This window comes from Pseudomonas sp. WS 5410, assembly GCF_012985645.1.
GTDB lineage: Bacteria > Pseudomonadota > Gammaproteobacteria > Pseudomonadales > Pseudomonadaceae > Aquipseudomonas > Aquipseudomonas shahriarae.
Genome location: NZ_JAAQWS010000016.1, coordinates 53,557 through 110,192, shown reverse-complemented (window position 1 = coordinate 110,192; position 56,636 = coordinate 53,557). Strand labels below are relative to the sequence as shown.

The window sequence follows — 56,636 nt, the reverse complement described above, 5'->3', positions numbered from 1 at the left end:
GCGCATATCCAGCCCCATAGCAATCTGCATTTCGAGATTGAGTTGCTGGAAGTGCTGACGCGCGACGATTGAAGGCTCGGGGTCGCTCAACTGTTCTTGATATGTTTGAAAAAACGTCGGCAGCTCCCACAACTATTTGTTCTACCGTTCGCCGATCTCTCCTTGAATGCCGGGTATCGCTGCTGATACTGTACAAAAATACAGTATCCGGTAGCCCGCCATGCAGTTGATCGAAAAACTCAGCATCCTCGCCGATGCGGCCAAGTACGACGCGTCTTGCGCCAGCAGCGGGGCGCCCAAGCGCACCTCCGAGGGCAAGGCCGGGCTGGGTTCGAGCGATGGCATGGGCATCTGCCACAGCTACACACCCGATGGGCGCTGTGTGTCGTTGCTCAAGGTGCTGCTGACCAATTTCTGCCTCTACGACTGCCAATACTGTGTCAACCGCCGCTCCAGTGACGTGCCCCGTGCGCGGTTCAACCCGGAGGAGGTGGTGAGCCTGACCCTGGACTTCTACCGGCGTAATTGCGTCAGCGGGCTGTTTCTCAGTTCGGGGATCATTCGTTCGGCGGACTACACCATGGAGCAACTGGTGCGGGTCGCCAAGTTGCTGCGTGAGGAGCATGACTTTCGCGGTTATATCCACCTCAAGACCATCCCCGAAGCGGATCCTGCATTGATTGCCGAGGCCGGGCGGTATGCCGATCGCTTGAGCGTGAACATTGAGTTGCCCACCGATAAAAGCCTGCAGATCCTCGCGCCGGAGAAACAGATCGGTTCGATCAAGCAGGCGATGCAGACGATTTTCACCGGCGAGCAAACCGTGCTCAACGAGCCCCGGGCACCGCGGTTCGCCCCGGCCGGGCAAAGCACGCAGATGATTGTCGGCGCCGATGACACCGACGACAGCACCATCCTGCACGGTGCCGAGGCGCTGTATGGCAACTTCAAGTTGCGCCGGGTGTACTACTCGGCGTTCAGCCCGATTCCCAATAGCCCGAAAAGCGTGCCCCTGGCGGCGCCGCCGCTGATGCGCGAGCACCGTTTGTACCAGGCCGATTTCCTGCTGCGCAGTTATGGTTTCCGCGCCAACGAACTGTTCGCGGGGCCGGGGGATCTGGCGTTGGATATCGACCCGAAGCTGGCCTGGGCCCTGGAGCATCGCGAGGTGTTCCCGCTGGACCTGAACCGTGCCGAGGCGACGTTGATCGCACGTATCCCGGGGATTGGCCTGCGTACCACCGAACGCCTGGTGGAGCTGCGCCGGCAACGCAAGATCCGTTTTGAAGACCTGGCGCGTATGCGCTGCGTGTTGACCAAGGCCAAGCCGTTCTTCATCACCAGCGACTACCACCCCCAGCAGGCGGAAAGCACCAGCGTGCTGCTGCGCGAGCAACTGCGCGACCGCCCGCAACCGCAACAGATGGGGTTATGGGGATGATCAGCCTGGAATGCGACAACCTGTTCAGTACCTGGCGCGAGCAGGCGCGCTGGCTGCTCAGCCATCAGATCGACCCCAGCCATGTCAGTTGGGGCGAAGTGGAAGTGGCGGACCTGTTTGCCACCGATGAACACTACCCCACGCACAATGGCCCGTTCCAGGCACGCATTCCCAAGGCGCTGCTGGAGCTGCTGGAAAGTGCCGCCTGTTACCACGGTGAGCAGCGCTGGAGCCTGTTGTATGAAGTGCTGTGGCGCGTCAGCCATGGTGACCGCACGGCGATGATGGCGGGGGATCAACTGGGCAGCGAGTTGCAACGGCGGATCAAGCAGGTAAGGCGTGAGGCCCATCATCTGCATGCGTTTGTGCGTTTTATCGCGCTGCCGGCGGCGGCGGGGCCGGAGTTGCCGGAGTACGTGGCCTGGCACGAACCGGCCCACGATATTTTGCACAGTGCCAGCCAGCATTTTGTCGGGCGCATGGGCCGTCATCGCTGGATGATCGCGACGCCCCTGGATGGGGTGTATTACGACGGTGAGCAGTTGATTCATCAACGCCAGTGCCCGGAGCAATGGCAGCAGTTGGCGCAGAATGTCGAAGATCCACACAGTGCCATGTGGCTGACCTATTACAGCCATATCTTCAACCCGGCGCGGTTGAATCCCAAGGTCATGGAGGGGCACCTGCCGAGCCGGTTCTGGAAGAATTTGCCGGAGGGTAAGTTGATACCGGGGTTGATCAGCGAGGCGCGGACGGGGAAGCAGCGGGATGGGCAGGCGAAGCTGATTGGTGAGCGCCCCGGCAAGCGGATTTCAGGCGGGCACGGTTAAAACATGTGGGAAACATATGGGAAGCATATGGCGGGCTGGCTTGTGTGGGAGCTGGCTTGCCTGCGATAGCATCACCTCGGTATAGCTGATAGACCGAGGCGTCTGCATCGCAGGCAAGCCAGCTCCCACACAGGCCAGCCCCCACACCAGCCCACCCCCCACATCTGATCTGCATCGTGTGAGGCGATGGGGTTCAGGCCAACTCAGTCGCGGTGTTTTTCACCACCGCCAGCTCCGGATGGGCCACCAGTTTGTCGATATGCAGCTCATCATTGTTCAACCAGGTTTCCGTCAGCACGCGGTAGTGCTCCATGTCCCGGCAGCGCATGCGCAGGCTGTAGTCGAAGGGGCCGCTGATCAATTGGCACTCGAACACCTGTGGGCAGGCTTTGACGCAGGCTTCGAAGGCTTTTTGCGCCGAGCGCCCGCTCTGGTTCGACAAGGCCACCAGTACCAGCAAGGACAACCCCGGCGAGACCATTTGCACATCAATGATCGCGCCGTAGCCGCGAATCACCCCGCGCCGCTCCAGCTTGCGCACCCGCTCCAGGCAGGGTCTGGGCGTCAGGTGCACCAGCGAAGACAGCTTTTCGTAGGTGATACGCCCCTGATGGCGCAAGACATCAATGATGGCTTCATCAATGCGATCCAGCACTGGGGTGGAATGGGGTCCGTTGGCCTTGGTATCCATGGTCGATTCTGTGTTCACTTCAAGCGGTTGGAGAGAAATTGCTGCAAGCGTTCGCTGGTCGGATGGTCGAGAATCTCGGCGCTGCCTTGTTCTTCGACACGGCCCTGGTGCAGGAACAGCACCTGGCTGGAGACTTGCCGGGCAAAGCCCATTTCGTGGGTGACCATAAGCATGGTACGACCTTCCTCGGCCAACGTCTGTATGACTTTGAGGACTTCTCCTACAAGCTCCGGATCCAGCGCCGAGGTCGGTTCATCGAACAGGATAATCTCCGGCTCCATGGCCAGGGCCCGGGCGATGGCCACGCGCTGTTGCTGGCCACCGGAGAGAAACGCCGGGTATTGATCGGCGACCCGGCCCGGCAGGCCGACTTTATCCAGGTACATCCGCGCGCGTTTCTCCGCTTCGGCGGCACTGACGCCCAACACCCGGCGTGGCGCCATGCAGATGTTTTCCAGCACGGTCATGTGGCTCCACAGGTTGAAGTGCTGGAACACCATGGCCAGGCGCGTGCGCAGGTTCTGCAGTTGTGCCTGGTGCGGCGCCTGCACCCCGGCGCGACCCTGGCGCATTTCAATGCTGATGCCGTCCAGGGTGATTACCCCGGCGTCGGGCTGTTCGAGGAAATTGATGCAGCGCAGCATGGTGCTTTTGCCGGAGCCGCTGGCGCCGATCAGGCTGATCACATCGCCCTTGCTGGCGTTGAGCGAAACCCCCTTGAGCACTTCGTGGTCGCCGTAGCTTTTATGCAGGTCTTCGACCTTGAGTTTGACGTTGGCGCCGGCCGCCACCACGTTCGGGCGGGGCGCGGCAGTGTGTGTGGGATGAGCGGCCAGGGCCTGTGCGGACTGATTCATGGGTTAGCCTCGGGTCGGGACAAGAAAGCGCATCCAGCGTCGTTCGGCCAGTCGGAACAGGCCCACCAATGCGAAGGACAGCAGCATGTACAGCAGCGCAGCAATGCCGAAGGCCTGGAACGTGAGGAACGTTTCGGCATTGGCGTCACGGGCCACCTTGAGGATGTCGGCGATGGTTGCGGTAAATGCCAGGGACGTGGCGTGCAGCATCAGGATCATTTCGTTGCTGTAGGCCGGCAATGCGCGGCGCAGCGCGGCGGGGATCACCACGAACAGGTTCATCCGCCAGCCGTGCAGGCCGTAGGCCCGCGCGGCTTCAATTTCGCCATGGGGAATATTGCGAATGGCCCCGGCGAAGATTTCCACGGTATAGGCGCAGGTGTTGAGCACAAAGGCCAGCAGCGTGCAGTTCAAGGCATTGCGGAAAAACTGATTGAGCAGGGCGTTATCCTGCACCACTTCCAGGCTGTACAGGCCGGTGTAGCAAATCAGCAACTGGATATACAGCGGCGTGCCACGAAACAGGTAGGTGTACACCTCCACCGGCCAGCGTAGCCAGAAGTGCTCGCTGACGCGGGCGATTGCCAGGGGGATGGACAGGAAAAACCCGAGGATCACCGACACGATAAACAGCCACAAGGTCATGGCCACCCCGGAAAAACCCGAGCCATCGGTCCACAGGTACGCCAGGCCATATTGCTGGATCAGTTCGATCATCGCGCCACCCCTTTGATGCCGACGTTGTAGCGCCGTTCCAGGCGTTTGAAGATGCGGTTGGAGAGGGTGGTGATCACCAGGTACACCAGGCCCGCAAGGATCAGGAAGTACAACGGGTCATTGGTGGTCTTGCCGGCGTTCTGCGCGGCCTTGACCAGGTCCGCCAGGCCGATGATCGACACCAGCGCCGTGGACTTGAGCAGTACCAGCCAGTTATTGCCCAGTCCCGGCAACGCAAACCGCATCAATTGCGGGAACATCACCAGCCGAAACCGCTGCCAGCGGCTCAAACCGTAGGCGGTCGCTGCTTCCAGTTGGCCCACCGGCACACTGAGCATCGCGCCGCGAAAGTTTTCGGTGAAATACGCACCGTAGATAAAACCCAGGGTGATCACACCGGCGGTGAAGGGATCAATTTCGAAGTAGTTCCAGCCAAGCATCTCGGTCAAGTCATTGAGCCACAGTTGCAGGCTGTAGAAGATCAGCAGGATCAGTACCAGGTCCGGCACGCTGCGGATCAAGGTGGTGTAGAGGGTGGCGGGGATGCGCAACAGTTTATGGCTGGACAGCTTGGCACCGGCGGCGATCAGGCCCAGGCTCAGGCTCAGGACCAGCGCGAGGAACGCCAGCTTGATGGTCATCCAGGCACCCTGGGCCAACAGCGGGCCGAAGCCTTGCAGGTTGAGGAGTTCATTCACGGGAAAGTCTCGATAGAACCGGTAGGAACCTGCCGCAAATGGCGGTGTTTGTCGCACCGCCAGCGCTGGCAAGCCGGCTCCTACAGGGGATAGGGCGGGGGATTACTCGTGATAGATATCTTCGTCACCGAAGTACTTCTTCTGGATCAGCGCGTAAGTGCCATCGGCCTGGATGGCTGCGATGCCCTTGTTGATCAGCGCCAGCAGTTCCTGGTCGTTCTTGCGCAGGCCCATGGCAATGTCCAGCGGCAAGGTCGGGTCCTTGAAGGCCGGGCCGGATTGGTAGTCGGCGCCTTCAGGCTTGGACAGGAAGTTGAGCTGGGCTTCGAGCTTGTCGGTCAGCGTCGCGTCGAGGCGGCCGTTTTGCAGGTCGGCATAGTTCTGGTCCTGGGACTGGTATGCCTTGACCTGGGCACCGAGCTTGGCCAGGTGGGCGCGGGCATAGGCTTCCTGCAGCGAGCCCTGGAGCACGCCGACCTGTTTGCCCTTGAGGGATTCGGGGGTGTCGCCGAAACCGGCGCCCTTGCGGGTGATCACCGAGGTGGGGCTGAGGAACAGGCGATCGCTGAAGTCGATCTGTTTTTGCCGGGCCGGGGTCACGGCCATGGAGGACATGATGGCGTCGAACTTGCGCGCACGCAGCGCCGGGATCATGCCGTCGAACTCGTTGTGGACCCAGGTGCACTTGACTTCAAGCTTGGCGCAGATAGCGTTGCCCAGCTCAATGTCGAAACCTTGCAGGCTGCCGTCGGCGGCCACGGATTCAAAGGGTGGGTACTCGGGGAACACGCCGAAACGGATTTCTTTCCATTCCTGGGCCTGGACGGCGGTGGCGCACAAAGGCAGGAGCAGCGCGGCGACGAGTGATCGGAGCGGAGTCATGGTGTTTTCCCTATATTTTGTAATTGATGTCAGGGCAGTAGAAAGGGTGCGGCATGCATTCATTTGCTGACTCTTTGGTCGCGCTCAGAATGCTTCATGATGGTGCGTTTTTTGTGTCGTTTACCTAGTCCTTCGCATGCGGAATGCGCTGTTAAAACGCGGATTGCAGCAGAATCGGCTGCGGCACCCTGTATATCGGCTTTTCAAACCGCGGTTTAGGGCCCGCCGCTTGCGCAAAGCGGCAGGCCAGAGCGGTTTCAGGCGCGCTTTTTATGCTGTGCGGTTGGTCGCTGGGCCAGGCGGGCGAACAGGTCCTTGGGGTCGGCCAGGTCCGGTACCAGCTCCAGCTCGCTGCCCACGTCCAGGGCCTTGGCCACATCCAGTACATAACGCAGGGCCGAATAGTCTTCGAGGGCAAAACCTACCGAGTCAAACAGGGTGACCTGGCGCGCATTTTCCCGGCCCGGCTTCTGGCCGTTGATCACTTGCCACAGCTCGATGACCGGCGAATCCTCAGGCATATGCTGGATTTCGCCTTCGATACGGCTTTGTGGTTCGTACTCGACGATCACCCGCGCGCGCTCGACGATGCGCCGGTCCAGTTCGGTCTTGCCGGGGCAGTCGCCGCCCACGGCATTGAGGTGCATGCCGGGCTCGATCATGTCGTCGGTAAGGATGGTGGCGTAGGCCTTGTCGGCGGTGACGGTGGTGACGATATCGGCGCCTTTCACCGCTTCGGCGACGCTACCCGCGAGGGTCAGCTTGATCGTCGGGAAGGCCTTGAGGTTGTTCGCCAGCTTGTGCATGGCCTGGGTATCTATATCGAACAGGCGGATCTCATTGATGCCCAGCAAGGTGTGGAACGCCAGGGCCTGAAACTCACTTTGCGAGCCATTGCCGATCAGCGCCATGCTGCGGCTGTTGTCCCGTGCCAGGTAGCGTGCAACCAGGGCCGAAGTGGCGGCAGTGCGGATCGCCGTGGTCAGGGTCATCTCGCTGAGCAGCACCGGTTTGCCGGTATCCACATCCCCCAGGGCGCCGAATGCCATGACCGTGAGCATGCCGCTCTGGGTATTTTTCGGGTGGCCGTTGACGTATTTGAAGGCATACAGCGAAGCATCCGAGACCGGCATCAGTTCGATCACGCCCTCGGGCGAGTGGTTGGCCAGGCGCGCGCATTTTTCGAAGTCATTCCAGCGCAGGTAGTCGGCGCGGATGTACTCGGCCATCTCGGTGATGCAGGTTTGCAGGCCTTTTTGCGATACCAGGTAGCTGAGGTCGTTGACGTCGATATAACGGGTCATGGAAAAACTCCTTATTGGAATGAGGCGCGGGCCGGAAGATGCACTTCGGCCAACATGCAGCGGGCACTGCCGCCGCCGATGCGTTCGATGTTGTCGATATTCACCACGACTGGGTGGGTGTGGCGTTCCACATGCAGGCGCTGCGCCGGCTTGAGCGAGCGCCAGGCGCTGGCCGACATCACCAGCAGCGGCTGGCCGTCGCGGTCGTGGAGTTCCAGCATGTTGCCGGCGAAGGCTTCCAGTTGGTCGAAGTCCAGGGCCAGGATGTCTTTGCCGGTGTCGCGCAGGGAGCGTTCCAGGCCCTGGCGTTCTTGGGTCTCGGGCAGCGCGTCCAGGCACACCACCGACAGGTCGCGGCCGACGCTCATCATCACGTTGCTGTGGTAGATCGGTGCGTGATGGCGGTCGACGGCGTGGAAGGCGCAGACCTGATAGTCCAGGCGCTCGGCAAACTGGCGCAGGGCATCGTGATGGGTGCGCCCGGAGTGGCAGGCGTAGCTGATGCGGTGCTGGCGGTCGAGGACCATGCTGCCAGTGCCTTCGAGGAACATGTTCTGTTGTTCCAGGTGGCTGAAGTCGATGGTGTCTTTGATTGCGAAGCGCTGCTCCAGTACTTGCAGCACGCCTTTATCGCGCTCCAGGCGGCGGTTCTGGCCCTCCATCGGGTACAGCACCAGGCTGCCGTCGGCATGGCTGCTCCACCAGTTATTGGGGAAGATCGAATCCGGGGTATGGGGCGCGGGTGTGTCCTGAACCACCAACACTTCCACACCATGCTGGCGCAGGGTGTCGACATAACCGTCGAACTCTTCCAGCGCTTTGTGCTGTGCGGCCACCGGATCGACGGGCGCGCGCTGGAAGCGGTTGTTGATCGCGGTGTCCGGGTTAAAGGCAAAGTGCGCCGGGCGAATCATCAGGACGGTATTGGTGGTTTGCATGGGGGCACGAGTCCATGGGGTTGGGCATTGAGGCTATTTTGTGCGCTCTGGCCGTAGAATCCCGGCTGAAACAGGGGAGCGGCCCAGCCGGGAAAGCTGAAAAGAGGGGTGTGGCAGCCGAATCGGCTGTCAGGGGGCGCTCAAACCTGTAGGAGCCGACTTGTGTGGGAGCTGGCTTGCCTGCGATAGCATCACCGCGGTGTAGCGGACACACCGAGGTGCCTGCATCGCGGGCAAGCCCGGCTCCCACACAAGCCCACACATGGGTATTGTGGTGGCTGTCATTACGTCACCCGTCAGGAGGAGTCATGTCTACCGCCGTCCGCCTCGCCCAACCCACCGATGCCGAAGGCATCAGCCAGGTCATCCTGGCGGCCCTGCGCAGCAGCAACGCCCGTGACTACCCGGCGGATGTGATTGCGCGGGTGGCGAGCAACTTCACGCCGGAGGCGGTGCTGCAATTGCTCACGCGGCGTACCGTGCTGGTTGCACTCCAGGATCAAGAAATCGTCGCGACCGCCGCCTTGGACGTCAATGTGGTGCGTTCGGTGTTCGTCAACCCGGTGCTGCAAGGGCAGGGCATCGGCCGCCAACTGATGGTCGATATCGAACAGCGGGCCCGTGAGGCTGGGGTCACGGTATTGAGCGTACCGTCGTCCCTCACCGCCGAGCCGTTTTATACCAAGCTGGGGTTCCAGACCGTGCGGGATGTGTACCACGGCAACGAGCGCACCCTGGTGATGGAGAAAGTATTGTCGTCCCGCCACCCCATCGGCGTGTATCGCGACCGTTTGCATCGGGCCCAGGTCGCGGCGTTATGGCAGACGGCGTTTGGTTATGACACACCACATAACCGGCCGGAACTGGCGATTGATAGAAAGCTTGCGGTGGAGGACGGGCTGTTCTTTGTCGCCACCCACGGCAAGGCCGTGATCGGCACCTTGATGGCAGGTTACGACGGGCATCGGGGTTGGTTGTATTCGGTGGCCGTGCATCCGGACTATCGCCGGCAAGGCCTGGGCGCGTCGTTGGTGCGCCATGGGGAACAGGCGTTGATCGCCCTGGGCTGCCTGAAAATCAACCTGCAGATCAATCTGGGCAACGATACGGTGGTGGGCTTCTACGAAGCACTGGGGTATGGCGTGGAGCCGAGGATAAGCATGGGCAAGAAGATTGCGCAGAACCTGCCCAAATCCTGAAACCACCTGTAAGCAAATATGGGAGCGGGCTTGCTCGCGAAAGCGGTGGGTCAGTCACTGATGACGTTGACTGACCCACCGCTTTCGCGAGCAAGCCCGCTCCCACATTTTGTTGCGCAGCGGGGCTTAGACCTTGACGATCCAGCCAGCCGGCGCTTCAACGTCGCCGGACTGCACACCGGTCAGCTCTTTGTAGAGCTTCTGGGTCACTGGGCCGACTTCTTTTTCGCTGTAGAACACGTGCAGCTTGTCTTTGTACTCGATCCCGCCGATAGGCGTGATCACTGCCGCCGTACCGCAGGCGCCGGCTTCCTTGAAGTCTGCCAGCTTGTCGATCAGCACGTCGCCTTCGACCACGTCCAGGCCCAGGCGGGTCTTGGCCAGTTCGATCAGCGACAGGCGGGTGATGCCTGGCAGCACCGACGGCGAGTTCGGGGTGACGAACTTGTTGTCGTGGGTGATCCCGAAGAAGTTGGCCGAACCGACTTCTTCGATTTTCGAGTGGGTGGCCGGGTCCAGGTAGATGCAGTCGGCAAAGTTGGCTTTTTTCGCCAGGGAGCCGGGCATCAGGCTGGCTGCGTAGTTGCCACCGACCTTGGCGGCGCCGGTGCCGTTCGGCGCGGCGCGGTCGTAGCCGGAGATCAGGAAGTTGTGCGGGGTCAGTCCGCCCTTGAAGTAGGCGCCGACCGGGATGCAGAAGATCGAGAAGATGAACTCGGGCGCGGTACGCACGCCGATGTTGTCACCGGTGCCGATCACGAACGGGCGCAGGTACAGCGCGCCGCCAGTGCCGTACGGCGGGATGAACCGCTCGTTGGCGCGGACCACTGCCTTGCACGCCTCGATGAAGGCTTCGGTCGGCACCTGCGGCATCAGCAGGCGGGCGCAGCTGCGTTGCATGCGGGCGGCGTTCTGGTCCGGGCGGAACAGGTTGATCGAACCGTCCTTGCAGCGATAGGCCTTCAGGCCCTCAAAGCACTGCTGGCCATAGTGCAGGGCGGTGGAGCCCTCGCTGATGTGCAGCACGTTGTCTTCGGTCAGGGTGCCTTCTTGCCAGGCGCCGTCTTTCCAGGTCTGGAGAAAACGCTTGTCGGTCTTGATGTAGTCAAAACCCAATTTGTCCCAATTGATGCTTTCGTTACCCATGACACCCTCTATCTCTTTTCAACCGCCTGGTCGAAGGCAGGCTTTTGGTTTATTTCTGGATGGGCGCAACAATACTTCATTCTTGGCCTGTGTGGGAGCGGGCTTGCTCACGATAGCGGTGGGTCAGTTAACGCCTCTAACACTGACACATTGCTATCGCGGGCAAGCCCGCTGCCACAGTGGGTCAGAGGTGCAGGGCATGCCCCAGCGCCCGCAGCGCCGCTTCCTGCACGGCTTCACCGAGGGTCGGGTGGGCATGAATGGTGCCTGCCACATCCTCCAGGCGCGCGCCCATTTCCAGGCTCAGGCCAAAGGCCGTGGACAGTTCGGACACGCCAACCCCCACCGCCTGCCAGCCAACAATCAGGTGATTGTCGCGGCGTGCCACCACCCGCACGAAGCCGGTCTTGGACTCCAGGGTCATGGCCCGGCCATTGGCCGCAAACGGGAAGCTCGAGACAATGCAGTCCAGGCCCGCAGCCTTGGCTTCGTCCGGGGTCTTGCCGACCACCACCAGTTCCGGGTCGGTAAAGCACACCGCCGGGATCGCCGCCGGGTTGAACTCGCGGGATTTACCGCTGATCAGCTCCGCGACCATTTCGCCCTGGGCCATGGCCCGGTGCGCCAGCATCGGCTCGCCGCTCAGGTCGCCGATGGCCCACACATTGCGCATGCTGGTCTGGCAACGACTGTCGATCTGGATTGCCGCGCCGTTCATCGTCAGGTTCAAGGCTTCCAGGTTCCAGCCCTGGGTGTTGGGTTTGCGACCGACGGCAACCAGCACCTGGTCGGTGTCGAGGGCCAGGGTCTCGCCATTCGGATCGCGCACTTGCAGGCTGCCACCTTCAAAACCCGTCACGCTGTGCTTGAGGTACAGCTTGACCCCCAACTGCTTGAGGGATTCGGCGACCGGCTGCGTCAGCTCGGCGTCGTAGGCCGGCAGGATGCGGTCCTGGGCTTCGACCACGCTGACCTCGGCCCCGAGTTTGCGATAGGCAATCCCCAGTTCCAGGCCGATATAACCGCCACCCACCACGATCAAGCGTTTTGGCACATGGCTCGGTGCCAAGGCTTCGGTGGACGAAATGATCGGCCCGCCAATCGGCAGCATCGGCAGGTTGACGCTTTTCGAACCGGTGGCCAGCAGCAGGTGCTCGCACTGGATGCGTTGGCCGTCCACGTCCACGGTCTTGCCGTCGACGATCTTGGCCCAGCCGTGGATCACCTGCACTTTGTGCTTTTTCAGCAGCGCGGCAACCCCGGTGGTCAGGCGGTCGACAATGCCGTCCTTCCACTCGACGCTCTTGCGGATATCCAGGGTCGGCACATCCACTTCGATGCCCAGGGCCGAACCCTGGCTGTGGTGCACGGTTTGCTGGAACTGCTCGGCAACGTGGATCAGGGCCTTGGACGGAATGCAGCCGATATTCAGGCAGGTACCGCCCAACGCCTGGCCTTCTACCAGGATGGTCGGGATGCCCAGTTGGCCGGCGCGAATCGCCGCCACATAGCCGCCTGGGCCGCCGCCGATAATCAGCAGCGTGGTATGCAAAGTCTGAGTCATGCCCTTACTCCAGGAACAGGCTGGCGGGTTGTTCGAGCAGGCCACGGATGGCCTGGATGAATTGCGCCGCGTCCATGCCATCGACCACCCGGTGATCGAAGGAGCTGGAGAGGTTCATCATCTTGCGGATCACGATCTGCCCCTTGATCACCATTGGTCGCTCGACGATGCGGTTGACGCCGACAATCGCCACTTCCGGCAGATTGAGCACTGGGGTGCTGACAATTCCGCCCAACGCGCCGAGGCTGGTCAGGGTGATGGTCGAGCCCGACAGTTCGTCACGGCTGGCCTTGCCATTGCGCGCGGCGTTGGCCAGGCGGGTGATTTCTTCGGCGGTGCCCCACAGGCTGCGCGCCTCGGCGTGACGCACCACGGGCACCATCAGGCCGACATCGCTCTGGGTGGCGACGCCCACATGCACCGCGCCAAGGCGGGTGATGACTTGGGCTTCGTCGTCATAACGCGCGTTGATCTGCGGGAAATCGCGCAAGGCCACAACCATCGCGCGCACCAGGAATGGCAGCAACGTCAGCTTGCCGCGGCTGGCGCCGTGTTTTTCATTGAGGTGTACGCGCAAGTCGTCGAGGGCCGTCACGTCGATCTCTTCGACGTAGCTGAAATGTGCGGCGCGGCGCGTGGCGTCCTGCATGCGCTGGGCGATCTTGCGGCGCATGCCGATCACCGGGATCTGCTCTTCGTCGTTACGCTCGGCATACGGGGTGGCGCCGGCCGAGGCGCGGGTGCTGCCCTGTTGCAGATAGGCGTCGAGGTCTTCATGCAGAATACGCCCGGCCGGGCCCGAGCCCTGGACCAGGCGTAGCTGGATCCCGGCGTCCAGCGCATGCTTGCGCACGGCGGGTGAGGCCAGCGGGCGCTCATTGGCGTCGCGGGCCACCGGGGCCTGGGCGGCCACCACCGGCTTGGCGGCCGGTTTGCTTTCAACCGCAGGAGCCTTGATTTCGGCTTTTGGGGCCGGCGCGGCTTCTTCAACCACCGCCGACAACGCCGACTCCCGGGTATTGCCCGCGCCTTCGACTTCAATGCTGATCAGGATACTGCCCACGGCCATGACTTCACCCGGCTCGCCGCCCAGCGATATCACCTTGCCATGGACCGGCGAGGGAATATCCACCATCGCCTTGTCGGTCATCACATCCGCCAGCACCTGGTCTTCCACGACCATATCGCCGACCTTGACGTGCCATACCGACAACTCAACCTCTGCGATGCCTTCGCCAATGTCCGGCATCTTGATAACGTGCGTGCCCATTCAGACCTCCATGACCCGTTGCAAAGCCGCGCCCACACGGGTCGGGCCAGGGAAATACGCCCACTCTTGCGCGTGGGGGTAGGGGGTGTCCCAGCCGGTCACACGCTCGATAGGCGCTTCCAGGTAGTGGAAGCAGTGTTCTTGCACCAACGACACCAGCTCGGCACCAAAACCGCAGGTCCGAGTGGCTTCATGCACCACCACGCAACGGCCGGTCTTTTTCACCGACTTGACGATGGTTTCCAGGTCCAGCGGCCACAGGCTGCGCAAGTCGATGACTTCGGCATCGATGCCGGTTTCTTCGGCGGCCACTTGCGATACGTACACGGTGGTGCCGTAAGTCAGCACCGTGACGGCCGAGCCTGGACGCACGATGGCAGCCACATCCAGCGGCACCGTGTAGTAGCCGTCCGGCACCTGGGCTTGCGGGTGTTTCGACCACGGGGTCACCGGGCGGTCGTGGTGGCCGTCGAACGGGCCGTTGTACAGGCGTTTGGGCTCGAGGAAGATCACCGGGTCATCGTTTTCGATGGAGGCGATCAGCAGACCCTTGGCGTCATAGGGGTTGGACGGCATCACCGTGCGCAGGCCGCAGACCTGGGTGAACACCGCTTCGATACTCTGGCTGTGGGTCTGGCCGCCGTAGATGCCGCCGCCGCAGGGCATGCGCATGGTCAGCGGTGCAGTGAACTGGCCGGCCGAGCGATAACGCAGGCGCGCCGCTTCCGAGATGATCTGGTCGGTGGCCGGGTACACGTAGTCGGCGAACTGAATTTCAGCCACCGGGCGCAGGCCATAGGCACCCATGCCCACGGCCACGCCGATGATGCCGCTTTCGGAGATCGGCGCATCAAACACCCGCGAGGTGCCGTACTTGCTCTGCAAGCCTTCGGTGCAACGGAACACGCCGCCGAAGTAACCGACGTCCTGGCCGAATACCACCACATTGTCGTCGCGCTCAAGCATCACATCCATGGCCGAGCGCAGGGCCTGGATCATGGTCATGGTGGTCGTGGTCATGGCGGTTTCCAGCTCGATTTTATTGTTGTGATCGTTCATGTCAGATCCCCAACTCTTGACGCTGGCGCTTCAAGTGCTCCGGCATCTCTTTATAAACGTCTTCGAACATGCTCGCGGCGCTTGGAATCTGGCCACCGGCCAGGGTGCCGTACTGTTCGGCTTCTTTCTGCGCGCTGAGCACTTCGGCTTCCAACTGCGCACTGACCGTGGCGTGTTCCTCTTCGGACCACTGGCCAATCTTGATCAGGTGCTGCTTGAGGCGGGCAATCGGGTCGCCCAGCGGGAAGTGGCTCCAGTCGTCGGCAGGCCGGTACTTGGAGGGGTCATCGGAGGTGGAGTGCGGGCCGGCGCGGTAGGTGACCCATTCGATCAGGGTCGGACCGAGGTTGCGGCGCGCGCGTTCGGCGGCCCAGGCAGAGGCGGCGTACACCGCGATAAAGTCGTTGCCGTCCACCCGCAGGGAGGCGATGCCACAACCCACGCCGCGTCCGGCGAAGGTGGTGGCTTCACCACCGGCGATGGCCTGGAAGGTGGAGATCGCCCACTGGTTGTTGACCACGTTGAGAATCACCGGCGCGCGGTACACGTGGGCGAAGGTCAGGGCGGTGTGGAAGTCCGATTCGGCGGTGGCACCATCGCCGATCCATGCCGAGGCAATCTTGGTATCGCCCTTGATCGCCGAGGCCATGCCCCAGCCCACGCCCTGTACGAACTGGGTGGCGAGGTTGCCGGAAATGGAGAAGAAACCGAAGTCTTTTACCGAGTACATGATCGGCAACTGGCGGCCCTTGAGCGGATCGCGCTCGTTGGACAGCAGTTGGCAGATCAGGTCTACCAGCGGCACTTCACGGGCCATCAGGATGCTTTGCTGGCGGTAGGTGGGGAAGCACATGTCGTCGATGTTCAAGGCCAGGGCCTGGGCGCTGCCGATGGCTTCTTCGCCAAGGCTTTGCATATAGAACGACATCTTTTTCTGACGCTGGGCGACCACCATGCGGTTGTCGAAGATCCGCGTCTTGAGCATGGCACGCATGCCGCGGCGCAAAATGTCTACCGGGACACCTTCTGCCCATGGGCCCAGGGCCTGGCCCTGGTCGTCGAGCACGCGGATCAGGCCCTTGGCCAGGTCGGCGGTGTCGGCGGCTTCTACGTCAATTGCGGGTTTGCGCACCGTACCCGCATCGGTCAGATGCAGGTAGGTAAAGTCGGTCTTGCAACCTGGACGGCCAGAAGGCTCGGGAACGTGCAGGCGCAGCGGTTCGTATTGCTGGGTCATGGCTTTCTACGCTCGATCTTGTGAATTTCTTGTAGTGGGCGCGCTTAGCTGACAGTCAGTCCCCGGGTAGGAGAAATCTTGTCCTACAACAATCATAGGCCGGGGCGTGGAGAATATTTATCTCTGTTTGGTTGCGCCTGAGATCATTTGAGGATAAAAAATCTGCATAAACATAATAAACAGGTGGTTTTGTCTCATGCGCAAGCTGGACCGTATTGATATCGGGATTCTCAACAGCCTTCAGGAGAATGCCCGCATCACCAACGCCGACCTCGCACGCTCGGTCAACCTGTCGCCCACGCCGTGTTTCAACCGGGTCAAGGCGATGGAGGAATTGGGTTTGATCCGTGACCAGGTCACGCTGCTGGACGCCGATTTGCTGGGGCTGCACGTCAACGTGTTTATCCACGTCAGCCTGGAAAAGCAGAACGAGGAAGCCCTGCAGCAATTCGAGGGGGCGATTTCCGACCGGCCGGAGGTGATGGAGTGCTACCTGATGGCCGGCGACCCGGACTACCTGATCCGGGTGCTGGTGCCGACCATCCAGTCGCTGGAGCGCTTTATGATGGATTTTCTGACTAAGGTGCCGGGTGTGGCGAACATCCGCTCGAGCTTTGCACTCAAGCAGGTGCGCTACAAGACCGCGCTGCCGCTGCCGGCCAATGGTTTGAACCTAGGCAGCTGACTTATTCATAACGGTAGTCAAGTTGCTCAAGGTCCAGGGTCTGCCTGACGGTCCAGCGCTCTGGCCAGGGTGCCGGTTCGTTTGGCGGGTTGAACACCAGGCTTGAGTCCAGCACGCCGTTGGGGGCGTCAGCCCTGGGCTGGAACGGCTCGCTGATCGGATGCTGCTGGCGCCACTGCTCCCATAGAAAGTCCAGATGGCAATGGTGCAGGAAAAACAGCGGGTCATTGGAAGAGGAGGCGGTGGTCATATCGCCGCCGATCCAGGCATGAACCCTGTTGTGCAATCGGTCTTCACTGACATTTTCCCAACCTCCGGAGGCTTCAGCCACGGGGACTTGCCAGTACGGGGTGCGCGCCAACGTTGAAATCACTTCCAGGGGGCCTGGCAAGGGCTGCTCGGGATTTGCCCCCAGGTCGCGACGCAGACCCTGATCACCCGAATTGTCGTCCCACACCTTGAGTTCGAATGCGCCGTTGAACACGGAAAATGGGCCGGTGGTGACACGTTGGTTTTGCATGTTGTCGCCGTTGCCCCCCATGAAATCGGCGGTGAAGGGGTTGCTGCGACCCTCTAGCTGCCAATCCCAATAGGGCAGGGTGATAGACGGATCATTTGCGGCGGTTTTGAGCGCCAGTTCGAACTGCCGAATCAGGATCCGGTGCCAGGGATAGAACAGCGGGCTTTGGTGGGGGTTGGGGACCAGTGGGTTGGGCCCGCCCATAGAGTTGCGATGGACCTGCACAAAATCGTCATAGCGGTTCTGCAGGCCGGGGCGCAGGACACTTGGAACGTCGTTCTTGAGCCGCAGAATGGCGGTGACAAAGGCTCGTTTCTGCTCCCCGGTCAGGTCGCGGTGGTTACGTCGGATGTCCATGTTTCAGATGCTCCATAGAATGTGGGTTCCTGGAGTATCCGTGGGGGAGGCAGCAGAATGTGGTGTATAGATCTTCCTCTCGTAACGTCGGTAATACGCAATTGTTTCTATTCATACGAGGCGATGTGACTGATAGCGATCATCTGGAAGTGTCTGGTGAGCAAGCCATTATTATAAAAAACGCTTGTCCTTATGGGCAGTAAGGTATCTGCTAAGCTCATGTCTTAGTCGGAAGAGCGAGTCATAGAGAATGAGAAACTAGTCCATCTGGCTATTTAAGGCTCTAAGGGTGCCCGCTCGCCTGTTATCGTTGCGGCATATTCCTTGGTCTAATTGACTTATATAAGTAGTTAGCTAAGTAGTGGTTTGCGTGGTTTTTTTGTTTGTCGGCTCCATAAAACAACGATAGGCCTACATTTTTTTCACAGAACGCTCCACACACTGATGCCATCGAGGCTGTAAAAGTCCTTGAGCCAGTAAGCCTAGGGGAATTGCCATGTCAATGAGATCCATAAGATTGAACTCCCGTACCACCCTGTGTTTTGGCGTGGTGTGCCTGTTGCTTTTAATACAAGGCGCGATGACCCTGGTGAAAGTTGACAAAGTCTATTCGTCCACTGTGCAAATAGAAACTAACTGGCTACCCAGCATTCGTCAGGCTGGAAAGATGGAAAGTACGTTATTGAAACTTCGCCTGGAGTTGCGCAGGTTTGCACTGGATGCTAATCGGCTAAGTTCAACTTCGGTCGGTGCTGTTAAAGAGGCGAGTAGTGCGCTGGTTAAAGTAAGCAATGAGTATGCTTCGTTTGTATCCAGTCCCGAAGAAAAGAATAAATATGATCAAGTCATACGGGATATACAGGCCTATAACCTGAAAGTTGATGAGTTGCTGGCCATGGACAGTTCACATTCGGCTGCTGACTTGAGTGTGTTTTTTAGAGATTACACCAGCCCTCTGGCCGTTAAGCTGCAGTCCATGATTGGGGAATTGTTGGCTATCAACGAAACGGGTGGGCAGGCCGCAGTGGCCACTGCGGCCCATGAATATGATGCTGCCCGATTGTTCACATTGATCCTGATGGTGGCGTCGGTGCTGTTGACCATTGTGGTCGCCCGACTGTTCACCAAAAGTATCATCACGCCGGTTGGCGAACTGTTGGCCGCGACGGCGAAGATTGCCCAGGGAGACTTGCGTGTCGCCATCCAGATCAGCGGCAAGGACGAACTGACCGACCTGCAACAGTCCACTGCAGCCATGCAGATGAGTTTGAAAAGTACTTTGCAGCATATATCCGAAGCATCCGGCCAACTGGCATCGGCTGCTGAAGAGATGAGTTCGATCACCAAGGAGTCCAGTGCCGGTATTGAACGACAAAGTATGGAGACCGATCAGGCCGCCACGGCGGTCAATGAGATGACTGCCGCGGTAGAAGAAGTGGCGCGTAATGCGGTGTCGGCCTCCCAGTCGACACAGGACTCCCAACGCTCGGCAAAAGTCGGCCAGGAGCGGGTGACCCAGACCATCGCTTCGATTGAAAAATTGAGCGCCACCGTCCAGCAAACCGGGGTCGAAGTAGAGGGGCTGGCCAAACAGGCCCAGGACATTGCAAGGGTGGTGGAAGTCATCCGCTCCATTGCCGAGCAAACCAACCTGCTGGCCCTGAATGCGGCCATCGAAGCGGCCCGGGCCGGCGAGCAGGGGCGCGGCTTTGCGGTGGTGGCCGACGAGGTCAGGGCGTTGGCCCATAGAACGCAGACCTCGACCCAGGAAATCGAACAGATGATCGCGAAGATCCAGAGCTGTTCCAGTGAGGCGGTGCTCTCGATGGGGCTGAACCGAACTGAAGCCGTGGATTCGTTGAAGATCGCCCATGAAGCGGGTGCGGCCATTACTCAAATCACCCATGCGATCGAGGATATCAACGAGCGAAACCTGCTGATCGCCACCGCGTCGGAAGAGCAGGCCCACGTCGCACGCTCTGTCGACCAGAACCTCATCAGCATTCGTGACCTGTCTATCCAGAGCTCGTCGGCCGCCAGTCAAACCTCGATCGCCAGTAATGAACTGTCGAAGCTGGCGATTGATCTCAAACAGATTGTTTCGAGGTTCTCGGTGAACTGAGCCGAGTCGGGCAGGTTGTTTGATTTTGAACTGTGAGGTAATGCCTATGTTGAAATGCATTCCTACTTCGCAAGTCAGGTTGGGTATGTACGTCCAGAAGCTCAACGGCGCCTGGACTGACCATGGTTTTTGGAAAAACAGTTTTTTGCTGACCCGTCTGCAAGACCTGCAGCGTTTGCGTCAGTCACAGGTGCAGAGCCTCTGGATTGATACCGAGAAGGGGGACGACGTGCTGCCGGACGAGCTGCCGCGTTCGCCAGCTGTTACCTCAACGGTCGCTGCACTGGCGCAATCTGCGGTGCCCCCGCGTGTTGATATGAAGGTCGAGGTGGCGCGTGCCGTCAAGGTGTGCGCGCGGGCCAAGAGTGCCGTCGTCGAAATGTTCAGTGACTTGCGCATGGGGGGCGCGATCGACCCTACTCGCGTGGTTAGCCTGGTGGATGAAATTTCCCAGTCGATTTTGCGCCACCCCCATGCCCTGATCAGCCTGGCCCGGTTGAAGCGGGCCGATGAATACACCTACATGCATTCGGTCGCGGTCAGTGGCTTGATGATCGCGTTGGCCAGGCAGTTGGGGCTGTCGCCGGCATTGGTCCAGGAGGCAGGGCTGGCAGGGTTGTTCCATGACGTGGGGAAAATGGCCATCCCGGAGGGCATTTTAAGCAAGGCCGGCAAGCTGACTGAGGCGGAGTTCGAGATTGTGCGCAGCCACCCCCAGGAGGGGGTGAACATGTTGCGCAACAGCCCGCATATCAGCGCCCTGGTATTGGATGTGTGCTTGCATCACCATGAAAAGTGCAACGGCGAGGGTTATCCCCACGGCCTGCGCCAGGATCAGATCAGCTTGTTTGCACACATGGGCGCGGTGTGTGATGTGTACGATGCGGTGACCTCAGAGCGGCCTTATAAACAAGGCTGGGGGCCGGCCGATGCCATTCAGAAAATGGCCGAGTGGAAAGGCCATTTCGATGAGCGGGTGTTCCAGGCGTTTGTCCGGTGCATGGGGATTTACCCGGTGGGCGCCTTGGTGCGCCTGGAGAGCGGGCGTATCGGTGTGGTGATTGAGCAAAGCCAGAAGTCGTTGCTCACGCCACGGGTCAAAGTGTTCTTTTCGGCGCGCTCCCGCTTGCCCATTATCCAGGTGGTGGTGAACCTGGCCGAGCAGCGCGACAAGATTGTCGGTCGCGAGAGCATCGAGGACTGGGGCTTCAAGCATATCGACGAGCTTTGGTCAGGCTTGCCCAAGCCCAAGGGCTCTTACTTCAGTTGAGCCCGATGTGCCGTGTCACAGCTGGTTGATCGGGATTTTCAGGTACACCACGCCATTGTCTTCCGCCGGCGGCATATTCCCCGCTCGTACATTCACCTGGATCGCCGGCAGCAACAGCGTCGGCATGCCCAGCCCGGCATCACGGGTGGTGCGCATTTGCACAAATGCCGCTTCATCCACCCCGTCATGCACATGGATATTGCTCGCTCGCTGTTCAGCCACGCTGGTCAGGCATTTGGCCTCGCGGCCCTCGGGTGGATAGTCATGGCACACGTATAGCCGGGTGTCGCCGGGGAAGGCCAGCAACTTGCGCATCGAGGCATACAACTGGCGCGCATCGCCGCCAGGGAAGTCACAGCGGGCGGTGCCCACGTCGGGCATGAACAGGGTGTCGCCCACCAGGATCAACTGGTCGTCGATCAGGTAGGCCATGTCTGCCGGGGTATGGCCGGGCACGTGCAGGGCCTGGGCCTTGAGGTTGCCGATGTGGAACACCTCGTCGGGGGCGAACAGATGGTCGAACTGCGAACCGTCAACGCGAAACGCCGGCTCCAGGTTGAACAGGTTCTTGAACACGCCCTGCACCTGGCTGATGGACTGGCCAATGGCGATTTTGCCGCCCAAGGCACGGCGCAGGTACGGCGCGGCGGACAGGTGGTCGGCGTGGGCGTGGGTTTCCAGCAGCCATTGCACCTGCAAGCCATGGGCCTGGACGAACGCCACGACGTGGTCGGCCTGGCGCGTGTCGGTGCGTCCGGACGCGGGGTCGTAGTTGAGCACCGAGTCGACAATGGCACAGGGTCCACCGTCCGCTTCATAGACGATGTAGGTCCAGGTCGACGAGGCCTCGTCCAGGAAGGGTTGAATCAGCGCAGGCATGACGGTTGTCCCTGATGGCTAAAAAAAGGCGTGATATTCACTTTATGTTTAAACATAATGTTTTGAGCTTAAGTGAGAGAAAGGACCGAAGCAAATGGAATCCAGTCTGAGTGAAGGTGAAGTCGCCCAGTTGCGTGCGTCTGCGTCCAAGGCCTGTACCTTGCTCAAGGCCCTGGCCAATGAGGACCGGCTACTGATCCTCTGCCAGTTGACCCAGGGCGAGCGCAATGTGGGTGAGCTGGAAACCATGACCGGCGTGCGCCAGCCGACGTTGTCCCAGCAACTGGGGATCCTGCGCGACGAAGGGCTGGTGGCGACCCGTCGTGAAGGCAAGTACATCTTTTACGGGTTGGCCAGCCACGAAGTGATTCAAGTGATGAAAACCCTCTCCGGGCTGTACTGCGGGGCGGTGATAAAAAGCTGGGCGTGACGCCATACGGCAACGACCCTTGTGTGCATTGTTGAAATAAGAAAGGCCAGGACTATGAACGACCAACACTGGGGACCGACCATCAGTGGCGACATCGTGGTCATCGGCGGCGGCTCGGCAGGCATCGGCCTGCTGGCCAGCCTGCTCAAGCGCGACCCGCAGCTCAATATCATCCTGATTGAACCCAGCGCCGAGCATTACTACCAACCCGCCTGGACCCTGGTGGGCGGCGGCGCCCATGACATCCGCAAGACCATGCGCCCCATGGCCCAGGTATTGCCCGACGGCGTGACCTGGGTGCAGGCGGCGGTCAGTCAGTTGCTGCCCGACGAGCAGGCCCTGGTGCTCGACAGCGGCCAGCGTGTGACCTGGAATAACCTCATCGTCTGCCCCGGCCTGCGCCTGGCCTGGGAGAAAATCCAAGGCCTGGAGCAGACCCTGGGCCACAACGGCGTTACCTCCAACTACAGCTACCAGCACGCGCCCTACACCTGGCAACTGGTGCAGCAGCTCAAGGGTGGCAAGGCGATCTTTACCCAGCCGGCCATGCCGATCAAATGCGCAGGGGCGCCGCAAAAGGCCATGTACCTGTCTTGCGATCATTGGCTCAAGCAAGGTGACCTGAACACCATCGACGTCGAATTCAACCTGGCCGGCGCCGCGCTGTTTGGCGTGGCAACCTTTGTGCCGCCGTTGATGAACTATGTCGAGAAATATGGCGTGCAGTTGGCCTTCAACTCCAACCTGATCAAGGTCGATGGCCCGGCGCGCAAGGCCTGGTTCGAGGTCAAGGACGCCGAAGGCAATGTCAGCGTCGAAGAAAAATCCTTCGACATGCTGCACGTCGTCCCGCCGCAAGTGGCCCCGGACTTTATCCGCCACAGCCCACTGGCCGACGCCGCTGGCTGGTGCGAGGTCGACCCCCACAGCCTGCAACAGGTGCGTTACCCGCACATCTTCGCCCTGGGCGATGTGTGCTCCACCAGCAATGCCAAGACGGCGGCGGCGGTGCGCAAGCAAATCGTGGTGGTCGCCGAGAACTTGCTGGCCCTGCGCCGACAGGCGCCATTGCCGCTCAAGTACGACGGTTATGGCTCCTGCCCGTTGACGGTGGAGAAGGGCAAGGTGGTGCTGGCCGAGTTCGGTTATGGCGGCCGGCTGCTGCCGACCTTTCCCCTCGACCCGACGGTGGCGCGGCGCTCGGCGTGGTTTTTGAAGGCGACGCTGCTGCCGTGGTTCTACTGGAACGGCATGCTCAAGGGCCGCGAATGGCTGACCCGTCTGGCCAAGGTGGAGTGAGAGAACCCTATGCTGCTGGCAAGTTTTTTTGGCGTGTTCATGGGGCTGGTGATGGGCCTGACCGGGGCCGGGGGCGGGATCCTGGGGGTGCCGGCGTTGGTGCTGGGGCTGGGCTTGACCATGACCCAAGCGGCCCCGGTGTCATTGTTCGCCGTGGGGGCGGCGGCGGCGGTGGGGGCGATTGATGGCTTGCGCCATGGCCTGGTGCGGTATCGCGCGGCGTTGCTGATTGCCTTGCTTGGCGCCCTGTTTTCGCCGCTGGGGGTGTTCTTCGCCCATCAGTTGCCGGACAAGATCCTGATGGGCCTGTTCAGCGCGCTGATGGTGCTGGTGGCGTGGCGCATGTTGCGGCGCGAAAAGCTCGAGGCCGGCCCCAGCGACCATGGCGCCGCGTCCTGGGGGCAGAAGAACTGCATGCTCGATCAGCAGACCGGGCGTTTTTCCTGGACCGCCAAATGCACCGCGACCCTGGCCGCCCTCGGTGCGGTGACCGGTGCGGTATCGGGCCTGCTGGGGGTGGGCGGCGGTTTTCTGATCGTGCCGGCGTTCAAGCAACTGACCGATGTGCAGATGCGCGGGATTGTCGCCACCTCGCTGATGGTGATCAGCCTGATTTCGCTGATTGGTGTGGTCGGCGCGTTCCATGCCGGGGTGGTGATCGACACCCTCGGCTGGGTGTTTATCGGTGCCAGCATCGTCGGCATGCTCATCGGCCGGCGCCTGGGCTCGCTGATTCCGGCGCGGGCCTTGCAAATCGGCTTTGCCAGCCTGTGTATCGTGGTGGCAGGCGGGATGTTGTTCAACGCCCTTTGACCCCAACCCCGCGCCTACCGGTGTAAGCCTTAAGTGGCGGGCCCTCGGCGCCCTCCAAAGCACCGCGCATTTCCCTCCAAGGCAGCGTTTAACCGCGCTGCCTGGCTTTCGATAATCGCCTCCGACACCCAGACCCCCGTCGCGGAGCGCGCCATGCATAACAATAAGAACTTCCCCCGTCGTTTGTTGCCAGCCTTTATCGCCAGCCTCGGTTTGAGCTCGGTGGCCCAGGCCGAGATCGTGCTGTACGACAAGGACCAAACCACCTTCTCCACCGATGGCTACGTCAACGCCTTTTACGTCAACAGCGATGTGGACCGTGCCGGCGAGCAATACGACCGGCGCCAGTCGCGGGTAAAAATGGGCTTTTTGCCCAACTACCTGGGCTTCAACATGGGCAAGCAGGTCGATGACCTCAAGCTCGGCGCCCGTGCCTCGTTCTGGGTGACCATCAACGACAGTGAAACCAACGGCACCGACACCGCCATCGACGTGCGCCAGTTCTACGGCACCGTGGCCAACCCCGAGTGGGGTGAAGTGCTGATCGGCAAGGACTTCGGCCTGTTCGCCCGTTCCAACATCCTGCTCGACGAACTGCTCGCCGGCTATGGCCAGGTCAGCGACAGCCTGGGCCTGGTGGACGGCGGCGGAGTATCGTTCGGCAATATCGGCAGTGGCTACCCATACCCGTTCCCCACCTCGCAAATCACCTACCGCACCCCGGTAATGGACGGCCTGCGGGTGGCCGTGGGCATCATGGACCCGGTCGACACCAACGACAGCAGCCCGCTGGGCAAGGCCTACCAGAAAAACCCACGTACCGAGAGCGAGATCACCTACCAGTTCGACGTGGGCGGGGCGAAGATCTACAGCTGGCTCAACGGCAGCTACCAGACCTCGGACAACACCGACTCCAGCGTCGAATCGGTGACCTCCAAGGGCCTGGGGTATGGGGTGCAGGCGAAGATGGGCGGCTTGTCGCTCACCGGCTCCGGCTTCCAGGCCAAGGGCATCAACCCGTTCTTCACCAACAACGCCGGGGAGGCCACCTTGCGTAATGTCGACAGCAATGGCTACCTGCTGCAGGGCTCCTACAAACTGGGCAAGAACCGCCTGGCGCTGTCCTACGGCAAGACCAAGGACGACGGCAACGGCGTGGTCGGCAGCGGCGCCGACTACGAAACCCGGGGCATTGCCCTGTTCCATGACATCAACGACAACCTGAAGCTGGTGGCCGAGTACAACCAGTTCGAGATCAACGGCCACGACACCAGTGCGCAGAATGAAGACACCGATACCTTTGCCGTAGGCGCGGTGCTGACCTGGTAATGACCTGGAACACGGTCAAACGTGTGGGAGCCAGCTTGCCTGCGATGCTTGCGACTCGGTGGATCAGTTACACCGCGGTGATGCAATCGCAGGCAAGCCAGCTCCTACACAAAGCCAGTCCCCACAGAGATTCATCTGTTGCTCAGTGGCTCTCATCCCATCGAAGCCCCGACCCAGTACCCAAGTAGCATAGGTCGCCACCCCGTGCGTTCGTACACTTGAGCTTCAACGGGGAGATGACCATGCAACAGGTGCACAGCGAAGGCGTAGTCACAGCCATGTCCCAGGCCAGCGATGCGCAGCAGGTGGCCGATGAGCTGGCGTGCCAGTTGTTGCACCCGTACCTGGGGTTCGTGCTGTTCTTCTGCTCTGCCACCTATGACCTGCAGGCCCTCGGCCAGGCCCTGCAACACAGTTTCGGTGGTGTCCGCGTGGTGGGTTGCACCAGCGCCGGCGAGATCACGCCCCAGGGTTACGGGCGCAATTGCGTGACGGCGGTGGGGTTTGACCATGCGCACTTTTCCATTGCCACCGAACTGATCGACCAGGTCGAGCACTTCAGCCTGATCGACGCGCAACAAATGGTCGAACGCCTGGTGGGTGGCTGTCGCAGCAACACCCTGGCCCCGATCAAGGGCAACAGCTTTGCCTTGACCCTGCTCGACGGCCTGTCCAGCCGCGAAGAAATGGTCCTCGCCGCCCTGAGCGCAGCGCTCGGCGATATCCCGCATTTCGGCGGTTCGGCCGGCGATGACAACCACCTGACCCACACCCACGTGTATTTCGACGGCGCCTTCCACAGCGGTGCGGCTGTCGTGGTGCTGGTCAATACCTGGCTGGATTTCGAGGTGTTCACCACCCACCACATCCTGCCCTTGGCACACAAACTGGTGGTGACAGGCGCGGACAGCGCGTCGCGGCGGGTCTTTGAGTTGAATGCCGAACCTGCCGCCGAGGAGTACGCACGGCATATCGGCGTGGCCGTTGCACAGTTGGATCACCGGATCTTCGCCGCCCATCCGTTGGCGGTGCGTATCAACGAGCAGTACTACGTGCGGGCGATCCAGCAGGTCCACGATGACTTGAGCCTGAGTTTCTACTGCGCGGTGGAAAACGGCATCGTCCTCACCGCCATGACCCCGGGGCCGATCCTGCCCAACCTGCAGACCCTGTTCGACGGCCTGCAAGCGCGTCTCGGCGACCTGCTGCTGACCATCGGCTGCGACTGTTTCCTGCGGCGCCTGGAGCTCGAAGAGCACGGCACCCTGGAGCCGATCGGCGCCTTTTTGCGTGAGCAACGGGTGATGGGGTTCAACACCTACGGAGAACAGTTCAATGGCATGCACATCAACCAGACCTTTACCGGGGTCGCCATTGCCCGTGGTCGAAGCTCTGGACAGCGCTGAACTGCACGCGCAGATCCGCGCCCTGCAGCAGGACAATCGCAAGCTGGCGCGGATCAACGCCGCGCTGATCGAGCGCGTCGAATCCGGCGCGACCCGTGGCAACGACCCTTATGCGGCGTTCCAGCATTCGGTGGTGCTGGCCGAGCAGGTGCGCGAACGTACCGACGCGCTCAACCAGGCTATGGCCGAACTCAAGGCCAGCAACCATCTGCTGCGCGATGCACGGTTGCGCGCGGAAACCGCCCACCAGCATTTGATTGATGCCATCGAGAGCATTTCCGATGCCTTTGTGCTGTTCGACCAGCACCAAAATATTGTGTTGTTCAACAGCCGCTTCCAGGGGTTCTGGAGCAACAGCCCGGTGCAGATTGTCGCGGGTATGGGCCTGCGCGAGGTCAAACGGCTGATGACGGTCAACGGCCTGTTCACCGAAGAGGCCCACGGGCACGCTGATGAAACCCTGTTCTACCGTCTGGATAACGGCCGTTGGCTGCAAGTCAGCGAGCGGCCGACCCAGGACGGTGGGCGGGTGATTCTGTTTACCGACATCACTGACGTCAAACTGGCGGAAACCCTGCGTCGTGAACAGGCCGTCGCGCAGAAATCCCAGGAAAGCGAACGCTGGATCCGCCTGATCACCGACCATGTGCCGGCGTTGATTGCCTACCTCAATGCCGATCTGGTCTACGAGTTCACCAACAAGGTCTACGAGCAATGGTATTGCTGGGCGCAGGGCGCGATGCTCGGCAAAAGCCTGCGCCAGGCCCACAGCGAACAGCATTACCAGCGCCTGGAGGCCTACGTGGCGCAGGCGCTGGCGGGGGAGAGCGTGACCTTCGAGTTCGCCGAAACCAATATCAACCATCAGGAGCGCTACATGCTGCGCTCCTATGTGCCCAACCGCCTGGCCAGTGGCGAGGTGGTGGGGATCTTTGTGCTGATCCGCGACATCACCGAACGCCGGCGCACCGCCGAGGCCCTGCACCAGGCTTATCAGAACCTGGAACTGCGAGTGCGCGAGCGCACCGCCGAACTGACTTCGCTCAACGACCAACTGCTGCAGGAAATTGACGAGCGCCGCCGCGTGGAGTCGCGCCTGCGCGAAGCCAAGCTGGAAGCCGAGCAGGCCAACCTGTCGAAAACCAAGTTTCTGGCGGCGGTCAGCCATGACCTGCTGCAACCGCTGAATGCCGCCCGCTTGTTTACCGGGGCCTTGCTGGAGCGGCGTGACCCGGTGGCCAACGAGACCCTGGTGCGCAACGTCAGCAATTCCCTGGAAGACGTGGAAAACCTGCTGGGCACCCTGGTGGATATTTCCAAGCTCGACGCCGGGGTGATCAAGGCCGATATCGCACCGTTTGCCTTGAGCGAACTGCTGGACAACCTCGCCGCCGAATACACCCAAGTGGCGCGCAGCGAAGGCTTGCAGCTGCACTTTATTGGCTGCTCGGCCCTGGTGCGCAGCGATATCCAGCTGCTCGCCAGAATCTTGCGCAACCTGTTGAGCAATGCCATCCGTTACACCTACGGCGGGCGCGTGGTGTTGGGTTGTCGGCGTGAGCATCAGCGGTTGTCGATCCAGGTCTGGGACACTGGTATGGGCATCGCCGAGGAGCGTTTGGAGGAGATTTTCCAGGAGTTCAAGCGCGGCGATGTGCAACGCCCGGACCAGGATCGTGGGTTGGGCCTGGGGTTGGCGATTGTGGAAAAAATCGCGCGGATCCTCGGGCACCGGATCAGCGTGCGCTCCTGGCCGGGCAAGGGCTCGATGTTCAGTGTGGAGGTGCCGTTGAGCAGCACCGCACCCAGGGTCTTGCCTATGCCGGTGATGAGCGAGCCGATGCTGGAGCGTTTGCAGGGCGCCCGGGTGTGGGTGCTGGATAACGACGCGGCGATCTGTGCCGGTATGCGTACCTTGCTTGAAGGCTGGGGCTGCCAGGTGATTACCGCCTTGTCCGAACAGGACCTGGCACGCCAGGTGGACAACTACCATGCCCAGGCGGACTTGCTGATTGCTGATTACCACCTGGATGACGAACAGAACGGCGTGGACGCGGTGGCCAGGATCAATGCGCGGCGGGCCAGTGCCATTCCGGCGATGATGATCACCGCCAATTACAGCAACGAACTGAAACTGCAAATCCGCGAGCTGGGGCATACCCTGATGCACAAGCCGGTGCGGCCGATGAAGCTCAAGACTGCCATGAGCCACCTCTTGGGCCGTCCCTGACATGCCCTCGATCAAAATGTGGGAGCGGGCTTGCCCGCGATAGCGGTGGGTCAGGCAAATAAATGCTGAATGACACACCGTTATCGTGGCGTAGGTATCTACACAGGTCTTTTCTGGGGTTGTGTACATATCCGTTGCTGGGGTCACGGCTGCTATTGGTTCCGCCCTTACGGCGGGTCACTTTTGGAAAAGAGCCCCAAAAGTAACCAAAAGGGCTCTTGCCCCACCACTCGGCACCTCGCCTAGGCTCGGTGTGCCCGTCATCCGACATTGATTTGGGGGGCCGCCGCGATGGGCCATCCATGGCCCAGCGCGGCTAACCCGGCGTCCTGCCGGGTTACCCCCCAAATCAATATCGGATGACGGCCAGCGTGGTTTAACGGGGCGCCTCAGATCAAGATCAAGATCAAAAGCAAAGCGAGGCGGCCTTAAAGCCGACCTGATCTTCGAATCGTACGCGTACCCCTGTGGGAGCTTAGTTGTAAGGAAAATCAGCGCCGCAGGTAGGAGCCGAAGTCGATATCTCCAGCGCTAAGGATCGCCTGCACCCGGTTATGTACGTTCAACTTGCGCAGAATCGCCGACACATGGGCCTTCACCGTGGTCTCGGCAATTTCCAGGGTGTAGGCAATCTGCTTGTTCGACTCGCCCTTGGTCATCCGCTCCAACACCAGCAACTGCTTGCGTGTAAGGGCCTGCAGCAGTTCCGGGGCGAAGGCCGGGTTGTCGTGCATGCGCCGCTGGCCGGGGTTTTTCTGGGTGCGGATGATGTCGGGCGGCAGGTACACGTTGCCATTGAGGATCTGCTGGATCGCTTCGGTCATCTGCGCCCGTGGCGAGGATTTAGTGATAAAGCCCACCGCGCCATAGGTGATGGCTTGCAGCACGATCTGCTTGTCCTGTTCGGCCGAGACGATCACCACCGGTATGGTCGGCGCTTCGTTGCGCAGGTTGATCAGGCCGTTGAGGCCGTGCATGCCGGGCATGTTCAGGTCCAGCAGGATCAGGTCGAGGTCGTCGTGCTCCTGGGTCAGGGCCAGGGCGCTGTCCAGGTCGGCAGTTTCCATCACTTCGCTGCCGGCAAAACCGTCGCTGATGACGTTATGGATCGCTTCGCGAAACAGCGGGTGATCGTCGGCAATCAGAATTTTATACATGGCCGTTCACCTTTTTATTGTGATGTTTCAGGGGGCAAGCTCAAAGGGCTCAGGGTGTGCCGCGGCGACGGGCAGCTTGGCGGCCTCCCACGCGTCCAGGCCATCGCGATACCAATACACAGTGTTATAGCCCAAGGCTTTGGCCCGTTTTACCGCGTTCCAACTCAACCAGCAATCGGCGCGGCAGTAGAACACCAAGGGGTGGGCAAGGTGACCGTCGGTGTAGGTGTACAGGTGGCGGGCAAAGTAGCTCTGCCACTCGGGCGTCAGCTCGCCATCGCCGGTATTGGCCAGCCAATGGCTGCCGGGCAGGTTGGCGTGGGGCAGGTCTTCGATGAACTGGCCGTGCAGCCATTGCCGGCGGTAAACGTCGATCAGCACCGGGCGCGGTTGTTGCGCCAGCAGGGTTTGCAGGGCCTGGGTATCGACGATGGTCGCGCCCGGCAGGTGTTCGGGGGTGGGGCTGCGATAGAGGTTGATGCGGTAGCCGTCGCGGGAAAACAGCGCGGTTGGCGGCTGGGCAGCAGCCAGCAGCGGGGTCAGCGACAGCACGGCAGCCAGAGTCAGTCGGGCGGGCAGCATGGCAGGTACGATCCTTATAGTTATGCGCCTATTACATGCCAGTCGCGCTGCCTTGGGAATGCGACGATAGACAGCAAAACCAGTACCAAAGTAGTAAATCAGCCGGCGCTTGAGGGCTCTAGCATGAAAGTACCGGTCATCCTCAGGAGTTGTACGATCATGCGAATTCTCAAGGCGCTGCTCTTGCCGTTTTTGCTGATTGTCAGCCTGATCGGCGTGGACAAGCTCCACGGCCCGCGACCGGCGCCGCTGTTGGTGATGCCGGCGCATGCCTCATGAATATCCTGTTGGTAGACAAGCACGCCGTGGTGCGCCTGGGTTACAGCAGCCTGTTGCGGGCGCTGCTACCAGGCGTGGAGGTGCGCGAGGCGGGCACTGGCGAAGAGGCGCTGGCGCGGGTGCAGGAGGCGGTGCCGAACCTGGTGATCACCGGTTTTGGCCTGCCGGGCATCAGCGGCCTGGAGACCACTCGCCGCCTGCGCCAGCGCCTGCCGCAATTGCGCGTGCTGTTTTTCAGCCAGCATCAGGAACTGCCCCTGGTACGCCAGGCCCTGGAGGCCGGTGCGTCGGGCTATATCACCAAGGGCGCGACGCCTGCGGTGATGAATGAAGCGGTGCAGCGCATCCTCGACGGCCACACCTATATCGAACAGGCCCTGGCCACCGAGCTGGCCTACCACCCGGTCGATCATCGCCTGCAGGGCATGACGGCCCGCGAGCTGGAAATTTTCCTGATGCTGGCCAAGGGCACACCCACCCGGGCCATTGCCGATCAACTGAGTATCAGCAGCAAGACCGTGTCCAATCACCTGACCTTGCTCAAGAGCAAATTGCAGGTCAGCTCCCATGCGGAGCTGGTGCATGTGGGGATTGATATGGGCGTGGTGCGGGCGGCGGGATAAGTCGCTCCTCTGCAGGAGCCGGCAAGCCCGCGCCTGCAAAAGTTAACGGTCCCAGGTGGTGGGGCAATCCTTGCAGCCCTCCATATTCGCGTCCTGGAAGTTTGCATAGTGCTGGCGGGTGCCGGTGAGGGTGGCCTGTTCCAGGTTGCTTTCACCGAACTTGGCCTCTTGCAGGTTGGCGTCGCTCAGGTCCGCACCTTGCAGGTCAGCTTTGCTCAGCCAGGTCATTTCCAGGTCCGCTGCACGCAGGTTGGCCTTGTGCAGCTTGGCCCCCGACAACCGCGCAAATTGCAGGTAAGCCGCGCTGAGGTTGGCGTTTTCAAATTGCGCGCCTTGGGCAAACATGCCCCAGCCTTGTACGGCCATCAAAGTGGCCCCGCTGAAATCTGCCAGGCGCAGGTTGGCTTGCTGCAGGCTGGCGCGGGTCAGGTTGGCGCCTTGCAGTTGGGCTTTTTCCAGGTTGGCCAGGTCGAGGTTCGCGTGGCGCAGGTCGGCCTCGCGCAGATCGGCCCCGGCCAGGTTCATTTTGCTCAAGTCCTGGTTGCGCAGGTTGGCGCCCTTGAGGTTGGCGCCGGGGCATTGGCTGTGGGGGGCGAGGGTGCAGCCGTTGATGACCAGGGGTTGGTCGTCGCCGTCGTCGGCGTAGGCCAGGGGGAGGGAGAGCAGGAGTAACAGGGGCAGGTAGTTCATGGCAGGGACCTCGTGGTGGCCGTTGGGGCGCGGAGCGCCCTGGGAGGCATTCCCACGCAGAGCGTGGGAACGATCATCAACGGGGGGTTATTTTTGCGCGGTTTTGTTATCCCAACTCGGGATTTTGAACACCCAGAACGACCCGCCCTGTGCCACCGGTTTGGTCAGCTCGGCCATGTCGCCGCCCCACAACGGCACCGCGCCGCCGTAGCCAACGGTCACGCCGATGTATTGCTCGCCATCCTGTTCCCAGGTGATCGGTGGGGAGACGATGCCGCTGCCGGTCTGGAACTTCCACAGCTCCTTGCCGGTTTTTGCGTCGAAGGCTTTGAAGAAACCGTCGCCGGTGCCGGTGAACACCAGGTTGCCCTTGGTCGCCAGCACGCCGGCCCACAATGGCAGGGCCTCCTTGTGCTCCCACACCACCTTGCCGGTGGTCGGGTTCATCGCGCGCAGGGTGCCGACGTGGTCGTCATACATACGCTTGATACGGAAGCCCATGCCCAGGTACGCCGAGCCCTTCTTGTAGTTGACCTCTTCGGTCCAGTATTCCTCTTTCCACTGGTTGCCGGGGATGTAGAACAGGCCGGTGTCCTGGCTGTAGGCCATGGGGTTCCAGTTCTTGCCACCGAGGAACGGCGGCGAGACTTCCACCGGCTTGCCCTTGGTTTCACCCGGCAGCGGCTTGGCCGGACGCTGGCCTTCGTTTTCCACGGGGCGGCCGGTCTTCAGGTCGATATGACTGGCCCAGGTGATGTTGTCGACGAACGGGAAGGCGTTCTGCAGCTTGCCGTTGTTACGGTCCACCACGTAGAAGAAGCCGTTGCGGTCAGCGTGGCCGGTGGCCTTGACCACTTTGCCGTCCTTGTCCTTGTAGTCGAACAGTACCAGCTCGTTGTTGCCGGAGAAGTCCCAGGCATCGTTTGGCGTGTGCTGGTAGAACCACTTCACTTCGCCGGTGCTTGGGTCGACACCCACTTGGCCTGAGGTATAGAGGCTGTCGAAGTCGTGAGGGTTGCCATCCTTGGAAGTACGCGCCCAGGTGTTCCACGGGCCGGGGTTGCCGGCGCCGACGATGATGGTGTTGGTCTCGGCATCGAAACTGGCGCTCTGCCAAGGGGCACCGCCGCCGTGGCTCCAGGCTTCGACCTTGCCGGTTTCGGTGGTCGGATCATCTGGCCAGGACGGTGCTTTCACATCGCCGGTGGTGGTGCTGTCCTTGCCATTCAGGCGGCCCATGTGGCCTTCGACGAACGGGCGCATCCACACTTCTTCGCCGGTGTCCGGGTCGCGGGCAAACAACTGGCCGACCACGCCGAATTCATCGCCGGAGCTGCCGTGGATCAGCAGGACCTTGCCGGTGACCTTGTCTTTGATCAGCACCGGGGCGCCGGTCATGGTGTAGCCGGCGGCGTGGTCGCCGAATTTCTTGTTCCACACCACTTTGCCGGTGTTTTTATCGAGGGCGATCAGGCGCGCATCGAGGGTGCCGAAGTAGATCTTGTCGCCAAAAATCGCCGCCCCGCGGTTGACCACGTCACAGCACGGGCGAATGTTGTCGGGCAGGCGGTGGTTGTAGGTCCACAGGCGCTTGCCGGTCTTGGCGTCGAGGGCGAACACCCGGGAGTAGGAGCCGGTGACATACACCACGCCGTCGTTGACGATGGCCTGGGACTCCTGGCCGCGCTGCTTCTCGTCACCGAACGAGTACGACCAGGCCGGGGTGAGCTTGAACACGTTCTTGTCGTTGACCTGGGCCAGGGGGCTCCAGCGCTGGGCGTTGGTGCCCATGCCGTATTGCAGCACGTCCTTGGTGGTCAGGTGGTCGTTGGCAATGTCTTCCCAGGTGACGTTGCGCGTCTGCTTTGCAGGTTCGGCAGCGGCGAAGCTCGCCGCACTCAAGGACAGGCTGCCGACCAGCAGGAAAGCCTGCACGGCAAGGCTCAGCGGCGAGAGGGCGGGTAGCGATCTTATTGTCATGGTTGCAGTTCCCAGTGGAGGTTTTGGCCTGCACAGGTTGCTGGCTGGACGGTGCCCGCGGATACGGAAAATATCCCGGTGTGGCCGGGACAATTTCCCGAACCGCATCTGATTTAGCAGGGGCCCGCAAGCCTTACTACGAAGGGAGTAGAGCCCGGCCACCAAAGCAGCATACGGGCCCTGGCGAGGCGTTCCTATGATGGTTGCCATAGCCTCTGTAGAGAGGTTTTGCGTGCAATCCTGAGGGGACAATAATGACAACAAAACGCAACGCCTTGCTGGTTGCCGGCCTGTTGGCCGGGGTGATCGGTGCAGGCTCCGTCTGGGCTCACGGCAACGTGACGCCAACTGCCGTGGAAACCCAAGGCCTGACCCCGATCAAGGACGCCGGCGTACCGCTGGATGCCGATGGCTGGGCGGCGGTGAACCCGTATCGCCAGTCGCCGGAACACGCCAAGGCCGTCGAAGTGGGGGCCTCGGCCTATAACCAGAACTGCGCCGCGTGCCACGGTCTGGAAGCCAAGTCCGGCGGGATCGCCCCCGACCTGCGCATGCTCGATGAGGGCGATGCCGGGGACGAATGGTTCGTCGAACGGGTGCGCCATGGCGCCGTGCGCGATGGTCGGGTGTACATGCCGAAAATGGCCGACTACTTGAGCCAGGAAGCCTTGTGGGCGGTACGCACTTATCTTGATAGCGTGCACGTCGAGGAGTAAGCCATGGGCTGGCGCGCACGTTGGCTGTTGGCTTGCTGGTTGCCAGTGGCCGCCTACGGGATGGACCCCGGCAAAGACCCGGTGCCATCGGTGATGTGGAGCTATTTCCACCAGCAGTTCCTCGGCAATGCGCCGTTTGTCTTTGATGAACGGGTCAAGCTGCTGGCGCCGCCATTTGCCGAAGATGCGCGGCAGGTGCCCCTGGAAATCGACGCCCGCGCCTTCAAGGGCGAGGTGGTGAAAATCATCGCCTGGGCCGAACTCAATCCACTGCCGAAAATCGTCGACTTCCAGCCGGGCGAGGGCGTGTTGCCGTGGCTGGCGATCCGCGTCCGGATCGAGCAGGCCACGCCGTTGCGCGCCGCCGTGTTGACCAAGGATGGCCTGTGGCATGTGGGGTCGACCCTGATCGACGCCGCCGGCGGCGGCTGTACCGCGCCCAGCGTGGTGCGCAGCCAGCCGGGCTGGGAAGAACACCTGGGGGAAGTGTTGGGCGGTCGTTACCCCCGCGAGGATTTCAGCCGGCTGCGCCTGCAGGTAGCACACCCAATGGACAATGGCATGGTCAGCGGCATCCCTGAGTTCTACATCAACCACGCCGAACTGCGCGACGCCCAGGACCGGGTGTTGGCGCGCCTGGAGCTGTTTGCGGCGGTCAGCGAGAACCCCGACCTGGCGTTTGACCTGCAAGGCGCCGGGCCGGTGCGCCTGCTGTTGCGCGATACCAGCGGTAGTGAATTCGCCGGGGCCATCCCATGAAGTGGCTATTGCTGCTGTTACTCGGCCTGGGCCTGCCCGCGCTGGCCGACCTCGACTACGCCCTCAAGCCCCGGCAGATCGCCGCCGACACCTGGCTGCTGGAAGGCAGCACGGATAATTTCGCCAGGGCCAACGGCGGCAACATCGTCAATACCGGGTTTATCGTGACCCAGGCCGGGGTGGTGGTGATCGACACCGGGCCGTCCCGGCGTTACGGCGAAGCATTGCGCCAGGCGATTGCCACGGTCACCGACAAGCCGGTGATCCAGGTCTTGTTGACCCATCATCACCCCGACCATGTGCTGGGCAACCAGGCGTTCAAGGATGTGCCGATCGCTGCGCTGGCAGGCACCACCACGCTGCTGCGCGAACAGGGCGATGGCATGGCGGAAAACATGTACCGCATGGTCGGCGACTGGATGCGCGGCACCGAAGTGCTGCTGCCCAGCCAGACGTTGAGCCCCGGAGTGCAGACCGTCGGCGGCCACGCTTTGCGATTGTTGAGCCTGAGCGGCCATACCGGCGCCGACCTGGCGATTTTCGACGAAACCACCGGCGTGCTGTTTGCCGGCGACCTGGTGTTTTACCAGCGCGCCCTGACCACCCCCAACACCCCGGGCCTGGCGGTATGGCTGGCGGATATCGCCACCCTGCAAGGCCTGCCCTGGAAACTGATCGTGTCCGGCCACGGCCCGGTGGCCAGCGATGCCCAACCCTTCGCACAAATGCGTGATTACCTGGGCTGGCTCGACCAGCTCATGGCCACCGGTGCTGCCAACGGCAGTGCCATGGGCGAGATGATCCGCAGCCCCATTCCCGAACGTTTTGCGGCCATCAGCCTGAGCCGCTACGAACTGATCCGCAGTGTCAGCCACCTGTATCCCCGCTATGAACGCGCTCAGATGCAACGGATAGATCAATAACAACATCCCCCGAAAGAGGCCTCATCATGATCTACGCACAACCTGGCACCCCCGGCGCCATCGTCACCTTCAAGCCGCGCTACGGTAACTTTATCGGTGGCGAGTTTGTGGCCCCGGTCAACGGTGAATACTTCACCAACACCTCGCCAGTGACTGGCGAGGTGATTGCCGAATTCCCGCGCTCCAGCGCCGCCGATATCGACAAGGCCCTGGACGCTGCGCATGCTGCCGCCGACGCCTGGGGCAAGACCTCGGCCCAGGACCGCGCCCTGGTGCTGCTGAAAATTGCCGACCGCATCGAGCAGCACCTGGAAGTGTTGGCCGTGACCGAGACCTGGGACAATGGCAAGGCCGTGCGCGAGACCCTGAATGCCGACGTGCCATTGGCCGCCGACCACTTCCGTTACTTCGCCGGCTGCATCCGCGCCCAGGAAGGTGGCGCCGCCGAGATCAACGAACTGACCGCGGCCTATCATTTCCATGAGCCCCTGGGCGTGGTCGGACAGATCATCCCATGGAACTTTCCGTTGCTGATGGCCGCCTGGAAACTCGCCCCGGCCCTGGCCGCTGGCAACTGCATCGTGCTCAAGCCGGCCGAGCAGACGCCGCTGTCGATCATGGTGTTTGCCGAACTGATCGCTGACCTGTTGCCGGCCGGCGTGTTGAACATCGTCCAGGGTTTTGGCCGCGAAGCCGGCGAGGCCCTGGCCACCAGCAAGCGCATCGCCAAGATCGCCTTTACCGGCTCCACCCCGGTGGGTGCGCACATCATGCATGCGGCGGCCGAGAACATTATTCCGTCCACCGTCGAGCTGGGCGGCAAGTCGCCGAATATCTTCTTTGAAGACATCATGCAGGCGGAGCCGGCCTTCATCGAGAAAGCCGCCGAGGGCCTGGTGCTGGCGTTCTTCAACCAGGGCGAAGTGTGCACCTGCCCGTCGCGGGCGCTGGTGCAGGAGTCGATCTACGAGCCATTCATGGCCGAGGTCATGAAGAAGATCGTCAAGATCAAGCGCGGCAACCCGCTGGACACCGAGACCATGGTCGGCGCCCAGGCGTCCGAGCAGCAGTACGACAAGATCCTCTCGTACCTGACCATCGCCCAGGAAGAGGGCGCCGAACTGCTGGCCGGTGGCGCCGCCGAACACCTGGCGGGCGACCTGTCCAGCGGCTATTACATCCAGCCGACTCTGCTCAAGGGCCACAACAAAATGCGCGTGTTCCAGGAAGAAATCTTCGGCCCGGTGGTGGGCGTGACCACCTTCAAGGACGAAGCCGAAGCCCTGGCGATTGCCAACGACAGCGAATTCGGCCTGGGTGCCGGGCTGTGGACCCGCGATATCAACCGCGCCTACCGCATGGGCCGGGCGATCAAGGCCGGGCGTGTGTGGACCAACTGCTATCACCTGTACCCGGCGCATGCCGCGTTTGGTGGCTACAAAAAGTCCGGGGTAGGGCGTGAGAACCACAAGATGATGCTCGATCATTACCAGCAGACCAAGAACCTGCTGGTGAGCTACGACATCAACCCGCTGGGGTTCTTCTGATCGCCTGATTGAACTGCCAGCTTCCACCCTTTGATGGGTAGGCATCAGCCGCCCTGCTTGAAATGCAATCAAGTGTGGGAGCTGGCTTGCCTGCGATAGCGGTTGTTCAGCTTGCATCATTGGCGGCTGACCTTCGGTCATCGCAGCATGAGTAGCTACACAACCCTCTTCTGGGTATGTGTACATATCCATTGCTGCGGTCACGGCCACTTAGGGTTCCGCCCTTACGGCGGGTCACTTTTGGAAAAGAGCCCCAAAAGTAACCAAAAGGGCTCTTGCCCCACCACTCGGTGCCTCGCCTAGGCTCGGCATGCCCGTCATCCGACATTGATTTGGGGGGCCGCCGCGATGGGCCATCCATGGCCCAGCGCGGCTAACCCGGCGTCCTGCCGGGTTACCCCCCAAATCAATATCGGATGACGGCCAGCGTGGTTTAACGGGGCGCCTAAGATCAAAATCACCAGCAAAGCGAGGCGGCCTGACAGCCGACCTGATCGTCGAATCGTGCGCGTACCCCTGTGGGAGATTCTATGTACATCCGAGACTAATGACTGCGGCCGGTTCGTTCGAAAGTAGCATTCGCTCGCCAGCCCACCCATGTATTAATGCCTGTACCGGACTCTCCCGGTATAACAAGAGGAACGCTCCCATGTGGACCAAACCCGCCTACACCGACCTGCGTATCGGCTTTGAAGTGACCATGTATTTCGCCAACCGCTGAAACCATCCCAGGAGCCGGCCTGCCGGCTCCTGCAGGGATAAGGGCTAGCCCATTGGTCTGATTGCATTCGCCAGCGGATGCGTTAGTGTGGCCCGTATCTTCCAAAACAATAAAAACAGGCTTTCCAATGAGCCATAGCCTCAGCCAATTGCGTAAATTCGTCTCCCCAGAAATCATCTTCGGCGCCGGTTCCCGGCACAATGTCGGCAATTACGCCAAGACCTTTGGTGCGCGCAAGGTCCTGGTGGTCAGCGACCCGGGTGTGGTCGCTGCCGGTTGGGTCGCGGATGTCGAGGCCAGCCTGCAGGCCCTGGGGATCGAGTACTGCCTTTACACCGCTGTGTCACCCAACCCGCGTGTCGAAGAAGTGATGCAGGGCGCCGAGGTCTACCGCGAGAACCATTGCGATGTGATCGTCGCCGTCGGCGGCGGCAGCCCGATGGATTGCGGCAAGGCCATCGGTATTGTGGTCGCCCATGGGCGCAGCATTCTTGAGTTCGAAGGGGTGGACACCATCCGCGTGCCCAGCCCGCCGCTGATCCTGATCCCGACCACCGCCGGCACCTCGGCCGACGTGTCGCAGTTCGTGATCATTTCCAATCAGCAGGAACGCATGAAGTTTTCCATCGTCAGTAAGGCAGTGGTGCCGGATGTGTCGCTGATCGACCCGGAAACCACCGCCAGCATGGACCCGTTCCTCTCGGCCTGTACCGGGATCGACGCGCTGGTGCATGCCATCGAAGCCTTTGTGTCCACCGGCCACGGCCCACTGACCGACCCCCATGCGCTGGAAGCCATGCGCCTGATCAATGGCAACCTGGTGCAGATGATCGCCAACCCCGGCGATATCGCCCTGCGCGAGAAAATCATGCTCGGCAGCATGCAGGCCGGCCTGGCGTTTTCCAATGCGATCCTCGGCGCGGTGCATGCCATGTCCCACAGCCTGGGCGGCTTTCTCGACTTGCCCCATGGCCTGTGCAACGCGGTGCTGGTGGAGCATGTGGTGGCGTTCAACTACAACTCGGCGCCGGAACGGTTCAAGGTGATTGCCGAGACCTTTGGCATCGACTGCCGGGGCCTCAACCACCGGCAGATCTGCGGGCGGCTGGTGGAGCACCTGATTGCCCTCAAGCACGCCATTGGCTTCCATGAAACTCTCGGCCTGCACGGGGTGCGGGTGGCAGATATTCCGTTTTTGTCGCAACACGCCATGCATGACCCGTGCATCCTGACCAACCCGCGTGAGTCGAGCCAGCGTGACGTCGAGGTCGTCTATGGCGAAGCTCTCTGACGAGCAGCAGCGGGCTCTGGCCGGGCTGCTGGGGCTGGGCGATCACTCGGCGCGCAAGAGCCACTACCCGGAGCTGACGGCGCGGCTGGATGAACTGGAGGCCGAGCGCAAACGCTATATCCGCCTCAACGATGAGCTGGAGCAGCGGGTGGCGGCGCGCACCGATGAGCTGCTCGAAGCCAACCACAACCTGCAACAGCAGATCGCCCGGCGCGAACAGACTGAACAAGACCTGCGCGACGCCCGTGACGCCGCCCAGGCCGCCAATCGCAGCAAGGACAAGTACCTGGCCGCTGCCAGCCATGACCTGCTGCAACCGCTCAACGCGGCGCGGCTGCTGATCTCTACCCTGCGTGAACGCAACCTGCCCAGTGTCGAGCAGGTGCTGGTGGAGCGCACCCATCAGGCCCTGGAAGGGGCCGAGGACCTGCTGACCGACTTGCTGGATATCTCGCGCCTGGACCAGGCGGCGGTCAAGCCGGACGTGGCGCTCTACCGCCTGGATGAGCTGTTTGCGCCGCTGGTGTCGGAGTTCCATTCGGTGGCCCAGGCGGCGGGCCTCAAGCTGCGGGCGCGCACTGCCGGCTACGCGATCCGCACGGACTTGCGCTTGATGACGCGTATTTTGCGCAACTTCCTCAGCAATGCCTGCCGCTACACCGATGAAGGTTGCATCCTGTTGGGCGCGCGGCGGCGCGGTGATCGCCTGCGCCTGGAGGTCTGGGACACCGGGCGCGGAATTGCGGCGGACCGGTTGAGCTCGATCTTTCTGGAGTTCAACCAACTCGATGTCGGCCGCGCCGCGGATCGCAAGGGCGTTGGGTTGGGCCTGGCGATTGTCGAGCGTATCGCACTGATTCTGGGTTACCCGGTGGCAGTACGCTCATGGCCGGGGCGCGGCTCGATGTTCAGCATCGAGGTGCCGTTGAGTGCCGAGGTACCCCTGGCCATCAGTCAGTTGCCGACACAGCCGAGCACTGGTAATCCGTTGCCCGGGCGCCGCCTGCTGGTGATCGATAACGAGCTGAGCATCCTTGAAAGCATGCGCGCGCTGCTCGGGCAGTGGGGCTGCGAGGTGGTGACCGCCACCGACCAGGCCGGTGCCTTGCTGGCGTTGCAGGGCCGGGCGCCGGAGCTGATCCTGGCTGACTATCACCTCGACCATGGGGTGGTGGGGTGTGCGGTGGTCAAGCAGTTGCGCGAGCATTTCGCCCAGAACATTCCCGCCGTGATTATCACGGCGGACCGCACCGACCAGTGCCGCCGTGCCCTGCGCCGCCTGGAAGCACCGTTGCTGAACAAACCGGTCAAGCCAGGTAAGTTGCGGGCGGTGTTGAGCCAGTTACTGGGGTAGGGCAATGCTCTCTGATTTTGTACGGGTCTATCGTTAAAAATTCTTTCGCTCTGAATAAAAATTACATGCTGTGTGTTTCTGTAAAAGCAGCACAAACTTTGCCTTATTCCACTGTCATTTAAATAGGTGGTGATTTAAGGAGCGCTCCATGCAGTCGATTTTTCATCTTGCCTACCATGTTCGCGATTTGGAAGTTTCACGTCAGTTCTACTGTGACTTGCTGGGTTGCGCACAAGGGCGCAGCACGGATACATGGATGGACGTGAATTTCTTCGGGCATCAATTATCCCTGCACCTGGGTGAGCCCTTTGCCGTCACTGATACCGGCAGGGTCGGCGACCATCTGGTACCGATGCCTCATCTGGGGGTGTTGCTGGAGATGCCGGACTGGCTGGTGTTAAAGGACCGTTTGATCGCGGGCGGGGTGAAGTTTGTCCTCGCCCCTTATCTGCGCTTTGCCGGCGGACCGGGCGAGCAGGCAACCCTGTTCTTCCTGGATCCGGCCGGCAATCCCATCGAGATAAAAGGCTTCTGTGATTTGCAATCGGCGTTCGCTGTTTAACGCATGTTACGCAAACGACGTTAAGTTGATTTAAGTCTTTTGGGCACGCCAGCCAACGGTAGGACGTGAACTCGTCAAGTTGCTCAATGGCTGCGACGGAACCTGGAGCGCGTGCGCATCCCGGAGCAGGCCCACAAGTTTCCGGGGCAATTGTCGGGCGGCCAGCAACAGCGCGTGGCGATTACCCGTGCCCTGTGCATGAAGCCGAAAATCATGCTGTTCGACGAGCCGACCTCGGCGCCGAATGACTTCTTCGACAACCCGCAGCTTTTGCATTGAGCCCTTGGGCAGACAGGCCTGTAACAGAGGAATGCCATGTACCGTTTTGATCATTTGGATGCCACCACCCTGGCACAGCGGGTCTGTGCGGGTGAGGTGAGCGAAGAGACAGTCGCCGCACACTTCCTTGGGTGTGCCGAGGCCCAGGAGTCGACAGTACAGGCCTTTGTTTCGTTCGACCCCGACGCGGTACGTGCTCAAGCGAGGCAATTGACCGGGACGCGTGCGCGAGGTCTGTTGGCAGGTATTCCGGTGGGGGTCAAAGATAACTACGACACCGTGGATCATCCCACCGGTTTTTACTCGCCGATCTATGAGGACAACCGCCCGTCCCGCGACGCACAGGTTGTCTCGCTGCTGCGCCAGGCGGGGGCGCTGATTATGGGCAAGACCCACACCACCGAATTCGCCTATATGCACACCGGGCCGACGCGCAATCCCCAGGACCCCCGACGCACGCCTGGGAGTTCGAGTGCGGGCTCGGCGGCGGGGCTGGCGGCTGGATTCTTTCCCATCGCCCTGGGTACGCAGACGGCCGGATCATTGATCAAACCTGCCGCTTACTGTGGGGTGCACGCCTTCAAACCCAGCTATGGGCTGGTCTCGCTTGAGGGGGTCAAGCCACTGGCGCCGAGTTTCGACACGGCCGGCTGGTTTGGGCGTTCGGTGCGTGACTTGAGCCTGATTGCGCAAGTCCTGATCCCGGGGTTCCCGGCGCGCCCCGCGGAAAGCCCGCTACGGTCGTTGGGTTTTTGCCGTACGGCGCGCTGGTATCAGGTGGACAAGGACGTGGCCCTGGCACTGGAGGCCGCTATGGATACGCTGCGTGCGGCAGGGCACCGAGTGAGCGAGGTGGTGTTGCCCGAGGCGTTTGCCAGGGTGTTTGATGACCATCTGCTGATAAACGATTGTGAGGGCGCCCGCTCATTGGCCCCTGAGTTCAATCGGCACCCGGACAAGATGAGCATGGAAATCCTCGATATGTTCGCCCGCGCCGAGCGGACCAGTTGGGAGCAAGAGTCAGCGGCGAAGAGGCGTCTGGCACAGTTGGCGCCGGTGCTGGAGGAGATATTCAAACCGTTTGACGCCGTCCTGGGGGCGAGCTGCGGCATCGTCGCCCCGTTGGGCCTTGGCGCCACTGGGCCGTCGGATTTCATCAAATTCTGGATGGCATTTGGATTGCCGCAGGTGAATATTCCTCTTGTGCGCAAGGCCGCAGAGCTGCCGGTAGGGCTGCAAATAATCGGAGGATTTAGAAACGACAGCCTTTTGCTAAGCGTGTCTGAGCAGGTCGATGCTCTGCTGCGGCCGGCTGGCCGATAGAGGGGGGCGGTGCTCACGTGTTGGTCTGGCACGTTGATACCCGTCAACACGGCGTGCGGTGCTTTGCCTCATGCTGTCGGCCTGATTTGAAGGCTGACGGAGAACCCCATGAACGGCCCCGCAACAACCGCTGCATCATTCAAGTTGCCCATGGGCCTGGTGATTGCCGTACTGGTGATGGTCGGCGTGCTGCTGTTGCCGCTGCCCGCCGATTTGCCGGTGGCCGGCCAGCGGATGCTGGCGATCCTCGCGTTTGCCGTGGTGGTGTGGATCACCGAAGCGGTGTCCTACGAAGCCAGTGCGATCATGATCACCTCGTTGATGGCCTTTCTGTTGGGCACCGCACCGTCCTTGCAGGACCCGACGCACCTGATCGGTTCCAGCCCCGCTATCAGCATGGCGCTCACCGGGTTTGCCAACCCGGCCCTGGCCCTGGTGGCCGGTGCGTTGTTTATCGCCGCCGCCATGACCCACACCGGCCTCGACCGGCGTATCGCCCTGGTGACTCTGACCCGGGTCGGCACCAGCACTCGCGGGATCCTGGTGGGCGCGATTGCGGTGACCATCCTGCTCAGCCTGGTGGTGCCCAGCGCCACCGCCCGCAGCGCCTGCGTGGTGCCGATCATGATGGGGGTGATTGCCGCGTTTGGCGTGGACAAACGCTCGAATATCGCCGCCGGGATCATGATCGTCGTCGCCCAGGGCACCAGTATCTGGAACGTCGGGATCCAGACCGCCGCCGCGCAGAACCTGCTGACGGTCGGTTTTATGGACAAGATGCTCGGCCAGCGCGTGTCGTGGATCGACTGGTTGATCGCCGGGGCGCCGTGGGCGCTGATTATGTCGGCGGTACTGCTGTTTCTGGTGCTCAAGTTGCTGCCCCCGGAAAGCAATAGCATTCCCGGTGGCAAGGAAGCTGTGGCGCAGTCCCTGGTGGAGATCGGCCCGATGACCGGGCCGCAGAAGCGCTTGCTGACCGTTTCGGTATTGCTGCTGCTGGCCTGGGCCACGGAAGGGCGCCTGCACAGCTTCGATACCACCTCCACCACCTACGCCGGCCTGGTGTTCCTGCTGCTGCCGGGGATCGGCGTGATGACCTGGAAGGACGTGCAGTCGCGTATCCCCTGGGGCACGGTGATTGTGTTCGGTGTGGGCATCAGCCTGGGTACCGCGTTGCTCACCACCCAGGCCGGGCAATGGCTGGGCGCGCAGGTGGTGGGGCATACCGGCCTGGATCAACTGGGGCCGCTGGGGGTGTTTGCGATCCTCGGCGCATTCCTGATTGTGATTCACCTGGGTTTTGCCAGCGCTACCGCGCTGACCTCGGCGTTGTTGCCGATCCTGATTGCCGTACTGCAAACCCTGCCGGGAGACTTCAGCCGGCTGGGCATGACCATGTTGCTCGGGTTTGTGGTCAGCTACGGTTTTATCCTGCCGATCAACGCCCCGCAGAACATGGTGTGCCTGGGCACCGGCACCTTCACCGCGCGGCAGTTTGCCAAGGTGGGCTTGCTGGTCACGGTGATTGGCTATCTGCTGATGCTGGTGTTTGCCGCCACCTACTGGAGCTGGCTGGGCTGGATCTAAAACCTCCTGTGGGAGCTGGCTCTCACAGGAGGGGCTCGGCTGGGGCACATAATTTGCGCCACATCACAAATCAAATGTGGGAGCTGGCTTGCCTGCGATGGCAGTGTGTCAGCCACCAGAAATAGCGCCTGAACCGCCGCTATCGCGAGCAAGCCCGCTCCCACAGGGGGGGCGGCTGGGCACATATTTGCGCCACATCACAAATCAAATGTGGGAGCTGGCTTGCCTGCGATGGCAGTGTGTCAGCCACCAGAAATAGCGCCTGAACCGCCGCTATCGCGGGCAAGCCCGCTCCCACAGGGGGGGCGGCTGGGCACGTATTTGCGCCACATCACAAATCAAATGTGGGAGCAGGCCAGCTCCCACAAAGATGACAAGATGAACCCCGCTCAGGTCTACTAAGCTCTGAGTCAGGGTTTTACCGGCCTCGTGCGTCGGTCATCAAGGTCACGAATGGATAAATACACCCCGCACACCTGGCAACCCCACGAGCGTCCGAGCTTGCCGGGGTCGCCGTCGACGCCCCATCACCCCACGCTCAAACGCTGGGCCTTTGCCCTGGTTGGGGTGCTGGTGGCAATCACCGGCGGCCTGGGCAATGCGCTGGTGATCGCCAATCTGCCATATCTGCAAGGGGCATTGGGCGCGACCACCGCCGAAATGGCCTGGCTACCCGCCGCCTATGTGATGACCAACGTGTCCATGAACCTGCTGCTGGTGAAGTTCCGCCAGCAGTTCGGCTTGCGCGCGTTTACCGAAGTGTTCCTGGTGCTCTACGCCCTGGTCACCTTTGGCCATCTGTTCGTCAATGACCTCAGTTCGGCAATCGCCGTGCGTGCCGCCCACGGCATGGTGGGCGCGGCCCTCAGTTCCCTGGGGTTGTACTACATGGTCCAGGCGTTCCCGGCGAAGTGGCGGCTCAAGGCTCTGGTGCTGGGCCTGGGTACCGCGCAACTGGCGTTGCCGATGGCGCGGCTGTTTTCCGAAGACTTGCTGCAGATTGCCGAGTGGCGCGGCCTGTACCTGTTTGAGCTGGGCATGGCGTTGACTTGCCTGGGCTGTGTGTTCCTGCTCAAGTTGCCGCCGGGCGATCGCTTCAAGACCTTTGAAAAACTCGACTTCCTGACCTTTGCTTTGCTCGCCTCAGGCGTGGCATTGCTCTGCGCGGTACTGTCCCTGGGGCGCATCGACTGGTGGCTGGAAGCCCCGTGGATCGGCGTGGCCTCGGCCTGTTCCCTGGTGCTGATCATGGCCGGGCTGGCCATCGAACATAACCGCGCCAACCCGCTGCTGATGACCCGCTGGCTGGGCGGCGGGGTGATGATTCGCCTGGCCCTGGCGGTAATCCTGATCCGCATGGTGCTGTCGGAGCAATCCACCGGCGCCGTGGGCTTTTTGCAGGCGCTGAATATGAGCAGCGAGCAAATGCGCACCCTGTACCTGGTGATGCTGTTGGGGGCGATCAGTGGCCTGGTGATCAGCGCGTTGACCATCAACCCGGCACACTTGCTGATGCCCCTGGTGATTTCCCTGGCGCTGATGGCCACGGGCTCGGTGATGGACAGCTTCTCCAGCAACCTGACGCGGCCGCAGAACATGTACCTGAGCCAGTTTCTGCTGGGGTTTGGCGGTACCTTCTTCCTCGGCCCGACCATGGTGCTGGGGATGCGCAATGTGCTGGCCAACCCGCGCAACCTCGTGAGTTTCTCGGTGTTGTTCGGGATCTGCCAGAACCTCGGCGGGCTGATGGGCGCGGCGTTGCTCGGCACCTTCCAGGTGGTGCGGGAGAAATTCCATTCGAGCATGATTGTCGAACACCTGACCCTGCTGGATCCGCGGGTCGCGGCCCGTGTACAAAGCGGCGGCTCGGCCTACGGCTCGGTGATTGCCGACCCGGAACTGCGCAACCTGATGGGTATTCGCAGCCTGGCCACGGCGGCCACCCGCGAGGCCAATGTCATGGCTTATAACGATGTGTTTATGCTGATCGCGATCATCGCGATCCTCACCATGTTGTGGATCTTTACCCGCAGCCTGTGGCTGATGAGCACCACCAAGAAAGCTGCCGCCAGTGCAGCGCCTTCCGTTCAACCTAGCGGCGCACTTCCTTCATGAGCGAACCTACGGCTACCACCACGACCACCAATGCCATTGCCGCCACCCCGGAGGGCAGCACGCCACCGGGTGCGACGGCCACCGAGCCGCGCTCCCTGGGCGTGCGCATCGTCTCGTCCCTGGGCTTTGCCGCGATTGCCATCGTTGGCGTGTTGATTGTGCTGTACGCCTGGCAATTGCCGCCGTTCAGCAGCGCCGTGGAAACCACCGAAAACGCTCTGGTACGCGGCCAGGTGACGATCATCAGCCCGCAATTGGGCGGTTATGTGTTCGAGGTGCCGGTGCAGGACTTCCAGCACGTCAAGGCCGGGGATTTGCTGGTACGCCTCGACGACCGCATCTACAAGCAACGCCTGGACCAGGCCCAGGCGCAACTGGCGGTGCAGCAAGCCGCCCTGGCCAACGTGGTGCAACAGCGCAACAGTGCCGAGGCGACCATCAAGCTGCGCCAGGCCGCCCTGGCTGATAGCCAGGCCCAGGCGCGCAAAAGTACTGCGGACCTGCGTCGCAACGAAGAGCTGATCAGCGACGGCTCGGTGTCGCGCCGAGAACTGGACGTGACCCGCGCCGCCAACGCGCAAACCATCGCCGCTGTGGCCCAGGCCCAGGCCAGCCTGGAAATCGCCCGCCAGGACCTGCAGACGGTAATCGTCAATCGCGGCTCCCTGGAAGCGGCGGTGGCCAGTGCCGATGCAGCGGTGGAGCTGGCGCGGATCGACCTGTCGAACACCCGCGTCCTGGCCCCCCGGGACGGTCAACTGGGGCAGATTGGTGTACGTCTGGGGGCCTACGTCAACTCCGGCGCGCAGCTGATGGCATTGGTGCCGAACCAGTTGTGGGTGATCGCCAATATGAAAGAAACCCAGATGGACAACGTGCAGGTGGGCCAGCCGGTAACGTTTACCGTGGATGCCCTGGACCACCGCAAGTTTCATGGCACGGTGCAGCGTATTTCGCCGGCGACGGGGTCTGAGTTCAGCCTGTTGCAGGCCGATAACGCCACCGGCAACTTCGTCAAGATCGCCCAGCGCGTGCCGGTGCGGATCACGGTGGACCCCGATCAGGAGCAAAGCGAACGCCTGCGGCCGGGGCTGTCGGTGGTGGTGAGTATCGACACGGCGGGGCGCTTGAAGAACAGTCCGCCTTGAACTGGACGATGCTCCTACAGCATCGGTGGCAGGGTGCCCAATAGGGAAACGGCCGCCACCGCCGCCGCGCCCAACAGCCATTCCAGCAACACGCTGGCCTGCAATTGGCCACGTCGTTGCTGGCAATCCTGGGTCCGTAGCCGGTTCAGCACTGCCAGGCCGAGCATGCCCGCCACCAGCAGCGCCTTGATCAACAGGATCAAGGCAAACCCGCTGAACAGCGGGGTAGGCCAGAATTGCCCGGTGAGCACGCGGATATTGATCAGCCCGGTGACCAGCAAACCCGCCACCAGCCCGTAACCGACGCCACTGAAGCGCTGCAGAATCTCTTGCAGGGACGTGTGCTGCGTTTGGCGCAGGAGCAGGACCAACAACAGCAACCCACCGAGCCACGCACCGACGCAGAGCAGGTGCACCCCCTGGTTGAGGATCAGCAATTGCCCGCTCAGGCCACTGAGCATGGCGCCATGGCCCACGGGGGCCAGGGTTGCCAGGAGCAGCGCCGTCAGGGGCAGGCGCGCGCGGTTGCAACGTGTCAGCAAGCTCAGCACCAACAGGCCATTCAACAGCAGGTGCACGCTCCAGACCTGGCCGAAAAAAGTCTTGCCCAGCACCAATTGCACCGTTGCAAGGTCCAGCGCCAGCAAGTCGCTGCCGGCCATGCTGGCACTGATCAACAGCAGCCACGCCACGCCGCTGCCCAGGGCCAGCCAGGCCAGTGGCCCGGTGAGGCGCGCCAGTTGCCGGTCCACTGCCGGCTGGGGCTTGGTGCCCAGGAGCAAGGGGCGGAACACACTGGCCCCGAACATCAGCAGCACCGCCATAAAGTGCAGGAAACGGCACAGCACCAGCAGGGTTGCCATGGGTTATTGGCCGACCTTGAAGCTGTAGCTGCCTGCGCTCTTGTGGGTATCGACCGAGATGGCGTGCCACTCGACCTTGTAGGTGCCGGCAGCCAACGGGGCGGCCGGGGTCACCACCAGGGTTTTCTTGTCTTTGTCCGGGGTTTCCAGGCCCTTGACCGCCACTTCGGTGCCGTCCCTGCTCAGGGACACCTTGGTGAACGTGGCTTCGACGCCTTCGGAAAACACCAGGCGCAGGTCGGCGGGGGCCGCGACGGTGCTGTCGGCCGCCGGCGTGGTGCTTTTCAGGTGGGCGTGGGCCAAGGCCGCCTGGGCGCCCAGCAGAGAGGTCAGCAAGGCAACCGCCATCAACGTGTTCTTGATCAACATCGTGCACTACCTATCAAGGGGAGGAGCGGGCAGTGTACGAAGTTTCCACTCAGGCTGTCGCCCCGATCTAGAGCGGATGGTAGTCTTCCAGGCATGTCGTTGTCAGGGAGCCCCTATGGGCAATCACAAGATCGGTATCCGTCGGGTCAACGTCGAAAAGATTCTGCTGGCCGCTGAAAAGGTCTTCGCCGAAAAAGGCTATGGCAGCACCGCCATGGCCGACATTGCCGAACAGGCGCAACTGCCGCGCTCCAACCTGCATTACTACTTCAGCACCAAGAGCGAGTTGTACAGCGCGGTGTTGTTCGACCTGCTGGAAGTGTGGAAGCAGGATGCGCTGTGCTTCGAAATGTTCGATGACCCACGGGTGGTGCTCAGCAGCTACATCCGGGCGAAGATGCAGCACTCGCGCAGCCGCCCCTATGGCTCGAAAGTCTGGGCCAATGAAATCATCCACGGCGCGCCGACCCTCGGCGAAGCGCTGGATGCGAGCCTCTACGATTGGGCCAAGATGAAGGAAGCGAAGATCCGCCAGTGGGTGGAAGATAAGCGCATCCTCGCGGTGGAGCCGTCGAGCCTGCTGTATATGATTTGGGCCTCGACCCAGCACTATGCCGACTTCGATCACCAGGTGATGATCCTCAACGACCATCAGGCGCTGTCGGATATGCAGTTCGAGCGGGCGGTGCAGACGGTGACCAGTGTGATTTTGCGGGGGATTGGCTTGGAACCCTGAGCTTTGGGGAGAGGTTGAGGGCCTCATCGCAGGCAAGCCAGCTCCCACATTGGATTGGATTCACACCATTGAAATGTGGAAGCTGGCTTGCCTGCGATAGCGATTTAAATGGTTACACAGCCTCCCGATAGGGGTTCCTCGGATCCTGGGTCCAGTTGAGAAACGGCTTGCCAGTGTCCATCGGCACCATCTCGATGCAATCCGCCACCGGGCAGGTGATCTGGCACAGGTTGCAGCCCACGCATTCGTCGTCGATCACTTGGTACACGTGGGTGCCATCGGCCTGCTTGAGGCTGGCAATCGCCTGGTGCGAGGTGTCTTCACAGGCAATATGGCAACGCCCGCAGCCGATGCATGCGGCCTGGTCAATCTTGGCGATGACCTGGTAGTTGATGTCCAGGTACTTCCAGTCCGTGGTGTTGCCCACCGCGCGCCCGGAAAAATCCTGCAGGCTGCTGTAGCCCTGGCTGTCCATCCACCGCGACAAGCCATCCTTCATCTCGTCGACAATCCGAAAACCATGCAGCATCGCCGCCGTGCACACCTGCACTGCACCGCAGCCCAGGGCCACGAATTCTGCGGCATCGCGCCAGTTGCCGATGCCGCCGATCCCACAGATCGGCAGGCCCTGGGTCTGGGGATCGCGGGCAATTTCGGCGACCATGTTCAAGGCAATCGGCTTCACCGCCGAGCCGCAGTAGCCGCCGTGGGTGCTTTGGGTGCCGACGATCGGCAGGGCGACCATGCGCTCCAGGTCGACGCTGGTGATGGAGTTGATGGTATTGATCAGCGACACCGCGTCGGCGCCCCCGCGATACGCGGCACGGGCGGCCACGCGAATATCGGTGATGTTGGGCGTGAGCTTGACGATCACCGGCAGCGAACAGTAGGTCTTGCACCAGCGTGTCACCTGTTCCACGTACTCTGGCACCTGGCCCACGGCCGCGCCCATGCCCCGTTCCGGCATGCCGTGGGGGCAGCCGAAGTTCAGTTCGATGCCATCGCAACCGGTGGCTTCTACCAGGGGCAGAATGTTTTTCCATGACTCTTCGACGCACGGCACCATCAACGACACAATCAGTGCGCGGTCCGGCCAGTCCTTTTTCACCTGGGTGATTTCCCGCAGGTTGATCTCCAGGGAGCGGTCGGTAATCAGCTCGATATTGTTGATACCCAGCACTTCGCGGTTGGCGCCAAAGTGCGCCGAATAACGGGACGAGACGTTGACCGCCGCCGGGTCCTCACCCAGGGTTTTCCAGACCACGCCACCCCAGCCGGCCTCAAAGGCGCGGACCACGTTGTAGGCTTTGTCGGTGGGTGGCGCAGAGGCCAGCCAGAACGGGTTGGGGGCTTTGATACCGGCGAAGACAATCGAGAGATCGGCCATTTACGCAGCCTCCACGTTGAGCATGAGTTGAGCGTGCATGGCCTCGGCGGCCAGCTTGCCGTGTTGCACGGCCTGGACGGTGAGGTCTTGCCCGAGGCTGATGCAATCGCCGCCGGCATACACGCCGGGGATGCTGGTTTGCAGCTGCGCATCGACAAAGATCCGTTCACCCTGGCGTTGCAGTTGCTGGGCCAGGGGATCGTGCAAGGCCTGCTCGTCGAAGCCTTGGCCGATGGCCTTGAAGATCGCATCGGCCGCCAGCTCGAAGGTTTCGCCGGTGGTGTGCAGCCGGCCGTTTTCCAGGCGCGTGCGGGCAAAGCGCATACCGCGTACCTGGCCGTGGTCGTCCAGCAGCACGGTGTCGGGTTGGGCCCAGGTCAGCAGGCGGACCTGGTTGGCCTTGGCGATCTCCTGTTCATGGTCGGTGGCGCCCATGTCGGCAAGGCCACGGCGATATACCAGGTTGACGTCCCGCGCGCCCAGGCGAGCCATTTGGACGGCCATGTCGATGGCGGTATTGCCGGCACCGAGCACGATGCAGCGGTCGGCCAGGGGCAGTTGGCTGAGGTCGTCGGCCTGGCGCAGCTCACGGATGTAGTCGGTGGCGGCGAGCAGGCCGGGGGCGTCTTCGTGGGGCAGGCCCAGGTGTTTGCTGGCGGCCAGGCCCAGGCCGAGGAATACCGCGTCGAATTGCTGGTGCAGGTCGCTCAGGCTCAGGTTGTCGCCCAGGCGCTGGCCGTGGCGGATTTCGATGCCGCCGATCTGCAAGAGGAAATCCAGCTCCTGCTGGGCGAAGTCATCCACCAGTTTGTACTTGGCGATCCCGTATTCATTGAGGCCGCCGGCTTTTTCCCGGGCTTCGAAAATCACCACGTCATGCCCATGCAAGGCACTGCGATGGGCGCAGGACAGCCCCGCAGGCCCGGCACCGACCACCGCGATGCGCTTGCCGGTAGGGGCGGCGCGCTGGAACGGGTGTTGCTCAAAGTGCGCGTTGTCGATGGCATAGCGTTGCAACAGGCCGATCAGCACCGGGGCGCATTCGTCGCTGTGGTTGCGCACACAGGCCTGCTGGCAGAGGATTTCTGTCGGGCAGACCCGGGCGCAACTGCCGCCGAGGATATTGGCCGAGAGAATCTTCTGCGCCGCGCCCTGGACGTTGTCGGTGTGGATATTGCGAATGAACGAGGGGATGTCGATCTCGCTGGGGCACGCGTTGACGCACGGCGCGTCGTAGCAATACAGGCAGCGCGAGGCTTCCAGGTGGGCCTGGCGGGCATTGAGGGGCGGTGCCAGGTCGGTGAAATGGCTGGCGAGGGTCGCCCCATCTTCGTTGGGGTGGGGGAGGTGGTTCAGGGTCTGGATCACGGTAAGGGCCTCACGGTTTTTTTGCCTCTGGCGGGCATTGGTTTTTTGTTGTTTGCACTGGCCTCATCGCGGGCAAGCCTGCTCCCACATTTGATCGGGTTCACCTATCAACGGGTGGCAGCTGGCTTGCCTGCGAGTGGCGATTTCAGCGGTTTATCGCGACTGGCCTGGAATGCTCGGCCCGCTTGCGCAGCTGCTCGAACACCGCCGGATACGCCGGCCGTTCGACATAGCGCCCGGCACCACGCTCGGCGCGCAGGTCGCCATCGACCCACACCAGCTTGCCCTGGCTGATGGTGTGGCTGGGTACGCCGCGTACGGTCTTGCCTTCGAAGATATTGAAGTCCACCCGCTGGTGGTGGGTCTTGGCCGAGATGGTCCGTGTGCCCTGGGGATCCCACAGCACCAGGTCGGCATCGGCACCGACGCGGATCGCCCCCTTGCGTGGGTAGAGGTTGAAGATTTTTGCGGTGTTGGTGGAGGTCAATGCGACAAACTCCTGCATCGACAGGCGCCCGCTGTTGACGCCTTCGTCCCACAGCAGCGCCATGCGGTCTTCGATGCCGGCGGTGCCGTTGGGGATCTTGCTGAAGTCGTCACGCCCGGCGGCCTTTTGGTCGGCGCAGAAGCAGCAGTGGTCGGTCGCGGTGGTGTGCAGGTTGCCCGATTGCAGGCCGCGCCACAGTGCGTCTTGATGCCCGCGGGGGCGGAAGGGCGGGCTCATCACGTAGCCCGCTGCGGTTTGCCAGTCGGGATGCTGGTACACGCTGTCGTCCAGCAGCAGGTGCCCGGCCAGGACCTCGCCGTAGACCGCCTGGCCCTTGGCGCGGGCGTAGGTGATTTCGTCGAGGGCTTCCTGGGTCGAAACATGCACCAGGTACAGCGGCGTGCCGATGGTTTCGGCAATCCGGATCGCCCGGCTGGCCGCTTCGCCTTCCACTTGTGAAGGGCGCGACAGCGGATGGGCTTCGGGCCCGGTGATGCCCTGGGCCATCAGCTTGCGTTGCAGGTGATACACCAGCTCGCCGTTCTCTGCATGCACGGTGGGCACTGCGCCCAGTTCCAGGCAGCGTTCGAAGCTGGCGACCAGGGTGTCGTCGGCGGCCATGATCGCGTTCTTGTAGGCCATGAAGTGCTTGAAGCTGTTGATGCCGTGGTGGCTTACCAGCTCGGCCATTTCCTCGCGCACCTGTTCGCTCCACCAGGTAATCGCGACATGAAACCCGTAGTCGGCCGCCGACTTCTCGGCCCAGCCGCGCCACTGATGGAAGGCCTCCAGCAACGACTGCTGCGGGTTGGGAATCACGAAGTCGATGATCGACGTGGTCCCGCCCGCCAGGCCTGCTGCCGTACCGCTGAAGAAGTCCTCGCTGGCCACGGTGCCCATGAAGGGCAGTTGCATGTGGGTATGGGGGTCGATACCGCCGGGCATCAGGTATTGGCCGCTGCCATCGAGTATCTCGGTGCCGGCGGGCACCTCCAGATCAGTGCCAATAGCGCGGATTAGACCGTCTGCGCACAAGACATCGGCTGGATAACTTTCATCATGGGTAACAACGGTGGCGCCGCGGATCAACAGAGACATGCCGAGTTCCTCAGGGGCTTGACCGGCTTATGCCAGTTCTAAGTGTTGTAGTTCTGCTCACCGTACAGAATCTATTCTTGTCATCGGTGACAGGAATAGAAACTAGCCCGAGTTTTTCGAATGATCAAGATTATTTTTTATAAGTATATATCCGTAATAACTCGTTGATTTACAAGAATAAAAACTGAAAATCACCAAAATGTAGCGACCTCTCACCATTTTGACGCACTTGACAGGTTCCCAATATGAGCAACATTTCCTATTGCAAATCAGACGCTTGAGAGTTGCCTCTTGACGGCAGGCAGTAATAAAAATAATTGTGTTGCACCAGATTGAGTCCTGATTGTTCGGACAACTTCTGCGTTATTTGGCCTGAGTAACGTTGAAAGTGCCGTGGGACTTTTCGGTAAACAAAATAAAGCTGATAAACATCAGCCAGTTATATAAGCGGTACGGATGCGGTGAAGGTGTGCGGCACGGTAATTGAGTGCGCTGCCGGTTGGCCGGGTCCGTGATGTCATGTTGTCCATGCGGGACTGCGGCCATCCAGCGTTGAACGCCGGATGAGCAACAATAATTCAAAAAAACCGTGGAGCGGCCATGCAACAGAACAGATCGCAAGTCATAGAACGCGACGGCCTGTATGAACTCGACGCCGGCAGCGACGTCCTCGACAGCCCCCGTTACAACCACGATATGGCACCGACCAAGGTGCACGAACGAACCTGGAACAAGTGGCACATCACCGCGCTGTGGGTCGGCATGTCGATCTGTGTGCCGACCTACACCCTGGGCGGGGTGCTCACCGCGTACTTCGGCTTGTCGGTGGGCGAGGCGCTGGTGGCGATCCTGCTGGCCAATATCGTGGTGCTGGTGCCCCTGACGCTGAATGCCTTTCCGGGCACCAAGTACGGCATTCCGTTCCCGGTGCTGCTGCGTTCATCCTTCGGCATCCTTGGTTCCAATGTGCCGTGTCTGATCCGGGCGCTGGTGGCCTGCGGCTGGTTCGGTATCCAGACGATGTTCGGCGGGCTGGCGATCCACTTGTTCCTCGGTTCGATCTTCGAGGGCTGGAAGAGCCTGGGCGGCACCGGTGAGGTGATCGGCTTCATGATCTTCTGGGTGCTGAACCTGTGGGTGGTGCTGCGCGGTGCCGAGTCGATCAAATGGCTGGAAACCCTGTCGGCACCGCTGCTGGTGGCCGTGGGTATCGGCCTGCTGGTGTGGGCGTTGCCCAATGTGTCGCTCAGCGAGTTGATGGCGATCCCGCCCAAGCGGCCAGAAGGGGCGAGCCTGACGGGGTACTTTATGGCCGGGCTGACCGCGATGGTCGGGTTCTGGGCCACCTTGTCCCTGAATATTCCTGACTTCAGCCGTTATGCCAAAAGCCAGAAGGACCAGATCCTGGGGCAGATTTTCGGCCTGCCGCTGACCATGTTCCTGTTCGCCGCCCTGGGCGTGATCATGACCGCCGCCTCGGTGAAACTGGTGGGGGTCAGCGTCTCCGACCCGGTGACCC

The 56,636-nt window shown here is 61.6% G+C and carries 50 protein-coding genes and 2 pseudogenes (2 of these 52 only partly in view); 29 read left to right on the top strand and 23 right to left on the bottom strand.

The window, feature by feature from the left end; all coding sequences use genetic code 11:
• The 3 genes and pseudogenes from HBO24_RS21935 to HBO24_RS21925 form a co-directional block, all read left to right on the top strand.
• Positions 1-72: pseudogene (locus tag HBO24_RS21935) on the top strand (FKBP-type peptidyl-prolyl cis-trans isomerase) (its annotated part extends 120 nt beyond the left edge of the window); the annotation flags it as partial.
• A 148-nt stretch (positions 73-220) separates the two neighbouring features.
• A complete protein-coding gene (locus tag HBO24_RS21930) occupies positions 221-1,441 on the top strand; it encodes a putative DNA modification/repair radical SAM protein (protein WP_115128533.1) in 1,221 nt (406 codons plus the stop codon).
• The gene (locus HBO24_RS21925) at positions 1,438-2,271 is read left to right on the top strand and encodes a TIGR03915 family putative DNA repair protein (protein WP_057439426.1); all 834 of its coding nucleotides are present in this window, start codon (positions 1,438-1,440) and stop codon (positions 2,269-2,271) included. The genes HBO24_RS21930 and HBO24_RS21925 overlap by 4 nt, the downstream gene beginning before the upstream one ends.
• 193 nt (positions 2,272-2,464) lie before the next feature.
• On the opposite strand, the gene HBO24_RS21920 is transcribed toward HBO24_RS21925, so the two are convergent.
• From HBO24_RS21920 to HBO24_RS21890, 7 genes are all read right to left on the bottom strand, one after another.
• A complete protein-coding gene (locus HBO24_RS21920) occupies positions 2,465-2,962 on the bottom strand; it encodes an Lrp/AsnC family transcriptional regulator (protein ID WP_057439425.1) in 498 nt (165 codons plus the stop codon).
• Positions 2,963-2,976: 14 nt separating this feature from the next.
• Positions 2,977-3,819, bottom strand: a complete 843-nt coding sequence (locus HBO24_RS21915; RefSeq protein WP_225923795.1) for an ATP-binding cassette domain-containing protein — start codon at positions 3,817-3,819, stop codon at positions 2,977-2,979.
• 3 nt (positions 3,820-3,822) lie between these two features.
• A complete protein-coding gene (locus tag HBO24_RS21910; protein WP_057439424.1) occupies positions 3,823-4,536 on the bottom strand; it encodes an ABC transporter permease in 714 nt (237 codons plus the stop codon).
• Positions 4,533-5,234, bottom strand: coding sequence for an ABC transporter permease (locus HBO24_RS21905; RefSeq protein ID WP_057960092.1), 702 nt, complete (start codon positions 5,232-5,234; stop codon positions 4,533-4,535). The genes HBO24_RS21910 and HBO24_RS21905 overlap by 4 nt, the downstream gene beginning before the upstream one ends.
• Positions 5,235-5,336: 102 nt before the next feature.
• Complete coding sequence (locus HBO24_RS21900; RefSeq protein ID WP_057439422.1) at positions 5,337-6,116, bottom strand: ABC transporter substrate-binding protein; 780 nt, start codon at positions 6,114-6,116, stop codon at positions 5,337-5,339.
• A gap of 257 nt (positions 6,117-6,373) precedes the next feature.
• Positions 6,374-7,420 (bottom strand): ornithine cyclodeaminase, encoded by a 1,047-nt coding sequence (locus tag HBO24_RS21895; RefSeq protein WP_170060303.1) that lies wholly within the window; start codon positions 7,418-7,420, stop codon positions 6,374-6,376.
• Positions 7,421-7,431: 11 nt separating this feature from the next.
• Positions 7,432-8,358, bottom strand: coding sequence for an arginine deiminase-related protein (locus HBO24_RS21890; RefSeq protein ID WP_128593645.1), 927 nt, complete (start codon positions 8,356-8,358; stop codon positions 7,432-7,434).
• Positions 8,359-8,666: 308 nt separating this feature from the next.
• Between HBO24_RS21890 and HBO24_RS21885 the strand changes: the two genes are divergently transcribed.
• Positions 8,667-9,557, top strand: a complete 891-nt coding sequence (locus tag HBO24_RS21885) for a GNAT family acetyltransferase (protein ID WP_170060302.1) — start codon at positions 8,667-8,669, stop codon at positions 9,555-9,557.
• Between the two features lie 126 nt (positions 9,558-9,683).
• Here the strand turns inward: HBO24_RS21885 and HBO24_RS21880 are convergent, their stop codons facing one another.
• From HBO24_RS21880 to HBO24_RS21860, 5 genes are all read right to left on the bottom strand, one after another.
• Positions 9,684-10,703, bottom strand: a complete 1,020-nt coding sequence (locus HBO24_RS21880) for a branched-chain amino acid aminotransferase (protein ID WP_057439419.1) — start codon at positions 10,701-10,703, stop codon at positions 9,684-9,686.
• A 184-nt stretch (positions 10,704-10,887) separates the two neighbouring features.
• The gene (gene lpdA / locus HBO24_RS21875; protein ID WP_170060301.1) at positions 10,888-12,267 is read right to left on the bottom strand and encodes a dihydrolipoyl dehydrogenase; all 1,380 of its coding nucleotides are present in this window, start codon (positions 12,265-12,267) and stop codon (positions 10,888-10,890) included.
• 4 nt (positions 12,268-12,271) lie between these two features.
• Complete coding sequence (locus tag HBO24_RS21870) at positions 12,272-13,537, bottom strand: dihydrolipoamide acetyltransferase family protein (protein ID WP_057439418.1); 1,266 nt, start codon at positions 13,535-13,537, stop codon at positions 12,272-12,274.
• On the bottom strand, positions 13,538-14,596 hold the full coding sequence (locus HBO24_RS21865; RefSeq protein ID WP_057439417.1) for an alpha-ketoacid dehydrogenase subunit beta: 1,059 nt from the start codon (positions 14,594-14,596) through the stop codon (positions 13,538-13,540). It abuts the gene before it with no gap.
• Position 14,597: 1 nt separating this feature from the next.
• Positions 14,598-15,833 (bottom strand): 3-methyl-2-oxobutanoate dehydrogenase (2-methylpropanoyl-transferring) subunit alpha, encoded by a 1,236-nt coding sequence (locus HBO24_RS21860; RefSeq protein ID WP_057439416.1) that lies wholly within the window; start codon positions 15,831-15,833, stop codon positions 14,598-14,600.
• A gap of 196 nt (positions 15,834-16,029) precedes the next feature.
• On the opposite strand from HBO24_RS21860, the gene bkdR reads away from it, so the two are divergent.
• Positions 16,030-16,518 carry a Bkd operon transcriptional regulator BkdR gene (bkdR, locus tag HBO24_RS21855; RefSeq protein ID WP_057439415.1) on the top strand — a complete coding sequence of 163 codons (489 nt, stop codon included), beginning with the start codon at positions 16,030-16,032 and terminating at the stop codon, positions 16,516-16,518.
• Between the two features lies 1 nt (position 16,519).
• On the opposite strand, the gene HBO24_RS21850 is transcribed toward bkdR, so the two are convergent.
• Entirely contained in the window at positions 16,520-17,395 is an 876-nt protein-coding gene (locus tag HBO24_RS21850) for a tyrosinase family protein (protein ID WP_169961117.1), read from the bottom strand.
• A gap of 496 nt (positions 17,396-17,891) precedes the next feature.
• Between HBO24_RS21850 and HBO24_RS21845 the strand changes: the two genes are divergently transcribed.
• Together HBO24_RS21845 and HBO24_RS21840 are read left to right on the top strand one after the other, a co-directional pair.
• Positions 17,892-19,517, top strand: a complete 1,626-nt coding sequence (locus HBO24_RS21845; protein ID WP_057439414.1) for a methyl-accepting chemotaxis protein — start codon at positions 17,892-17,894, stop codon at positions 19,515-19,517.
• 46 nt (positions 19,518-19,563) lie between these two features.
• On the top strand, positions 19,564-20,787 hold the full coding sequence (locus HBO24_RS21840; protein ID WP_057439413.1) for an HD-GYP domain-containing protein: 1,224 nt from the start codon (positions 19,564-19,566) through the stop codon (positions 20,785-20,787).
• A gap of 15 nt (positions 20,788-20,802) precedes the next feature.
• Here HBO24_RS21840 and HBO24_RS21835 read toward each other — a convergent pair whose 3' ends face one another.
• The gene (locus tag HBO24_RS21835) at positions 20,803-21,666 is read right to left on the bottom strand and encodes an MBL fold metallo-hydrolase (protein ID WP_170060300.1); all 864 of its coding nucleotides are present in this window, start codon (positions 21,664-21,666) and stop codon (positions 20,803-20,805) included.
• A gap of 94 nt (positions 21,667-21,760) precedes the next feature.
• Between HBO24_RS21835 and HBO24_RS21830 the strand changes: the two genes are divergently transcribed.
• The 6 genes from HBO24_RS21830 to HBO24_RS21805 all read left to right on the top strand — a co-directional run bounded on the left by HBO24_RS21830 (position 21,761) and on the right by HBO24_RS21805 (position 29,173).
• Positions 21,761-22,096 (top strand): metalloregulator ArsR/SmtB family transcription factor, encoded by a 336-nt coding sequence (locus HBO24_RS21830; protein ID WP_032860171.1) that lies wholly within the window; start codon positions 21,761-21,763, stop codon positions 22,094-22,096.
• A 54-nt stretch (positions 22,097-22,150) separates the two neighbouring features.
• A complete protein-coding gene (locus tag HBO24_RS21825; RefSeq protein WP_170060299.1) occupies positions 22,151-23,395 on the top strand; it encodes an FAD/NAD(P)-binding oxidoreductase in 1,245 nt (414 codons plus the stop codon).
• A 9-nt stretch (positions 23,396-23,404) separates the two neighbouring features.
• On the top strand, positions 23,405-24,208 hold the full coding sequence (locus tag HBO24_RS21820) for a sulfite exporter TauE/SafE family protein (RefSeq protein WP_057439411.1): 804 nt from the start codon (positions 23,405-23,407) through the stop codon (positions 24,206-24,208).
• A 153-nt stretch (positions 24,209-24,361) separates the two neighbouring features.
• Complete coding sequence (locus tag HBO24_RS21815) at positions 24,362-25,537, top strand: porin (protein WP_115128524.1); 1,176 nt, start codon at positions 24,362-24,364, stop codon at positions 25,535-25,537.
• Positions 25,538-25,779: 242 nt separating this feature from the next.
• Positions 25,780-26,943 (top strand): nitric oxide-sensing protein NosP, encoded by a 1,164-nt coding sequence (gene nosP / locus HBO24_RS21810; protein WP_057960094.1) that lies wholly within the window; start codon positions 25,780-25,782, stop codon positions 26,941-26,943.
• Entirely contained in the window at positions 26,873-29,173 is a 2,301-nt protein-coding gene (locus HBO24_RS21805; RefSeq protein WP_169961112.1) for a PAS domain-containing hybrid sensor histidine kinase/response regulator, read from the top strand. The genes nosP and HBO24_RS21805 overlap by 71 nt, the downstream gene beginning before the upstream one ends.
• 491 nt (positions 29,174-29,664) lie before the next feature.
• Here HBO24_RS21805 and HBO24_RS21800 read toward each other — a convergent pair whose 3' ends face one another.
• Together HBO24_RS21800 and HBO24_RS21795 are read right to left on the bottom strand one after the other, a co-directional pair.
• Positions 29,665-30,330: a response regulator transcription factor gene (locus HBO24_RS21800; RefSeq protein WP_029296512.1), complete on the bottom strand. Its 666-nt coding sequence runs from the start codon at positions 30,328-30,330 to the stop codon at positions 29,665-29,667.
• 27 nt (positions 30,331-30,357) lie between these two features.
• A complete protein-coding gene (locus HBO24_RS21795) occupies positions 30,358-30,912 on the bottom strand; it encodes a PQQ-dependent catabolism-associated CXXCW motif protein (protein ID WP_115128522.1) in 555 nt (184 codons plus the stop codon).
• A 275-nt stretch (positions 30,913-31,187) separates the two neighbouring features.
• Here HBO24_RS21795 and HBO24_RS21790 point away from each other — a divergent pair, with 275 nt between their 5' ends.
• Positions 31,188-31,814 carry a response regulator transcription factor gene (locus tag HBO24_RS21790; RefSeq protein ID WP_057439407.1) on the top strand — a complete coding sequence of 209 codons (627 nt, stop codon included), beginning with the start codon at positions 31,188-31,190 and terminating at the stop codon, positions 31,812-31,814.
• A 42-nt stretch (positions 31,815-31,856) separates the two neighbouring features.
• Here HBO24_RS21790 and HBO24_RS21785 read toward each other — a convergent pair whose 3' ends face one another.
• Entirely contained in the window at positions 31,857-32,504 is a 648-nt protein-coding gene (locus HBO24_RS21785; RefSeq protein ID WP_057960075.1) for a pentapeptide repeat-containing protein, read from the bottom strand.
• An 87-nt stretch (positions 32,505-32,591) separates the two neighbouring features.
• Positions 32,592-34,484, bottom strand: a complete 1,893-nt coding sequence (gene exaA / locus HBO24_RS21780; protein ID WP_057439406.1) for a quinoprotein ethanol dehydrogenase — start codon at positions 34,482-34,484, stop codon at positions 32,592-32,594.
• A gap of 254 nt (positions 34,485-34,738) precedes the next feature.
• On the opposite strand from exaA, the gene pedF reads away from it, so the two are divergent.
• The 13 genes and pseudogenes from pedF to HBO24_RS21715 all read left to right on the top strand — a co-directional run bounded on the left by pedF (position 34,739) and on the right by HBO24_RS21715 (position 48,809).
• Positions 34,739-35,200, top strand: coding sequence for a cytochrome c-550 PedF (gene pedF / locus HBO24_RS21775; protein WP_057439405.1), 462 nt, complete (start codon positions 34,739-34,741; stop codon positions 35,198-35,200).
• A 3-nt stretch (positions 35,201-35,203) separates the two neighbouring features.
• Positions 35,204-35,959, top strand: a complete 756-nt coding sequence (locus HBO24_RS21770) for a quinoprotein dehydrogenase-associated SoxYZ-like carrier (protein WP_169990362.1) — start codon at positions 35,204-35,206, stop codon at positions 35,957-35,959.
• Positions 35,956-36,882: a quinoprotein relay system zinc metallohydrolase 1 gene (locus HBO24_RS21765; protein WP_170060298.1), complete on the top strand. Its 927-nt coding sequence runs from the start codon at positions 35,956-35,958 to the stop codon at positions 36,880-36,882. Before HBO24_RS21770 ends, HBO24_RS21765 begins: the two co-directional genes overlap by 4 nt.
• Positions 36,883-36,908: 26 nt before the next feature.
• A complete protein-coding gene (locus HBO24_RS21760; RefSeq protein ID WP_057439402.1) occupies positions 36,909-38,429 on the top strand; it encodes an aldehyde dehydrogenase family protein in 1,521 nt (506 codons plus the stop codon).
• A gap of 649 nt (positions 38,430-39,078) precedes the next feature.
• The gene (pqqA, locus tag HBO24_RS21755; RefSeq protein ID WP_003243383.1) at positions 39,079-39,150 is read left to right on the top strand and encodes a pyrroloquinoline quinone precursor peptide PqqA; all 72 of its coding nucleotides are present in this window, start codon (positions 39,079-39,081) and stop codon (positions 39,148-39,150) included.
• Positions 39,151-39,277: 127 nt separating this feature from the next.
• Positions 39,278-40,441, top strand: a complete 1,164-nt coding sequence (gene ercA / locus HBO24_RS21750) for an alcohol dehydrogenase-like regulatory protein ErcA (RefSeq protein ID WP_057439401.1) — start codon at positions 39,278-39,280, stop codon at positions 40,439-40,441.
• Complete coding sequence (locus HBO24_RS21745; RefSeq protein WP_170045440.1) at positions 40,425-41,795, top strand: hybrid sensor histidine kinase/response regulator; 1,371 nt, start codon at positions 40,425-40,427, stop codon at positions 41,793-41,795. Before ercA ends, HBO24_RS21745 begins: the two co-directional genes overlap by 17 nt.
• A 148-nt stretch (positions 41,796-41,943) precedes the next feature.
• Positions 41,944-42,357 (top strand): VOC family protein, encoded by a 414-nt coding sequence (locus HBO24_RS21740; RefSeq protein WP_057439400.1) that lies wholly within the window; start codon positions 41,944-41,946, stop codon positions 42,355-42,357.
• Positions 42,358-42,438: 81 nt separating this feature from the next.
• Positions 42,439-42,594, top strand: a pseudogene (locus HBO24_RS21735) (ATP-binding cassette domain-containing protein); the annotation flags it as partial.
• 78 nt (positions 42,595-42,672) lie between these two features.
• Positions 42,673-43,959, top strand: coding sequence for an amidase (locus HBO24_RS21730; protein WP_170060297.1), 1,287 nt, complete (start codon positions 42,673-42,675; stop codon positions 43,957-43,959).
• A 108-nt stretch (positions 43,960-44,067) separates the two neighbouring features.
• Positions 44,068-45,546 (top strand): DASS family sodium-coupled anion symporter, encoded by a 1,479-nt coding sequence (locus tag HBO24_RS21725; RefSeq protein WP_057439399.1) that lies wholly within the window; start codon positions 44,068-44,070, stop codon positions 45,544-45,546.
• 453 nt (positions 45,547-45,999) lie between these two features.
• The gene (locus tag HBO24_RS21720; RefSeq protein WP_115128516.1) at positions 46,000-47,661 is read left to right on the top strand and encodes an MFS transporter; all 1,662 of its coding nucleotides are present in this window, start codon (positions 46,000-46,002) and stop codon (positions 47,659-47,661) included.
• Positions 47,658-48,809, top strand: coding sequence for an HlyD family secretion protein (locus tag HBO24_RS21715; protein ID WP_115128515.1), 1,152 nt, complete (start codon positions 47,658-47,660; stop codon positions 48,807-48,809). The genes HBO24_RS21720 and HBO24_RS21715 overlap by 4 nt, the downstream gene beginning before the upstream one ends.
• A gap of 14 nt (positions 48,810-48,823) precedes the next feature.
• Here the strand turns inward: HBO24_RS21715 and copD are convergent, their stop codons facing one another.
• Positions 48,824-49,672, bottom strand: a complete 849-nt coding sequence (gene copD, locus HBO24_RS21710; RefSeq protein WP_115128514.1) for a copper homeostasis membrane protein CopD — start codon at positions 49,670-49,672, stop codon at positions 48,824-48,826.
• Positions 49,673-49,675: 3 nt separating this feature from the next.
• The gene (copC, locus tag HBO24_RS21705) at positions 49,676-50,041 is read right to left on the bottom strand and encodes a copper homeostasis periplasmic binding protein CopC (RefSeq protein WP_115128513.1); all 366 of its coding nucleotides are present in this window, start codon (positions 50,039-50,041) and stop codon (positions 49,676-49,678) included.
• A gap of 115 nt (positions 50,042-50,156) precedes the next feature.
• Here copC and HBO24_RS21700 point away from each other — a divergent pair, with 115 nt between their 5' ends.
• On the top strand, positions 50,157-50,777 hold the full coding sequence (locus HBO24_RS21700) for a TetR/AcrR family transcriptional regulator (protein ID WP_029298440.1): 621 nt from the start codon (positions 50,157-50,159) through the stop codon (positions 50,775-50,777).
• Positions 50,778-50,889: 112 nt separating this feature from the next.
• Here the strand turns inward: HBO24_RS21700 and preA are convergent, their stop codons facing one another.
• The 3 genes from preA to hydA all read right to left on the bottom strand — a co-directional run bounded on the left by preA (position 50,890) and on the right by hydA (position 55,117).
• Entirely contained in the window at positions 50,890-52,164 is a 1,275-nt protein-coding gene (gene preA, locus HBO24_RS21695) for an NAD-dependent dihydropyrimidine dehydrogenase subunit PreA (RefSeq protein WP_057441482.1), read from the bottom strand.
• Positions 52,165-53,532, bottom strand: a complete 1,368-nt coding sequence (locus tag HBO24_RS21690) for an NAD(P)-dependent oxidoreductase (protein WP_057960080.1) — start codon at positions 53,530-53,532, stop codon at positions 52,165-52,167.
• Between the two features lie 145 nt (positions 53,533-53,677).
• Positions 53,678-55,117 (bottom strand): dihydropyrimidinase, encoded by a 1,440-nt coding sequence (gene hydA / locus HBO24_RS21685; RefSeq protein WP_057441486.1) that lies wholly within the window; start codon positions 55,115-55,117, stop codon positions 53,678-53,680.
• 600 nt (positions 55,118-55,717) lie between these two features.
• Here hydA and HBO24_RS21680 point away from each other — a divergent pair.
• Positions 55,718-56,636, top strand: partial view of an NCS1 family nucleobase:cation symporter-1 gene (locus HBO24_RS21680; RefSeq protein ID WP_057441488.1) — the 5' portion only. Its footprint extends 569 nt past the window's final position; the window shows 919 of its 1,488 coding nt (coding positions 1-919); the start codon lies at positions 55,718-55,720; the stop codon falls past the right edge of the window.

Excerpts from the sequence above, each read along its gene's own strand:
- bkdR (WP_057439415.1), top strand. The coding sequence starts at position 16,030 with ATGCGCAAGCTGGACCGTATTGATATCGGGATTCTCAACAGCCTTCAG.
- HBO24_RS21700 (WP_029298440.1), top strand. The coding sequence starts at position 50,157 with ATGGGCAATCACAAGATCGGTATCCGTCGGGTCAACGTCGAAAAGATT.
- HBO24_RS21830 (WP_032860171.1), top strand. The coding sequence starts at position 21,761 with ATGGAATCCAGTCTGAGTGAAGGTGAAGTCGCCCAGTTGCGTGCGTCT.
- HBO24_RS21770 (WP_169990362.1), top strand. The coding sequence starts at position 35,204 with ATGGGCTGGCGCGCACGTTGGCTGTTGGCTTGCTGGTTGCCAGTGGCC.
- HBO24_RS21790 (WP_057439407.1), top strand. The coding sequence starts at position 31,188 with ATGAATATCCTGTTGGTAGACAAGCACGCCGTGGTGCGCCTGGGTTAC.
- preA (WP_057441482.1), bottom strand. The coding sequence starts at position 52,164 with ATGGCCGATCTCTCGATTGTCTTCGCCGGTATCAAAGCCCCCAACCCG.
- HBO24_RS21860 (WP_057439416.1), bottom strand. The coding sequence starts at position 15,833 with ATGACCCAGCAATACGAACCGCTGCGCCTGCACGTTCCCGAGCCTTCT.
- HBO24_RS21920 (WP_057439425.1), bottom strand. The coding sequence starts at position 2,962 with ATGGATACCAAGGCCAACGGACCCCATTCCACCCCAGTGCTGGATCGC.
- HBO24_RS21895 (WP_170060303.1), bottom strand. The coding sequence starts at position 7,420 with ATGACCCGTTATATCGACGTCAACGACCTCAGCTACCTGGTATCGCAA.
- HBO24_RS21835 (WP_170060300.1), bottom strand. The coding sequence starts at position 21,666 with ATGCCTGCGCTGATTCAACCCTTCCTGGACGAGGCCTCGTCGACCTGG.
- HBO24_RS21715 (WP_115128515.1), top strand. The coding sequence starts at position 47,658 with ATGAGCGAACCTACGGCTACCACCACGACCACCAATGCCATTGCCGCC.
- HBO24_RS21850 (WP_169961117.1), bottom strand. The coding sequence starts at position 17,395 with ATGGACATCCGACGTAACCACCGCGACCTGACCGGGGAGCAGAAACGA.
- HBO24_RS21800 (WP_029296512.1), bottom strand. The coding sequence starts at position 30,330 with ATGTATAAAATTCTGATTGCCGACGATCACCCGCTGTTTCGCGAAGCG.
- HBO24_RS21840 (WP_057439413.1), top strand. The coding sequence starts at position 19,564 with ATGTTGAAATGCATTCCTACTTCGCAAGTCAGGTTGGGTATGTACGTC.
- HBO24_RS21795 (WP_115128522.1), bottom strand. The coding sequence starts at position 30,912 with ATGCTGCCCGCCCGACTGACTCTGGCTGCCGTGCTGTCGCTGACCCCG.
- HBO24_RS21785 (WP_057960075.1), bottom strand. The coding sequence starts at position 32,504 with ATGAACTACCTGCCCCTGTTACTCCTGCTCTCCCTCCCCCTGGCCTAC.
- HBO24_RS21725 (WP_057439399.1), top strand. The coding sequence starts at position 44,068 with ATGAACGGCCCCGCAACAACCGCTGCATCATTCAAGTTGCCCATGGGC.
- HBO24_RS21845 (WP_057439414.1), top strand. The coding sequence starts at position 17,892 with ATGTCAATGAGATCCATAAGATTGAACTCCCGTACCACCCTGTGTTTT.
- hydA (WP_057441486.1), bottom strand. The coding sequence starts at position 55,117 with ATGTCTCTGTTGATCCGCGGCGCCACCGTTGTTACCCATGATGAAAGT.
- lpdA (WP_170060301.1), bottom strand. The coding sequence starts at position 12,267 with ATGACTCAGACTTTGCATACCACGCTGCTGATTATCGGCGGCGGCCCA.
- HBO24_RS21820 (WP_057439411.1), top strand. The coding sequence starts at position 23,405 with ATGCTGCTGGCAAGTTTTTTTGGCGTGTTCATGGGGCTGGTGATGGGC.
- HBO24_RS21805 (WP_169961112.1), top strand. The coding sequence starts at position 26,873 with ATGGCATGCACATCAACCAGACCTTTACCGGGGTCGCCATTGCCCGTG.
- HBO24_RS21720 (WP_115128516.1), top strand. The coding sequence starts at position 46,000 with ATGGATAAATACACCCCGCACACCTGGCAACCCCACGAGCGTCCGAGC.
- HBO24_RS21930 (WP_115128533.1), top strand. The coding sequence starts at position 221 with ATGCAGTTGATCGAAAAACTCAGCATCCTCGCCGATGCGGCCAAGTAC.
- HBO24_RS21760 (WP_057439402.1), top strand. The coding sequence starts at position 36,909 with ATGATCTACGCACAACCTGGCACCCCCGGCGCCATCGTCACCTTCAAG.
- HBO24_RS21900 (WP_057439422.1), bottom strand. The coding sequence starts at position 6,116 with ATGACTCCGCTCCGATCACTCGTCGCCGCGCTGCTCCTGCCTTTGTGC.
- copC (WP_115128513.1), bottom strand. The coding sequence starts at position 50,041 with ATGTTGATCAAGAACACGTTGATGGCGGTTGCCTTGCTGACCTCTCTG.
- HBO24_RS21910 (WP_057439424.1), bottom strand. The coding sequence starts at position 4,536 with ATGATCGAACTGATCCAGCAATATGGCCTGGCGTACCTGTGGACCGAT.
- ercA (WP_057439401.1), top strand. The coding sequence starts at position 39,278 with ATGAGCCATAGCCTCAGCCAATTGCGTAAATTCGTCTCCCCAGAAATC.
- HBO24_RS21765 (WP_170060298.1), top strand. The coding sequence starts at position 35,956 with ATGAAGTGGCTATTGCTGCTGTTACTCGGCCTGGGCCTGCCCGCGCTG.
- exaA (WP_057439406.1), bottom strand. The coding sequence starts at position 34,484 with ATGACAATAAGATCGCTACCCGCCCTCTCGCCGCTGAGCCTTGCCGTG.
- copD (WP_115128514.1), bottom strand. The coding sequence starts at position 49,672 with ATGGCAACCCTGCTGGTGCTGTGCCGTTTCCTGCACTTTATGGCGGTG.
- HBO24_RS21915 (WP_225923795.1), bottom strand. The coding sequence starts at position 3,819 with ATGAATCAGTCCGCACAGGCCCTGGCCGCTCATCCCACACACACTGCC.
- HBO24_RS21745 (WP_170045440.1), top strand. The coding sequence starts at position 40,425 with ATGGCGAAGCTCTCTGACGAGCAGCAGCGGGCTCTGGCCGGGCTGCTG.
- HBO24_RS21730 (WP_170060297.1), top strand. The coding sequence starts at position 42,673 with ATGTACCGTTTTGATCATTTGGATGCCACCACCCTGGCACAGCGGGTC.
- nosP (WP_057960094.1), top strand. The coding sequence starts at position 25,780 with ATGCAACAGGTGCACAGCGAAGGCGTAGTCACAGCCATGTCCCAGGCC.
- HBO24_RS21865 (WP_057439417.1), bottom strand. The coding sequence starts at position 14,596 with ATGAACGATCACAACAATAAAATCGAGCTGGAAACCGCCATGACCACG.
- HBO24_RS21815 (WP_115128524.1), top strand. The coding sequence starts at position 24,362 with ATGCATAACAATAAGAACTTCCCCCGTCGTTTGTTGCCAGCCTTTATC.
- pedF (WP_057439405.1), top strand. The coding sequence starts at position 34,739 with ATGACAACAAAACGCAACGCCTTGCTGGTTGCCGGCCTGTTGGCCGGG.
- HBO24_RS21825 (WP_170060299.1), top strand. The coding sequence starts at position 22,151 with ATGAACGACCAACACTGGGGACCGACCATCAGTGGCGACATCGTGGTC.
- HBO24_RS21885 (WP_170060302.1), top strand. The coding sequence starts at position 8,667 with ATGTCTACCGCCGTCCGCCTCGCCCAACCCACCGATGCCGAAGGCATC.
- HBO24_RS21740 (WP_057439400.1), top strand. The coding sequence starts at position 41,944 with ATGCAGTCGATTTTTCATCTTGCCTACCATGTTCGCGATTTGGAAGTT.
- HBO24_RS21870 (WP_057439418.1), bottom strand. The coding sequence starts at position 13,537 with ATGGGCACGCACGTTATCAAGATGCCGGACATTGGCGAAGGCATCGCA.
- HBO24_RS21880 (WP_057439419.1), bottom strand. The coding sequence starts at position 10,703 with ATGGGTAACGAAAGCATCAATTGGGACAAATTGGGTTTTGACTACATC.
- HBO24_RS21890 (WP_128593645.1), bottom strand. The coding sequence starts at position 8,358 with ATGCAAACCACCAATACCGTCCTGATGATTCGCCCGGCGCACTTTGCC.
- HBO24_RS21925 (WP_057439426.1), top strand. The coding sequence starts at position 1,438 with ATGATCAGCCTGGAATGCGACAACCTGTTCAGTACCTGGCGCGAGCAG.